Origin of the sequence: Mycobacterium pseudoshottsii JCM 15466, assembly GCF_003584745.1 — a bacterium.
Taxonomy (GTDB): Bacteria; Actinomycetota; Actinomycetes; order Mycobacteriales; family Mycobacteriaceae; genus Mycobacterium; species Mycobacterium marinum.
Genome location: NZ_AP018410.1, coordinates 3,688,197 through 3,745,271, shown reverse-complemented (window position 1 = coordinate 3,745,271; position 57,075 = coordinate 3,688,197). Strand labels below are relative to the sequence as shown.

Here is a 57,075-nt window from a genome sequence, read left to right as displayed (position 1 = left end):
ACGTGTGCTTCGCGGCGGAACCGCTGCTGAAACACCTCGTCGTCGGAGATCTCGGCAGGCAGGATCTTGACTGCGACAACCCGGTCGGTGACCGGGTCATAGGCCCGCCACACCTCGCCCATACCGCCGCGGCCCAGCAATTCGAGCAGCCGGTACTTCCCGAACGACGTTCCCTCCAACAAGGCCTCCCACCGCAAGCGGCCAGCAACTGGCCCGACCATAACGCGGCAGCAATCGCAGTCGCAGGCATTTCGATGCGCCGCGCCGCCGCACATTCGCAGCTAGCGGTCCGCGGCTTTGTCCAGTCGCGATGGCTCGAGGTGGGCGATGATGGTGGGCGTGACCCGGGCAACCACCTCTTCCCGCGGCGTGGAGGCAATGGGCTCCAGCCGAAGGACGTGGCGCAGGTAGGCGATGCCCAGCAGCTGGGCCATGGCCAGGTCGATCCGCAGTTCGGTATCGGGGCCTGGCAACGGTTGGGCCAACTGCGGGTACATCTGGTCCTGAAAGAAATGCCGGACCAGGGTGGTGGACTCTTCATGGGTGGCCGCACCGCGCAGGATCGCCAGCAAAGGGGCGCGTGATTCCGGCCGCTCCCAAGCCTCCAAGAACACCCGGGTGAGCCGCGCCCCGAGCTCGTCACGATCGCCGCTGAGAATGAGCGCACTCATCGCATCAGCTTCGAACGGCCATCCCACGATGGACCGGAAGAGTTCGGCCTTGCTGCCGAAGTAATGCCGGATCAGCGCCGGGTCCACCCCGGCCGCGGAGGCGATGTCACGGACCGAGGTCTGTTCGTAGCCCGACTCGGCGAACAGCCGCCGAGCGGTCGTGACGATCGCGTTGCGGGTGTCGGGGTTACCTCGACGTCGTCCCATTGGGGGCATAGTCCTGAAATTCTACAGTCGTTGACTTTTCGGGCGGCCAACGTTAGCGTAATGGCATTAATTCCACGAGTGAGGAGTTTTTCAAAATGCCGGCACCACGCTGGGTCGCCAAGGCCAACAAGATCAGTCTCAATCGGTTCACCAAGTACGTCGCCCCATGGGCCCCAGGGTGGGCCGTCGTGGTCCATCGCGGGCGCAAGTCGGGCCGCACGTTCCGCACCCCGCTGTGGGCCTTTCACCGGCGCAACGGATTTGTCATCGCTTTGACCTACGGCACCAGCTCGGACTGGGTGAAGAATGTCCTCGCCGCTGGTGGCTGCGAACTGGAGACCAGGCGGCATCGTTATCAGCTGGGCGACCCCGTGGTCTTCCGCGACGAGGACGCGACCGATATGCCGGCGTTCATCCGGTTCATGCTTCGCCGGGTGCTCAAGGCGCCGGAGTTCCTCAAGCTCGACGTGGTGCGCGAACTGGCGCCGGCGGGCTGACCGCAGGGGGCAAGCACGCGGTCATGGCTGGGAAGCGTTGGGGCTGGCGATCACGACCTCCATCACGAGCCCGAAGCGGTGTACGTGCGAGTGATGCGCCAGCTTCCATCCGGGGTCTAGCAGCGCGCTCACACTGATCGGACGGCATCCGCCGACAAGTTGTGGCGCAACGCGCCACAGCCCGTTCCAGGCGCGACAGGCGACCCGTTCCAGCGGCCGCTCCCCGTAGGAGAGACTGGCCACGCACAACAGGCCGTCGGCAGTCAGGATTCGTCGCAAGTCGTCCAGCACCGCCCTCGCATACGCCTCATCGAGCAGGTCGAACACAAACGTGGACAGCACCCGGTCCGCGGACCGGTCGCCAGGGCTGCATTGGCCACGAGCCGGTCGAGCGTCTCATCCTCATAGAAGGCCTGCCAGTCCTGAATGCGTCCGATCCTGTCGTAGACCGAACGGGCCTGGCTCAGGGAAAGCGCCACGGTTGTCCTCCTTGCCCACCCTATGCGCTATGTCGGCCCTGGCTTGTCAATCACCGCCAGGTCGGGATGCTCGGGGCGCACTCCCATGCCGATCAGGCGGGCGGGAATGCGGGCGAGCAACGGGAGCCGCCGGATCAGTCGCACTTGCAGTGGCGCCTTGAACTGTTGCGAACTACCCAATACCGCGGTGACAACGTTCTTTTGGAGAAACACCTGGACCGCCTGGGTAGCGCGGGTCGGCAACTCGCGCCGTGCCTGCACACGCTGCAGATCGGCATCGCTCACCTGGCCGCGACGTAACGGCGAGATCAGTAGATTGGCCGCCGCGACCGCGTCCTGGATGGCCAGGTTGATCCCAACTCCGCCGATCGGTGACATCGCGTGGGCGGCGTCGCCGATGCAGAGCAGTCCCGGCCGATGCCATTGCTTGAGGCGGTCGACCGAGACGGTCAACAGCCGCAGATCGTCGAAGTCGGTGATTTCCGCGACTCGGTCCTTGACGAAGGGCGCCATCTTCACGATCTCTTCGCGAAAGAACTCAACCCCATGGCGACGCGCTTGTTCGATGGACCCCTTGGCGATTACGAAACCGCATTGCCAGTAGTCGCCCCGGTTGATCAACACCAGGATGGCGCCGCGACCGAAATTCCCCATGGATTCCTCCGGGTCGCCGGGCCGGCGCGACATCCGGAACCACAGAACATCCATCGGCGCACCCAGGCTCAGCACCTGCAAGCCCGCTTGGGCGCGCACGGTGGAGGTCCGTCCGTCGCAGCCGATCACGAGGTCGCTGTGGATCTTCTGCTCACCGTCGGGGGTATTCACGACTACGCCGGTGACGCGGTTGGGCTCCTCGATCAGTTTCGTGACTTCGGCCCGCATCAGCAGCCGGAAAGACGAAAAGCGTTGTGCCTCTTTCGCGATGAAATCCAGGAAGTCCCACTGCGGCATCATCGCGACGAACTTTCCGCGAACCGGCAAGTGGCGGAAATCGGCGACCAGTGCTCGGAAGCTACCGAATTGAGCGTTCAGCGTCGGTGTCGGCTGATGCGGCCGCTGCAACAGCTGGTCATAGAGCCCAAGCTCGTTCATGACCTCGAGAGTTGACGGGTGGATGGTGTCGCCGCGGAAATCCCGCAGAAAGTCTGCATGCTTTTCCAGCACGATGACGTCGACCCCGGCCCGGGCCAGCAGGTAGCCCAGCATCATGCCAGCCGGCCCGCCGCCGGCGACACAACAGCGCGCTCTCAGCTCTGATTCCATATCCCGCCTTGCGCTTGGATCCGACGATCGGGGCCGGTGTGCGATTCGATGCCGCATGCCGGGGCTGCCATACCCGACCGGTTCTTTCCCGTTGATGTCGCCGACGGCTCGTCGCGGAGCTGCGCGCAAGCGGCCGGCAGTGTCGCCTCTAGCACCGACGGCGAGTTCACCTGCCGAACTCTACCGACGTGGCTGGTCCGGACCGGCGATGACGTGAGTGGTGGCGTCGTCATAATTTTGTCGCAAGGTAGAGATGGACGCTGCCGAAACCGCCGATCTGCTCGTGCTGGACCTCGAAGCCGAAGTCATCCAACAGCGTTGGCATGTCACGAATCACGTCACCGGCCCGTTGCCACATACCGGCCAGCGCAGTGCCCAGGCGATTGCCGTCTTGGGGATAGCCAACGTCGATCAAGACCAGCCGGCCTTGTCTGCGCAGCACACGATGCAGTTGGGTCATCGCCCGTGCACCGTTGGGATAACCACTGAAGGACATGGTGTTGACGACGGTGTCGAACTGGCCGTCCGGATAGGGCAGTGCCTCGACGTTTGCCTGGGACAAGTCGGCGCTCACACCCGCGCGGCGCAGATTGCGCCGCGCCATTGCGACCATGCGGCGATTGAGGTCCACCCCGTAGGTGTCAAAGTTGTTCGCATAGCCGGTGAGCAGCCAACCAGTGCCGAAAGAGACCTCCAGGACGCGCGGGCCGCGGATGTGCGGGAGCGCTGCACTGATCCAATGCCGCCACACGGGCAGCAGCTTGACCGCGAGGTCGTAGGGGCGGGCCAGTCGCGTGTACAGGCGATCGAAGTGCGCGGTAAATGCCTGGGCGTCAACGGGCTCCGCGCGGTAGCAAGTACTCGGCGAATCCTGCTGGTTCATCGCGTTCCCCAGTGCTCAGCGCAGCATTACTGCATTGCCCTCGCGGCACCGCGGCGGCACCGGCGAGGGCACCTTACCCCACACTAATCCGACCACAGGCCCACAACGAGATGTTCGCAGGCTTGCGATCAGGCTGACCACACTGGAGAAACTTTCCCGGTGGCTCACGCCTTGTCGGTGATGTCGAGGCGAAGAAAGGAACGCACCTTGTAGAGGCGGAACGTTCGGCGCGACCGCGCCGAGATGAACGGGGCCGCGACCGCGAACCCGATGACCGCCGGCGCTGTGGTGCGGTAGCGCCGGCCCTTGTGCTCGACGGTGCACTCGTCGGCCGCCATGACATTGGCGCACCAGTCCGTCCGGCCGTAGGGGAGCGGGATGTAGAACTGGTCACCAACACGCTCCGCGACGACGGGCGTCGCGTAGGCCCGCCCCGTTGTGCGGCCCTGATGATGGATCACCGAGGCATACCAGTGTGCGGACCCTGCCATCGTCAACATGGCCGGGTTGAGCACGGCCCTGTTGAAGCGCCGGATTGCGTTGATCGCTGGGCGCAGACGTAACCGAAAGGAGACGATCAAGAACGCCTCGAGCACAACCAGCAGCAGCCCCGCCCCGGCCAGCACCTGGATCGCGGCCCGCCGAACGGGCGATGTGCTTGTCGTGTCCTGCCTCACCGCACGCTCCCGCTCAGCCGGCACCGGCAACCGGATTCTGTTGGCCGTAAACCGATCACGCTATCGCGTGGCGAAACCGGCCGAACGGGTCTTTAGGCCCATTTCCGGGGAGCCATTCGTCCCACAGAAAGTGGTGTCGGCTACCGGCGCCGCCTGCTCAGCAGGCCGGATCGGATTCCTGCAGACCGGCGCCGTCTATCGCGGATTCAGCGTCTTTGTCGCGCTGTATGACTGGTCCCTGCTCGCCGCGTCTGTTGCCCCGTAGCGGCTCGGTCAGCTGCGCACCCAGGCCGACGAGCCCCCGACCGACGGCCACCAGGGCCCGGTTGGTGGTGCCCGCCGCGACTTCGATGGTGGCAAATGCCGCATCGAGCACACTCGGAACGTGGAAGTCCTCCCACATCGCGGCCTGTTGGTGGCGGGCTCTCGCGAAACTGTCGAGCTCGTCGCGCAGGGCTAGGCGCTGTTTGGCCAGCTCGCGCACCGCCAGGAAACGGAAGCCGTCGATCGCCTCTAGCTTCGCGAACCGGTCCATAATCTCCTTGGCGTCCTGATAGATGCGGACATCCTCGCGCAGATGATGATCGACGAGCTCGCGGGCTTCGTCGATCGCTCGTAGCAACTGCTGTGGTTGCGTCGACTCGATTCGGGCAAGGCTCAGACGCTGCCACTTGTGCAGCGACTCCTCGGCGATCACCAACAGGCTCAACGCATCACCAAGCCGGTTGTCGTTGACGGCGTTGCGCAGCTTTGCCGCGCGCTGCTGCACGGGCAGGTCGTCAGCGAAACACGCCAGCGCGCGCCTGACGTGGTTGCGCAGTTGTTCGGCTGTGACATTGAGCGCGGGGCCCAGAGCTGCCACCGAATCCCAGTAGGCATCGGGCAGCGACCCGTACTTCTCCAGCGACTCAACCATCCGCGAAATGGTCAGGCTGTTACCCAGAACGTCGCCGGCACGTTGTGCTCTGGCGACTTCGAGCACCGCTTCGACCTTGTCTTCTACCCGACGGACCGCGTCTTCGACCTGAGCAATCGCGGACTTCAACGCCATCTGCACCGCGATCATCTGCGCCGAAACCATGGCTTCCGGGCCGAGCCCCGCCGGCCGCCACTGCAACTGCGCCAGGAACTGGCCGGCCTCAGCCGGTGCCGTCATCCAATAGAAGCCCGCCGAGCTGGGAACGAGGTTGCCGATCCGCAACGCGCTCAGGCTGTCGGGATGCAACTGAACGTATTTGTCGCAATTGGTGAGCACCGCGGTCACCCCGGCGAGCTTGCCCGCCGCGCGGGCCAGCGGGGCGCCGTGGATTCCCGCGACCCGCATGGTCTGCCCGGCGATCGCACGTAACCGCGACAGATAGGACTCGACAGCGGCAGGATCACCGCCAATCAGCAGGCTGTCGTCCTGGAACGACACCACGATCTGCGGGTCATCGGTCCTCGTTGGCACGCCGGACACCTCATATCTGCTAAGGGGACCCTAATAATCTCTCGGCAGTGTATGCAGCCGGCGTGAGAGTTCGCAGGCATTTGTCGCTACCGGGCGCGGCAAGGGGCCATCTCAGTGACTGGGCATGGCGCCCGAATGCAAACAACGGGTGAATTGCGGCGGCACCAACCCACGTGAACATGCGAATACCACGGTGGGCGGCGATTTCGCTCGCGCCACGTGGGCTGGATCAAAGCCGCGGGGCAGAGTCGACAAAGTCGTTGCAGCTCAAAGCGATGAGCGGACAAACTGGAGGACCTCGTCGGCGGCGGCGAAGCCGCCTAGGTGGCTTTCGCCCGGGCGCGCGATGAGCTCGGCATTGGGCAGCCGCGCGATCGCCGCTCGGGCGGCGGCCAGCGGTACCAGCGGGTCGGCATCGCCGTGCCACCACCGCACCGGCACCGTCACGTCGGGCAACCGGAAGCCCCAGTCCCGTCCGAACAGCCGCAAATCGTCGATCATGGCCTGGCAGCGGCTCTTGACGACCAGGACTATGTCATCGAGGAACACTGCCTCCAATTCGGGGTCGGCGAAGACCTGCTGGTCGCCCTCGGGAGTGATGCTGGCATAAGCCCGATAGAGGTAGTGCGAGACCGGGACCAGGGGCAGCAGTCCGGCGGCCAGCGCCGCCAGCGGGCGGCGCAACTCCGACAGGATGGGGGTGAAGCGACGGGCAAGATCGGTGACCGCGTCGGCGGTGGCGTCGGGGCCGACCGACGGAACTATTCCGCCCAACACCGCCACGGTGGCCACGCGAGACGCCAGGGGTGCTACCGCGCCGCAGGTCAGGGCATAGGGGCCGCCGCCGGACAGGCCGACGACAGCAAGCCGCTCGGCGCCCAGCGCGTTGGCCACCGCAGTCATGTCGGTGGCCCAGTCGGCCATCGCGGTGTAGGCGTGACAGTCGGAGAGACCCGAGCCGGGGCGCTCCACGACGACTACGCGCAAACCAAATTCTTCGGCGGCACGCCGGCCCAGCAGCGGGAACTGGCGTCGCGCGCCGGGCGTGCCGTGGAACCACAGCACCACCGCGCCCGCGGGGTCACCGAACTCGGCGAAGCCAAGCCGGCGCCCATCGGGCAGGTAGAAACGGCCCTCCGCGCGGGGCTTTTCGACGCGCGGTACGAAAAAAGGATGCCGCAGTGGGTTGCTCAGCTTCATCGAGAAGCTGCGACCAAGTGCGATGACATGTGAGTGCGCGAGTCAGTCGGGTTTGGATAGGTCGACGATCTCCGGGCCGGGCGTTGCGGCGTAGAGCTTGTCGATCTCGGTCGAATACTTCTGCGCGATGGGTTTGCGTTTGAGTTTCATCGTCGGGGTGAGTTCGTCTCCACCCGGATCCCACGCGGTGCCGATGATGATGAACCGCTTGATCTGTTCCACCCGGGAGAGCTTGGAGTTTCCCTCGCGGACCGCGGCGGTAAGCATTTCGCGTGCCTGGCGGCTCTGGGCGAACGCGGCCGCCGACGGATCGGCCATGCCCAAGGCGGCGGCCTGCGCCGCGGCGGTGTCACGATCGAGGACAACGAGTGCGGTCACGTAGGGACGTGCGTCACCGAACGCGACCACCTGGTCGATCAAGGGGCAATCGGCCTGGATCGCCCTCTCGATGTTGCTGGGGGAGAGATTCTTTCCGGATTCGTTGACGAGCAACTCCTTCTTGCGGTCGACGATGGTGACGAATCCTTGGGCATCGATGGTGCCGATGTCGCCGGTGTACAACCAGCCGTCGGCGTCGATTGCCTCGGCGGTCTTCTCTGGCTGGTGCCGGTAGCCGCGCATCACGATCGGTCCGCGGATCAGCAGTTCGCCGTCCCCGGCCACCTTGACCTCGACGCCGCGCAGCGGTTTACCTACCGAACCGAGCTTGATGGCGTCGCGTCGATTGGAGGTCGCGCCGCCCACACATTCCGATTCTCCCCACACTTCGTAGACGGGAATGCCTAGGCCCCAAAAGAATTCCAGTGTTTCGACCGGCATGGCAGCGGCGCCGGTGACGCCCCAGCGCAGTTGATCGAGGCCGAGCGCCTCGCGCACCTTGGCCAACACGAGGCGGTCGGCGATCTTGTGGCTGATGGCCAGTGCCGGGGAGAGGGACTTGCCGGACAAGGTCTGACGGGCAGCGCGGATGCCGGTGTCGATGGCCCACAGGGCCAGCCGCTTCCTGGCTCCGCCGGCCTCGGCAAGCTTGGTTTCGATCCCAGCTTGGATCTTGTGCCAGACTCGGGGCACCCCCAGCCATAACGTGGGGCGGGCGTCCGGTAACGCCTCGGCGATCGCTTTGACGTCGGCGACATCGGTTACCTGCACTCCGAAGACCATGTTGGCGTAGTGCGCGGTCACGCGGTCGGCGACGTGTGCATGCGGCAGGTAGGAGGTGATCCGATCTGTCGGCTGCATGCCAAGCAGCTCGACGATCGCGGAGAACTCGGCGATCACATTGGCGTGGGTGAGCTCGACGCCCTTGGGCGGGCCGGTGGTACCCGAGGTGTAGATGAGGGTGGCGATGTCATCGGGCCGGACGGATTGCCACGTCGCATCGAAGTTGAAATCGGTTTTGGCCCCGCTGGATTCGAGCTGTTCGAGGCTCATACCGGCGTCGGCGTCGGCGTCGGCGTCGGCGTCGATCACGATCACGTGAGCAAGGTCGGCGACGGCCGCATTGATGGCCGGCAGAAAGTCCTTCTCGGTGAAGACGACCTTGTTCTCAGCGTTGCTGAACAGGTACTTGATCTGGTCGGGAGCCGAGGTGTTGTAGATCGAGAACGGGATCGCGCCCAGATGCAGGACCGCGGTGTCGACCAAGTGGAACTCCGGACGGTTGCGCAGCATGATCCCCACCGTGTGGCCGCGTTCGACCCCGAGAGCGGCCAGCCCGGCAGCGATCCTTCGCACCCGATCGGCGTACTGGCGCCAGGTGAGGACGGCTTGGTTTCCGACCGTGCGGATGGCCACCGAGTCCGGGGCTACGGCCGCGGTCTGCTGAAAAGCCTGGGGCAGGGTGGACACCGATACTCCGCTGGGGTGGCGAATCACCGCGAGATCGCCTTTGCTCATTGGTCCGCTCCTTCGACTATCTCTCTGAGGATCATGCTCGATCTTGCGCCCGGGATAGGGTCGATCGGCCTCATCGCATCGAAGATCTTGAATTTGCCAGTGATGCCGGGTGGACTGGTTAGACGAGAATGTACCCGTTGCTCGGCGGACGTTCAGGCACCCCACATTTCGATACGACCACCTTCGGGTCCACACTGGACCAATGGAGGTATGCGAATTCACCGCCGTCGCGCTGACCGCACCGTCCCTACCGCCGCCGCCCCCGCGCCGGGCTCAAGGCTCGACGACACCGCGGCTGGTGCGATCGTGACCGCAGGTAATCCCGAGCCCAAGCCGCCCCGTGTGCTGAACGGTCTTTCGGACGTCCGCGCGTTCTTCCACAACAACAAGCTGCCGCTCTACTTCATCTCGCCGACGCCGTTCAACCTGCTAGGCATCGACCGATGGGTGCGAAACTTCTTCTACCTCACCTACTTTGACTCCTTCGAGGGCGCGCATTCGCGCGTGTTCGTGCCGCGGCGGCGTGACCGCAGGGATTTCGACGGCATGGGGGATGTGTGCAACCACCTGCTGCGTGACCCCGAGACGCTCGAGTTCATCGCGCGCCGGGGGCCCGGCGGCAAGGCCTGCTTTGTGATGCTGGACGGAGAGACCCAGGCCCTGGCGCGCCAGGCGGGGCTCGAGGTCATTCATCCCCCGGCGGAGCTGCGCCACCGGCTCGGCTCCAAGATCGTCATGACTCGCCTGGCCAACGAGGCGGGCGTGCCGAGCGTGCCGCACGTGATCGGGCGGTCCGGCTCCTACGAGGAGCTATCGACGCTGGCGCATGACGCCGGGCTGGGAGATGACCTGGTCATCGAGGCCGCATATGGCAACGCCGGCAGTGCGACCTTCTTCGTGCGCGGTGAGCGTGACTGGGACCAGTGCGCCGCTGACCTGGTGGAGCAGCCGGAAATCAAGGTCATGAAGCGCATCCGCAATGTCGAGGTGTGTATCGAGGGGACCGTGACCCGCCACGGCACCGTGATCGGCCCCGCGATGACGAGTCTGGTCGGTTACCCGGAGCTGACTCCGTCCAAAGGGGCCTGGTGCGGCAATGACGTCTGGCGTGAGGTGCTGCCGCCCGCCCAGACGCGCGCCGCGCGCGAGATGGTTCGAAAGCTGGGCGATGTCCTGAGCCGCGAGGGCTACCGCGGCTACTTCGAGGTTGACCTGTTGCACGATCTGGACGCAAACGAGCTCTACCTCGGCGAGGTGAACCCACGCCTGAGCGGGGCCAGCCCGATGACGAACCTGACCACCGAGGCCTACGCCGATATGCCGCTGTTCCTGTTCCACCTGCTCGAATACATGGACGTGGAATACGAGCTCGACATCGAGGAGATCAACACGCGCTGGGAACGCGGCTACGGCGAGGACGAGGTCTGGGGTCAGCTCATCATGTCGGAGACCTCGCCGGAGCTCGAGCTGTTCACCTCAACCCCACGCACCGGGGTGTGGCGCCTGCACCACGATGGCAGCGTCTCCTTCGCTCGTCAGGGCAACGACTGGGCCACGCTGCTCGACGAGTCCGAGGCGTTCTACATGCGGGTCGCCGCACCTGGCGACTTACGTTGCGAGGGAGCCCAACTCGGTGTGCTTGTCACCCGCGGGCATCTGCAGACCGACGACTACCAGCTCACTGAGCGCTGCCAGCGCTGGGTCAAGGGCCTCAAGGCGCACTTTGCCTCGACACCCCTGACGCCGGCCGCGCCGATCGTCTCGCGGCTCGTCGCACGCGCGTGAGCGGCGGCGTCCCGGCCGGTCTTTCGCTGGGCAATTGGCTCTCGTCACCGTATTCGCACTGGGCGTTCCAGCATGTCGAGGACTTCATGCCGACCGCGCTGATCTCGCGCGGGACCAACCCCGCCGTGGCGCTGCCCGCGGCCGGTGCTCCGGTCGCCGACATCGAGTTGACCAACACCGAGGGGGCGCCGACCACCGTTGGTGCGGTGATGGCCGGCACCGTCACCGACGGGTGGGCGGTGGCTCACCGCGGTGCGCTGGTGGCCGAGGAGTACCTCGGTGGATTGCGGCCCCAGACGCGGCACCTGCTGTTCTCGGTGAGCAAATCGTTGGTGGCGGCGGTGGTCGGCGCGCTGTCTGGGGCCGGTGCGATCGACGTTGACGCGCCGGTCACGACATACGTTCCCGCCTTGGTGAACTGCGGCTATGCGGGTGCGACGGTGCGCCACCTGCTGGACATGAGATCAGGTGTTGGCTTCTCGGAGAACTACGACGACCCGGCCGCCGAAATACACGTGCGCGAGCAGGTGATCGGGTGGGCGCCCAAGCACAATCCGGATGTCCCCGCCACACTGCGCGACTACCTGCTCACCTTGCGGCAGAAGTCGGCCCACGGCGGCCCCTTCGAATATCGCTCGTGTGAAACCGATGTACTCGGCTGGATCTGCGAGGTCGCCGGCGGCCAGCCGATGCCCGAACTGATGTCGCATCTGCTGTGGAGTCGCATCGGCGCCCAATGCGACGCCAGCATCGCGCTAGACACGGCGGGCCCGGCCGGCACCGGGATATTCGACGGCGGCATCAACGCCTGTCTTACCGACATGATCCGGTTCGGGTCGCTGTTCTTGCGTGACGGTGTCTCGTTGACCGGCCAGCAGGTGGTGCCGGCGGCGTGGATCGCCGACACGCTCGACGGCGGTACCGATTCGCGTCAGGCATTTGCCGCCAGCCCCGACGACACCAAAATGCCGGGCGGGATGTACCGCAACCAAGTGTGGTTTCCCTACCCGGGCAGCAACGTCGCGTTGTGCGTGGGCATGTGTGGCCAGTTGATCTACATCAACCGCGCCGCGCAGGTGGTCGGCGCCAAGCTGTCCAGCCGGCCGGCCTCTCAGGACGACCCGCAGCAACAGGCGAACACGCTGCGTGCATTCGACGCGGTGGCACGGGAATTGGGTGGAATTACCAACTAGCCTGCGCTGAGCGGGGTCCGCGGCGGATTCAGCGGGGCAGCTGTCGCCAGCGGAGTCCACGAGTTGTCGGCTATATGCCTATTGATTGAGCTCCAGCCCGGCCATCGAGCGCTGGTGCGCCTCGCAGTATTGCCGCACCAGAGCCATGCCGTAATCGTTGCCGTTGGGTGTGCGCACCAGCGTGTGGATGTGGAACCGCATGGCGGTGGGGTTGTTGAGAAAGACCGCGGCGTGATGATCGAATTCGATCAGGGTTACTGGGTTTTGAATCCGGTAGTAGAACGGATCTTCCGGGCCCGAACCGCCGATCCAGCAGAAATACGTGCTGTCGAGCTGCTTTTGGATCTCGGCCATCCGTGCGGCCTTCGGACCATCGGGCAGGTGTCGGTGATAGACCTCGATGAGCTCGACGAGCTTGTCGCGGGAGGCCGCGCCGAAGTCCGCTGCCGGGGCTCCTTGATAGGGGATGACCCTGTTGTCCTGGCTGAACCCGCCCAGATGCAGATGGTCGAACGGACTGAGCCTGCCTTGGGGCACGGCGGGATCGTAGGCGCTGGGATAGAGCACGACGCGTTCACGCAGCTGCGCGGGAAGCGTCTCAAACAGCGCCACCGCGAGGTTTTCCTCGTCGGTGAAAAGGGTCAGGCCCCGGCGCGGACCTCGGTCGACCTCATTGGGTTCGGCTCCCCAGAAACACGGCGTCATGACCATCTGCTCGCCGACGATCTGACAGTTCAGCACGCAGTGATGGCCGTGCATCTGCCAGCCCCATGGTTCGGTCAACGACGGCTCGCCAAACAGCGTGAAGTTGTAGCTGTATTCGTTCATGATCAGCGGCGCCACCATGATCGTTCCGAGGAACCCGTTCACGTACATGCAGTTGCGCACCATGGTGTAGCCGGCTTCGCTCAGCGTGGTCTTGAGGAAATCGAAGATGGCGGTTCGGGTTTCGGCGGTGACCTCGTCGAGGCGCAGGCCGTAGCGGAACAAGTAGAACTCCGGGTTGAGCCAGCGCCGCCGCAGCACCGAGGTCAGCGGATGAACGAGCTTGGCGCGTTCGGCGGGGGTCACCGTGGATAGCAAGTGGTTCGCCGCCTTGACCATGTCGGCGATGGGTGCGCCCTCGGCAGCAAGGTCGAACAGGCCCGGCTCGATCGTCCCGTCGGCACTCACCCCCTGAAACGGTGCATTGGACCTCTCCACGATGAGATCGAAGGGATTGTTGTCCCCCAAACCCAGACGCAGCATCTCGCCCACGTGGTCGGCGTAGGTTTCTGCGTCCGCGTCCAGACCGGCGTAGCGCGGTGCGTCGTCGGGCGGGATGAACTCCCGGAACTTCGCGCTCATGCGATCGCCTCTGTCCCCAGCGGCTGACCCGTTTGCAAGTGGTTGCGCAATGAGCTGTGGATGCCGGGCCACAGGGCTCCGGCGTTGTTGATTAGCAGGCTTGTGAGCTGGGTTGATGATCTTTGGTGCCGCGCTATTGGGGCCGGAGTGTAGGCACGGGCTATCTGGAGAACGATCGAGTTGGTTACTGTTCGTCGTTGGTCTGGAGTTGCCCGTGCCTACCGTTTCAGTATTGCCTGTGTCGTCGGTTCCAGAGGTGTTCGACCGCTGGAGTCCTGGTGAGCGCAGCGAGCTCATCGGATCGGAGTTTCTCGATGTGTTGGCCTCGGTGCCAGACCCGAGGGGCCCACGCGGTCGGAGGTATTCGCTGATGGCTTTGTTGGCGATCGCGGTTCTGGCCACTGCCGCGGGGATGCGCGGCTATGCTGGTTTTGCCACATGGGCGGCCACCGCTCCCGATGATGTGTTGGCCCAATTAGGGGTCCGGTTCCGGCGGCCCAGTGAGAAGACCTTCCGCGCTGTTTTGTCTCGGCTAGACCCCGCCGACCTCAACGCCAGGATGGGCAGTTACTTCACTGCACACGTGGCCAGCCGCGACCCCAGTGGATTGGTGCCGATCGCGTTGGACGGCAAGATGCTGCGTGGTGCTTTACGCGCCAAAGCGACAGCCACGCATCTCGTGTCGGTGTTCGCCCACCGTGCCCGATTGGTGCTCGGTCAACTCGCTGTCGCCGAGAAAAGCAATGAAATTCCCTGCGTACGTGCCCTGCTCACGCTGCTGCCGGGTAGCTTGCGGTGGCTGGTCACCGTGGATGCGATGCATACCCAGGTCGTCACCGCGAAGTTGATCTGCGCCACCTTGAAGTCGCACTACCTGATGATCGTCAAGTCCAACCAAGCCAAAATATTTGCGCGTATCACCGCGCTGCCCTGGGCCGAGGTGCCCACAGCCGCTACCGACGACTCCCGCGGCCACGGCCGTGTCGAGACCCGCACCCCGCAAATCATCACCGCTGCACGAGGAATCGGCTTCCCCTACGCAAAACAAATCATCCGGATCACTCGTGAACGCTTGATCACCGCCACCGACCAGCGCAGCGTGGAGGTGGTCTATGCCATTTGCAGCCTGCCGTTCGAGCACGCCCGCCCTACCGCGATCATGACCTGGATGCGTCAACACTGAGGAATCGAGAACAGCCTGCACTGGATACGCGACGTCACCTTCGACGAAGACCGTCAAAGGGCACATACCGGAAACGGCGCACAGGCCCTAGCAACGCTACGCAACACCGCGATCAATCTGCACCGCCTCAACGGCGCCGACAACATCGCCGAAGCCTGCCGGATCACCGCTTTGACCGCCAACCGCCGCCTAGACCTCCTCAATCCACAATTCCCCAGCTCACAAGCCCGCTAATCAACAACGCCGGAGCCCTGCATGGCGGGCGGGATGGCCGCGGTGACCAAGCATGCCCGCCTGCTTATCGGCGCGGTGGTGCTGCCGCTGCACGATCCCGTGCTGGTCGCCGAACAGATCGCCATCGCCGATCTGATGTCGGGCGGGCGCATCAACGTGACGTTCGGTGCCGGCTATGTGGCATCGGAATTCGCGATGTTCGGCAAGTCGCTGGCCGATCGGGCCAAGCTCATGGACTCGGGTATCGAGACGATCATCCGGGCGCTGCGTGGCGAGACGTTCGAAGCCGACGGCCGCCCGGTGTGTGTGCGCCCGCTGCCGATACAGAAGCCCGAGGAGATCATCTTGGTCGGCGGCGGCGTCAAAGCCTCGGCCCGTCGCGCCGCGCGCTTCGGTCTCGGATTCCTGCCAATGGTTCCCGACCTGGTGGATGTTTATCTCGAAGAATGCCGCAAACACGGTCGTGAGCCGGGGCTTTACTTTCGGCCGATGCTCATCCCGATCAGCATCCATCTATGCGAAGACACCGAGCGTGGCTGGGCCGCAATCGAACGCCATGCCATCCATGTCATCACCGAGTACGCCAAATGGGCTGAGCAGGAAGGCGATGCGTCCAATTCGCCGTTCAAGTCGCTGACCGATCCCGCCGTGCTGCGCCAGGCGGGTCTGTTCGCGGCTTGGACACCGGATGATCTGCTGGCCAGAGTGCCTGACGTGGTCGACCGGTCGGGATTTGCGTTTCAGCCGCTGCTGGGCGGTCTGTCACCCGAGGAAGGCTGGAAGAGCCTCAAACTGCTCGAGCAGACAATGCCCAAACTGAAGGCCGCGATTGCGGCATTGGACTAGGTGGCGCTGGTGAGGGCGGAGACGTGGACCACATCGCAATTGCCGACTCGATCGCCGCCGCGGCTCACGCCGGCCAGCTCGATAAGGCCGGGCTGCCCTACCTGGGGCATGTGCGCCGGGTTGCGGCCTATGTCGATCCGGCCAACGCCGAGGCCGCGGTGGCGGCTTTGCTGCACGACGTCATCGAGGACTCGGGGATTACGGCTGCCCAACTCGCTGAGCAAGGCATCCCCGCCAGCGCGATCGATGCAGTCGAGCGGCTCACCCGACGCGATCACGTCCCACCCGACGACTACTACCGGCGTATCCGCGAACACCCGATCGCTCGCGAGGTCAAACTCGCCGACCTGGCCGACAACACCGACCCGGAACGCATGGCAAACCTCAGCGACGCCGACCGCGCCAGATTGACCAGCAAGTACGCGCACGCCTACCGGGCGCTCGGTGCCGACTTCGGCGATGGCGCCGAGCGCAGAGCCCGCGCCAACCGCTAGCACCGCGAGCAGACACAGAATCGCACCCGCGCGGAGCCCGCGGTGCGATTCTGTGTCTGCTCGCCAAGACCGGGCGAGAGGCAAACCCCAGGCAAGCTTGGGGTGGCCGAGGTTGGATGATGAGCCTCATGGTGACGGCGTTGCTCTTCGACGTGCAGGGGACCGCGACGGATTTTCATTCGACCGTCTGTGACGAGGCGCGGCGGATCAGCGCCGGACGGCACCCGGATGCGGACTGGCCCGAGCTGGTCCGGCGCTGGCGGGCCGGTTACTTCAGCGCGTTGGATGCTTCCTCGGGCGGACACGGCGGGTGGGTTTCGGTCTACTCGGTGTACCGACAAGTCCTTGACGCGGTGCTGGACGGTTGCGGTGTCACCGGACTCTCGGCCGCCGAGCGTGACGAGCTCACCCTTGCCTGGCAGCGGCTGCGTCCCTGGCCGGACGTGGTGGCCGGCCTGACTCGGCTGAAGACGAAGTTCACGCTGGCCACCCTGTCCAATGCGGACGTCAGCGCGGTCGTCAACATCTCGAAGCGGGCCGCTCTGCCCTGGGATGCGATCTTTGCGGCCGAGATGGCCGGGGTGTTCAAGCCCGATCCGGCCGCTTATCGGATGGCCGTCGGCTACCTCGGGTGTGAACCTGCCGAGGTCATGATGGTGGCCAGCCATAAGTACGACCTCCGCGCCGCGGCCCGTCTGGGTCTGCGCACCGCCTTCGTCGCGCGGCCGCTCGAATTCGGTATCGGTGGTGCGGCCGATGCAATCTATGCCGATGAGTTCGACATCAACGCCGCAGACTTCCTCGATCTTGCCGGGCAACTCGGTTGCTGATCGCTGCGGAGTCGAAACAAGTTTCACGCGAACCGAATTCGGCTAGCCCGTTATCACCTTTACCGCGCGGAAGGCCAGCCCGCTACCCTAAAGCCGGGCAGAAATTGAGACGGATACGTAACGCCATGATCGACTCGGAGGCCCAGCCGTTATGACTGAGCAAACTAAAGACCAGCTATGGGAGCAGCGCACCGAATGGCCACTGGCCATGGTAGCCATCGCATTCCTCGCCATGTACTCGATCGAAGTGCTGTATCAGCCGCAGGGTTTAGAGGCGACCTTCTTGGGGGTGGCAACTTGGGTCGCCTGGAGCCTCTTCGTCTTCGATTACATCGCGCGCCTGTGTTTGGCGCCTCACCGTGGGCGTTGGTTTATCCGGCACATAATCGACCTGCTTATCGTCGCGCTTCCCATGATGCGGCCACTGCGTTTGCTGAGGTTGCTCGTCCTGGTCGGCGCGCTGCAGAAGGCGGTGGGCAATGCCGTTCGCGGTCGCATCATGCTCTACACCATCTCGGGTGTATCCCAGGGCTCCGGCGTTGTTGATTAGCAGGCTTGTGAGCTGGGGGATTGTGGATTGAGGAGGTCTAGGCGGCGGTTGGCGGTCAAAGCGGTGATCCGGCAGGCTTCGGCGATGTTGTCGGCGCCGTTGAGGCGGTGCAGATTGATCGCGGTGTTGCGTAGCGTTGCTAGGGCCTGTGCGCCGTTTCCGGTATGTGCCCTTTGACGGTCTTCGTCGAAGGTGACGTCGCGTATCCAGTGCAGGCTGTTCTCGATTCCTCAGTGTTGACGCATCCAGGTCATGATCGCGGTAGGGCGGGCGTGCTCGAACGGCAGGCTGCAGATGGCATAGACCACCTCCACGCTGCGCTGGTCGGTGGCGGTGATCAAGCGTTCACGAGTGATCCGGATGATTTGTTTTGCGTAGGGGAAGCCGATTCCTCGTGCAGCGGTGATGATTTGCAGGGTGCGGGTCTCGACACGGCCGTGGCCGCGGGAGTCGTCGGTAGCGGCTGCGGGCACCTCGGCCCAGGGCAGCGCGGTGATACGCGCAAATATTTTGGCTTGGTTGGACTTGACGATCATCAGGTAGTGCGACTTCAAGGTGGCGCAGATCAACTTCGCGGTGACGACCTGGGTATGCATCGCATCCACGGTGACCAGCCACCGCAAGCTACCCGGCAGCAGCGTGAGCAGGGCACGTACGCAGGGAATTTCATTGCTTTTCTCGGCGACAGCGAGTTGACCGAGCACCAATCGGGCACGGTGGGCGAACACCGACACGAGATGCGTGGCTGTCGCTTTGGCGCGTAAAGCACCACGCAGCATCTTGCCGTCCAACGCGATCGGCACCAATCCACTGGGGTCGCTGCTGGCCACGTGTGCAGTGAAGTAACTGCCCATCCTGGCGTTGAGGTCGGCGGGGTCTAGCCGAGACAAAACAGCGCGGAAGGTCTTCTCACTGGGCCGCCGGAACCGGACCCCTAATTGGGCCAACACATCATCGGGAGCGGTGGCCGCCCATGTGGCAAAACCAGCATAGCCGCGCATCCCCGCGGCAGTGGCCAGAACCGCGATCGCCAACAAAGCCATCAGCGAATACCTCCGACCGCGTGGGCCCCTCGGGTCTGGCACCGAGGCCAACACATCGAGAAACTCCGATCCGATGAGCTCGCTGCGCTCACCAGGACTCCAGCGGTCGAACACCTCTGGAACCGACGACACAGGCAATACTGAAACGGTAGGCACGGGCAACTCCAGACCAACGACGAACAGTAACCAACTCGATCGTTCTCCAGATAGCCCGTGCCTACACTCCGGCCCCAATAGCGCGGCACCAAAGATCATCAACCCAGCTCACAAGCCTGCTAATCAACAACGCCGGAGCCCTGGGGTGTATCCCTGCTGATCTACGTCACTTCACTGGCCATCCTCAACCAGGAACGTGGCCATCCGGGGGCCACCATTACGTCTTTCGGAAAGGCCGTGTGGTGGGCCATCACTACGGTGACAACCGTTGGTTACGGAGATTTGTACCCGATCACAGTCACCGGCCGAGTAATTGCCGTATTGCTGATGATCGGTGGCATTAGCCTGATCGGTGTCGTTACCGCCTCACTCGCATTGTGGATAGTGCAGCGGGTCGCTGAAACTGATTCCGCGAACCGTGCCGCCACCGCTGCGCAGATCGATGAGCTGCGCACGGAAGTACGCCGACTGGCGGCGCTCTTGCGCGAACAGCACTCCGACCGCGTCAACTGAGCCCGGCGATGGCCTGGCGCGGCCTACAGCAGCTGCGCGAACGCGGTCACGACCATCAGCACCAGCACCGCCAGCCCGACGATGTAGACCTGACGGCGAGCGGTGATTCGTTGCGGTCGTGGGCGCCGGCGCAGGGTTCGCTGGCGTTGGTAGGCGATGATGTAGCCGCACGACGCCGCCAGCGCGGCCAGGCCGGCCGGGACCAGCCCCGCTAGTCCGGGGTGGGCCTGCACGTCCTTGGTCGTCAACAACACGCCGTTGACCAGCAGCGCAAACGACGTCCGGGTCCAGGCCAGCGTGGTGCGTTCGGCCTGTAATCCGCGATCCGCCGCCTGGGCAGTCTCCGACGACTGGCTCAACCCGTGACCACCTTGGCGACCACCAAGATGAGCGCGACGACGCCGACGATCGCCAGTCCTACAGCCAGGTATGCCGGTGTCGGGTGGTGGGGCAGTGGTTCGCCGCGGCGCATGGCGCGATCGGCCTGCTGCCAGCGCAGCAGCCCCATCCCGCTGGTCAGAATCGCCAGTGTCGCGAGCACCACGCCCAGCACATGGCGTGCACCGTGGACGGCCAGCTCGGGGACGAGTTGCACCAGGGCGACCGCCGCGGCAAGAAGCCCCAACGCGGTTCGCTGCCAGGCTAGGAAGGTTCGTTCGTTGGCCAGAGTGAACCGGTAGTCGGGTTCGGTCTCGGCGCATTCTTCGCTGTCGGGTGTGGTGGTTTCGGCCACTAGGCACCTCGCAAGTCATATTGGGCACAGGCGTTTTCGACGTCGACCGAGTCTAGCCAGAGTTGTGCCCGGTCCGGGCGCCCACAGCCGAAACGCCAGCGATCGGTGTGGGCTGAGGCCAACCGGCTCGGTGCGACGATACGCAAACCGCAGCTGAGGGCGGGTGGCCGGGCCGACTCAGGGCGGGTGGGGTTGGTGTCAGCGATTCCGCTCGTCATCTGGTGTCGCGACGCTGAAGGCAGATGGGTCGATCGGCGACCAGTCCAGCGCGACGCAGGGTTCGTTGCCGACCACCCACGCGTCGTGGCCAGGCTCGGCGGCAAATGCCTGGTTGGGTCCCACCAGAATCTCCAGACCGTCGTGGCTGCGCACCGCCATGTGCCCGCTCAGCACGTACCCGACGTGCCGCGCCGAGGCCCTGCCAGTTGTCGGGCCGACGTGGACCGACGACTTCCAGCCGGGTTGGTAGATGCCATGGCCGATGGCGACCGTGCCCAACAGTTCCATCACGACACGCACGCTGCCGTCGAGGAATCGCACGGTCCTGTCGGGTTGCTGTATCGCCTTGGTTTCCGCGTCTACATGTTGGTGGTTCATGAGCCTGGGCGCTGGGCGGAGCCGGTCAGCGGCTGACCGTCGGCGGCCTGCAGCAGACAGATGACGGTGCTGGGGGTGGGGTCTGCGCCCGTTCTGTCCTGCCGTGAGTCGATCAGCCAGGTCACCGCGTAGGGGCTGTCGTCGACGGCCTTGCCGGTGTAGGGCGCAAACCCCGCCGCGCATTCCCGATTGGCGACGTCGGCGACGGCGGAGTCGACGGCCACCGGAGCGCGTAAGTACACCTGAGCTAGATGCGTTGTCGCGCAATCGGTTACGGTGACGTAGATGCGGCTCAGGTCTGCCGGGGGAAGGTCGGCGACGCAATCCCCGACCTGCAGGTCAATCCATTTCTGTGTGCTCGAGCCGGGGGAGGCGGGCTGCGCCGGGACGGTAGCGGTGACCGCTGTTGCGGCTTTGGTGGGCGGCGCGATCGTGGATTCCTGCCCCGCTTGATGAGTGGTGGTGGCGCAGCCGGACAGCAATGGTATTGCGGCCAGGGCGCCCAACACATGTCGGTCTGCTACTCGCATGGCAGCCTCCTGAAAAGCATCGGCTAGCGGGGGAGTCTAGGCATTCGCACTGCCACGGGGAAGCGTAGTCACGCAAACGTCGGCTCGGTGGTGTTGGTCAGTGCCCGGTCCGGTTCCCCCGACGACATGGACAGCAGGCCCCGGACACAACGCGCAGCCAGCAGCCAGTTCGACGGCCGCCGCATGGCCAGCCCGCCCAGCAACTGTTTGATCATGGTCAGAGTGTCGAAATAGATGCGTTCGCAGACAAGGGTTTCCGCCTCGTCGAAAACGAAATAGGCGGTCATCCGGACCCGGAACCGGCTTCCGGTGGGCGGAATCTTGCCGAGGTAGCCGCGGTGGGTGCCCATCAGCCAGAACTCGACGATCACCGCGTCGGCACTGTGTCGCAAAGCGATGATTTCGTGGTCCTGGTCCTGGTCCTGGTCCTGGTCCTGGTCCTGGTCCTGGTCCTGGTCCTGGTCCTGGTCCTGGTCCTGGTCCTGGTCCTGGTCCTGGTCCTGGTCCGGGAACGCCGTTCGGGTGTAGTGGTAGTAGCCGCGCACCGCCTGGTCTCCGTCGTGGACGGTCATCTGCGGGATCAGCTCGTAGCGCGGGTGCGGAAAGGTGGACAGCACGTCGTCCCAGTCCTGACGGACCTCATCGTGGAAATGGTCGAGCACCAGCTTCTGGCGGGCCGCCAGCACCTCGGGAGCGGGAAACGCGGAAATGGGCATGCTTGACGATAGGCTCCGAGCTCATCGACCGGCCAGATACTTTTGTTGGCCGACCCGGGCGGGCCCGGTCACGCCAGCGTCATCAAGCTCAGAAACGCCTGTGCCCGTTGACGTGTCACTGATCGGCGGCCCGGTGACGTCTTGTTCCGGAGTCCAGTCCTGTCGCGCTTGTGCCGCATACCCCTATATGGTATCCATCGACTATGGATTGCAGCCGGGGATTTCCCACAACTCGCCGACACCACCCCCGGTAGTCAGGATGGATATCGCCGGACTATCCAGCTACGACTACCTACTCCAACGTGTGGCGACCGGCCGGCTGCGGCTGGTGCTGCTGCTGTCGCCGCCGCGCACCGGTTCGACGGCGCTTGCCAATGCCCTGGCGCGACACGGTCAGGTTGATGCGGTGGTGACCGAGCCGGCGGGCCAGTACCATCTGCGGGCCGATGCTCGGGTCGTCGAGACTTTTGGGCTGATCGCCGATGCGGTTGCTGCGGTTGGTCCGTGCCCGGCGTCCCGGCCGGCTGTCGTGCTGATCAAGGAGACCGCGCAACATATCGGGCCCGATCGGGAGTGGCGGGCTTGGCGCGCGATCATCGACAAGACTTTGGTGTTGGTGCGCCAGCCGGCGCTGGCCTTGGAGTCGCTGATCCTGATGACACTCGGGCTGGCGGACCTGTTGTCGGGAGGTTCCGAGGCCAGGCCCCGGCTGTGGCTCAGCCCAGCGGGGCGGGCGACCTGCCCGCCCGCCACACTGACCTGCTGGGCGGACTTCCTGGCACGGCTGCGCGAGGAACGCGACTTCAGCGGATTCGATGAAGGCCGTTTGCGTGCCCATTGGCATAAGAGCGCCTTGTTCGGCATGCCCAGCCTGCAACGCGAAGTCTGGGCCAACGAGGCGCGACAGCGCAGGCTGGGAGATGTCGGTGACTTCTAGCCATACCTGGGCACCCCGCCCTGCGCTCTGAGCACACTGCCTGAACCGCTGGTGCGCCCATTCAACGATCGCCACTTCGCCTGGTCTGCGCTGTGGGATCTGTACGACAACACCCCGGCCGGCGATCAGGGGGTGGCGCTTGTCGATTTCGCTGCGGTGCAGGCCGATCCGCCTGCCCGGCTCGGCGCGCTCGCCGCGTTCCTCGGGTTGTCCCCGTGCGATCCCAGCGCCTCGCCCCCGATCGTGCGCTCAGGTTACGACACGCGCTGTCCGCAACTGCATGACGTGTTGTTCCGCGAGGCGAGGGCGAGGTCAGACATCGCGCCAGGCAATCGTCAGCCGCTGCCGATCGAAGGATTTCCGTCCTGGCTGCACCCCCAGTTGCGCGCGGCCCAGACGATCTACCGGAACCTGCATCGAGAGCTGCGTCAGCCGTGACCACTTGGATCGCCGCTTCGCGTTCTGTGGTCATCGGGCACGTCGTGTCCGTTCGGCCGCCAGACGCCGATTCTCTGATATGGTCACGGCAAAATGAGGGCCGTGCAGCCATTTTCCGAGAAGTTGAGCGCAAAGCTTAACCACATGCGCGAGGTGCTGCGGCCGGCAGAGCGACTTCGGCAACAGGCTCACGCGCTTGGCGGCCACCTCGGCAAGGGCGATAGCGTTCTCGATGTCGGGTGCGGGACGGGTTATCTGTCTGCGTACTTGCAGCAGATGTACGGGATATCCCCGAGTGGCATAGACGTCAAGGACGCTCGTCGTACCGAGATTCCGTTCCGCGAGTTCAATGGCACGTCAATTCCTTTTCCGGACAGGTCATTTGACCATGTTGTTCTCAGTGAAGTGCTGCATCACAGCCATGACCCGGTGGCGCTGATCAAACAGTGTTACCGAGTTGCGCGCCGCAGCATCATCGTGTTCGAAGACATGCCGGACGGACGGCTGGGCAAAGGCATTCTTTTCCTCCATGTCCACGTGTTCGCCCGCTACTACCGCTGCCCATTTCGCCCGGCAACCATAGGCTCCTACCGATCGGCACTAAATTGGTTGGGCGACAATGCATCCTGCGTTCTGCAGGCTCGGCAGCCACCAGAATGGCTCAGCGTGTACCCGCGCGAGCTATTCGTGTACGAGCTTGCCGAATCGGCTCAGTGGTGATCGCCAGGTCATGAGTCGCTGGCCATGGTCATCGTCTGGTTCGCCATTACTTCGCTGGCCGCGCGCTCGCCCGAGCGAATGGCGCCATCGATCCAGCCGCACATCTTGGCCGAGGTCTCGGTGCCTGCCCAGTGAATCCGGCCGCACGGCCTGCGCAGCGCATGACCGAACTGGGTGAGTACGCCCGGGGGAGTATGGCTGAGCATCCCACCGCCGGAGTAGCGCTCACGGCTCCAGTTCTGCTCGAAGTAGTCGATCGGCTTCGCGGCCTTGGCGCCGAAGCGTTCCACCAGGGCGGCGAGCACCGCCTGACGTCGACCGTCGTCGTCGAGGCGCTCGTATTGCCGGGCGACCGGCCCCTCGATCACCACGCACAGCACCCCCGGTGTCCCGCTATTGGGGCTGGCATCGATGGTCAGCGTAGCCAGCGATGTCGGCGCGGCGCTTTGGCCACACAATCCATCGGCACGCCAGAACGGCTCGTCGTAGACGGCGGAGATCTTGACAACCGCGCCGCTGGGCATCCGCTGGTGCAGAAATGACCGATCGGTGGGAAGCATTGGTTCATAAACGATTTGGCTGGCGATCGCGAGCGGAACCGCGACGATCGTTCGGTTCGCCCGCACGGTTAGCCCCTCGGCTTGCACGGTCACGCCGCCGGAATCCTGGGTGATCGATCGGACCGGTTGGGACAGGTGGATCGCGTCGCCCAGCTCGGCGGCCATCGGCCCATAAACGGCGCCCATGCCACCGATCGGCCGGGCGTCTTGTGCGGCGCCCTTGCTGCCCAGCACGAAGCCGGGCCCACCGCCCGAGGCCATCTGGTACAGCACGAACAGCATCGATACCTCCGAGGCGTCGGAGGTGTAGCAGCCGGCGATCGCCGTTTCCAGGAGGTCGTGCGCTGCTTTGGACTTGACGTTGTTGCGCAGCCACTGGGCCAGGGTCATTCGGTCCCATTTCGCGGCTCGCTTGGCTTCCCAGGGCGCCTCGAGTGGAATCGTCTTGCACATCTGGCTGATTTCGAACATGGCTGTGCCCAGATTCATCGAGGCCAACGGGCTCAGGGTCCGCGGGATCGTGCCCTGGTAGCGGTACTGCTTGCCATCGACAACCATCATGGCTTCGCCGTCGGTGTACTGCTTGAACGCCGCGACTCCGAATTCCTTCATCAGCGCATAGATTCGGTGCTGAGTGGGGCCGATCCACGCGCCGCCCTTGTCGATCCACGACCCGTCTTCACGCACCACGGTGAAGGTTCGGCCGCCAACCCGGTCCCGAGCCTCCAGCAATGCCACCGAGTGACCGGCCTGCTTCAGCCGAAGCGCGGCGGTCAGGCCAGCGAACCCCGCACCCACCACGCATACATCGACCTCGGCCATGCTGAATAGGCCTACCGGCAAACGGCTTCGCAGTCAACGGCTCCACGCGACTGGTAGCCGTTTGATGCCATGAATGAACTGTGACAGCAACCGTGCCGGCTCCTCGGTCGCGACGACGTCAGGCATTTGCCGGCGCAATTCGTCGAATACAACTCTGATTTCACGGCGGGCCAGGTTTGCGCCCAGGCAGAAATGGGCACCTCCACCACCGAAGCCGACCTGCGGATTGGGGTTGCGGGTCACATCGAACGTCCAGGGATCGGCGAACTTCTCCTCATCGCGATTCGCCGAGCAGTACCACAGGGTGACCTTGTCGCCGGCCGCCATCTTGGTGCCCCGAAGGTCGACGTCCTGGCTCAACGTTCGGCGCATATAGACCACCGGCGAAGCCCATCGCACGATCTCCTCGACCGCGGTCGCGGCCAAACCGTCGAAGTCCGACCACCACTTGGCACGCTCGTCGGGGTAGCGCGACAGCGCCAGCATTCCGTGACTGATCGCATTGCGGGTGGTTTCGTTGCCGGCGACCACCAGCAGGATGAAGAACATCGCGATCTCCGACGAGGACAACCGCTCGCCGTCGACCTCGGCTTCCACCAGGCTGGTCGTCAGATCGCCGTGGTGGTTGACCCGACGATCATCGGCCAGCGCGGTGGCCTAGCCGCCGATGGCCATCGAAACTTGAAGGAACTCATCGAAATCGGTAGTCAGGTCGGGGTCGCCGAACCCGAGAATCACGTTCGTCCAATGAAAAATTTGCTCGTGGTCTTCTTCGGGAATCCCCATCATGTCGCAGATGATCTGCAAAGGCAGCGGGTCGGCGAGCTCGCTGACCAGGTCGGCTTGCCCGTCGGGATGGTTCTCGATCATGGCTGCGACCAACCGGTGGGCCCGCTCCCGCACCGAGGCTTCGATGCGGGCGACCACCTTCGGGGTGAACGCCCTGCTGACAATCGAGCGCAGGCGCTGGTGGCGCGGATCGTCGAGCACGATCATCGAGCCGAAGTATTCGGCCAGCTCCGGTGTCTGATCGTGGATCACGATGTTGGGACTGGAATGAAAGATTTCCGGATGCCGACTGGCGAAGTGGATATCGTCGTGCTTGGTCAGCGCCCAGTGCCCCTTGCCCGCAGTGAGTCCGGCGAGTTCGATCGGGGGCCAGAAGGAGATGGGGGCTTCGCGGCGCAAGGTCGCGAAAGCGCCGTCGCGGAAGTCGTCATCGCGTCCCCAGAACTCCAGCGAACCAAGTTCGATGTCGGCCAGTGGGACTTCCGGTGGCGGTGTCCCGTTAACCCGAGGCAGCAGGCCGGTGTTGAGGTTCGTGCTGAGGTCCATCGTGCTTCTCCTACGTCTCCGCTTCGTCGTTGAAGGGGTGACACTGGCGAGCTTAAACCGCTGGCGGCGACAACGTGGCGGTGCGGAGCCACCGCATGCGGTGGGTCAGTGTGTGCACACGGTGTGTCCGGGCGTTCCGGTCCCGGTCTGCTCGGTCACCACGCTGCCGTCAACCAGAATCCTGCAGGTAATGCTGCCCTGCCCTTGGGCGCTGAGCACGAAAACCTGCCCGCCGAAGGCGGTGAACTCCGACGACCAGGGCAGGTTGATGTTGGTCGCTCGCTGCTGGCCCTTGGCGGTTTGGTACGAGACGAACTCGGCGACGCCCGGGCCGCTCACTTCATAGCGGACCTGCTGAAACGGGTCGGCGTTCGCCACGCCGCAGGTGGCTGCGACGCCGACACCGATAGCGAGCAGAATCGCCGGTCCGCTGAGACGGCGCATGGGTCTGGCTGCCAATCGACTGGTCATGGTTTTCCATAGTGTCATCAGGTAGGACGGCATGTAAGTGGTTTGTTGGGCTCCCGCCCCGCCGGCACGAGTGCGTTTGGTGCCCGAGAACAGCGAGCGGACTCGTTGAAGACCCAAATGTGAGCCCTGATGCTAGATGTCGCCCCCGATCGCGCTTAGTGTGACGTAGTCAGGGAGGTGGCCGTTTATGTCGCAAAGTGGCGGGAAACGAGTGGTCGTCTGGGGCACCGGCTTCGTGGGCAGGATGGTGATTCCCGAAATCGTCAAGCATCCATTGTTTGAGCTGGTGGGTGTTGGTGTCAGCAATCCTGACAAGGTGGGGCGCGACGTCGGCGAAATCTGCGGACTTTCCGAGCCGGTGGGAATCAGCGCCACCGACGATGTCGACGCGCTGATCGCGCTGCGGCCCGACGCGCTGGTGCATTACGGCCCGACGGCGATGCACGCGCAGGACAACATCTCACTCATCACGCGCTTCCTGCGGGCCGGCATCGACGTCTGCTCGACCGCAATGACGCCGTGGATCTGGCCGACGATGCACCTGAACCCGCCGCAGTGGATTCAGCCCATCACCGAGGCTTGCACGTTGGGGGAGTCGTCGTGCTTCACCACCGGCATCGACCCGGGATTCGCCAACGACTTGTTTCCCATGACCCTGATGGGTTTGTGTTCGGAGGTCCGGCGTGTGCGGGCCTCCGAACTGCTGGACTACACGAACTACGAGGGCGATTACGAAAAAGAGATGGGCATCGGCCGCGAGCCCGAATTCAGCCCGATGCTGGAAAACCGCGACGTGCTGATCTTCGCGTGGGGCGCCACCGTGCCGATGATCGCTCATGCCGCCGGGATCATGCTCGATGAGATCACTACCACCTGGGAAAAGTGGGTGACCCCCACCGAGCGCAAGTCGGCCAAGGGCCTCATCAAAGCGGGCCACGTGGCCGCGGTGCGGTTCACCATCAATGGGGTCTATCAGGGCGAAACCCGCATCCAACTGGAACACGTCAACCGCATCGGCCACGATGCCGCGCCGGACTGGCCCTCCGGCCACGACGACGACGTCTATCGGGTGGATATCGAAGGAACTCCCAGCATCTTCCAGGAGACCGCGTTCCGGTTCACCGACGGTTCCGGGCGAGATCCAGCCACCGCCGGGTGTCTGGCGACCGGCATGCGGGCGCTCAATGCGGTGCCTGCCGTCAACGACTTGCCGCCGGGCTGGGTCACCGCGCTCGACCTGCCGCTGATTCCAGGCGCGGGCACAATCCGTTGACCTGCGTCGATTGCTTGGCGTTGAAGTGCTTATACAGCTGGCGCATAGCTGGCGCAGAGATTGGCTATAGGTTCTATCGACAGAATTTGAGTTAGGCGGGTGGCGTGCCGCCGGACATGGGGACTTACTAGATGGCAGAGGGAGCACGGCCCGCGCTGGGTCTATCGATCGGTGCCACCAATCTGGCGGCGGTAACCGCCGATAGCGCCATCCTGCGAAAGCCCGTACTGACGCTGTACCGACAGCGTCCACCCGAGATCGGACTGCCGTCGGAGAACCCGAGGCTGGATCAGTCCGGTTTGGTGATCAGCGACTTCGTGGACCGCGTCGGGGACCAGATCGGCATCGTCGCGGCCGACGGGTCGGTGCATCGCAGCGAGGCATTGGTGGCCGATGCGTTGCGGGCGTTGGCATATACGGCCACCGGCGGTCACACCCTGCCCGCCAGTACCGCAGTCGCCTATCCCGCTCACTGGACCACGAGCGCGGTAGACGCATTGGGCGCCGCATTGGGCCGGGTTCCGGAATGGTCGCCGGCGGGGCAGCCTCTGCTGCTGATCCCGGACGCCGCGGCGGCGTTGTTCGCCGCGCGTGCCAACCCTGGCATCCCGGCCCGCGGCGTCGTCGCGGTCTGCGATTTCGGTGGCAGCGGTACCAGCATCACGCTGGCCGACGCCTCCGGCGAATATCAGCCCCTGGGTGCAACGGTGCGGCACCCGGATTTCTCCGGCGATCTGATCGATCAGTCGCTGTTGACCTACGTCATGTCCGAGATGCCGGCGACGGGTTCTTTCGATCCGTCGGGGACCTCGGCGATCGGCTCATTGAACCGGTTGCGCGCCGAGTGCCGCCAGGCCAAGGAGCAGCTCTCCCTCAGCACGGTGGCCACGCTGTCTGACGCGTTGCCCGGGGTAAGCGGAGAGGTTCGGCTCACCAGGAACGAGTTGGACGAGACGATCCGCGATTCGCTCGATGGATTTGCCCGCGTTGTCGAACACACGCTGCAGCGCGCCGGCGTCCCCGCCGCGGACCCGGTCGCCATCGTCACCGTCGGTGGTGGCGCCAATATCCCGTCGGTCACCACAACGCTGTCGGGGCGCTTCGGCGTACCGGTGATTACCGCACCCCGCCCGCAGCTGACAGCCGCGACCGGCGGGGCGCTGCGGGCTGCCCGGGGACCGGGTGATTCCAGTGCGACGGTGTTGACCTCAGCGGCACCGATGACCCAGACCGCGATGGCGCCGCTGGACCCAGACGTCGGGGCGGTCGCGGCGGCCGACGCGCCGGTGTCGGCGTTGCAGCCCGCTTTGGCATGGTCGGAAGCCGACGACCAATCCCGGGCGATGCCGGTGGTCGGCGACGATTATTCGGGGGCTTCCGGCTACACCTCCGCGCGGCCCCAGCTGACCTTTGAAGAGAATGCCCGGGCGGAGCCGGCGCCCAAGTCCGTGGTGATCCCGTGGTACCGCCTGCCCGGAGTAATCATCGTCGCAACGGTGGTTGCGGTGCTGCTCGTCGGCGCCGCGGTCGCGATCGCGCTGAGCTCCGGAGAACAGCCGGCGACTCGCTCGCCCGAAGCGACCACGTCCCCGCCCACCTCGGCCCCCGCAGCCGTGCCACCGGTGACCGATGCCGGAACTTCCGCGCCCGCGCCGTCCACTCAGCCACCTGCCTCCCAGGAGCCGGCGCCGCCGCCGACACAGCAGGCGCCCCCGCCGCCGTCGACCGAGGCACCGCCGCCCTCAACCACACAAGCCCCGGTCACCACCCAGCCTCCGGCCACCACCGAGGCGCCGCCGGCAACCACCCAGCCGCCGGTCACCACCGAGGCGCCGCCCACCACGCAGGCGCCGGCGACACAGCAACTGCCCACGCCGCCCCCGATCCCGCCCATTCCCCAGATTCCGCCCATCCCGCAGATCCCGGGAATCGGTTTCCCGCAGGTGCCGCAGGTGCCGCAGATACCTCAGGTGCCTCAGGTGCCGGGAGTTCCCGGGTTCGGCCAAGTCATCGCGCCGCAGGTCATTGCGCCGCAAGTAATTGCGCCCCAGGCGGCAAACGGTCAATGAGGTGAGCGACCGCCCCGCGGCGTTCAGCTGGCGGCATCCTTGAGGACGCGCTCGTTGTAGGCCTTGTCTTGGGCGTAGTTTTCTTCGGCGCTCCACTCGCCGGTCCCGTCGGCCTTGCCTGCTGTGGCGACGTCTTTGGCCTTCGCCGCTGGGGCGTTCCGGTCACCGGCGGCTTTGGGGTCGCCGATTTCGTCGAGCCAGTCGTTGACCGCGGTCCCGGTGATGGTCTTGCCGGAACCGGGTAACACCAGCGTCGGCCGGTCCTCATAGGCAGTCATCATCTCGGCGGCCTTGTCTTGGGCGCCTTGGTCCGGCTCGATGTTGTCGCAACGATCCGGCTCCTCATGTTGGTCAGCCGGCTGATCTTGGGCTGCAGTCATGGCTCTTGCTCCCTGCGCAGTTAGTTGCGGTTGTGACCGACCCTCTGCTCCGGTTACCCATCCCGGTGCCGGGTCGAAACGCGCGCTACCGCGATCAGGCGCGCTTGGCAAGCACCAGCGATGCCAGCGGAATCCGCATCGGCTCGGGCTGGCTTGCCAGCCGGTCGGCGACGGAAGCCTCCAGCTGCTCGATGAACGCGGTTGCGCGAGGGTCGCCGGTCCCGCAGTCCAACGCGGCCGCGAGCGTGGGGAACAATGCCGCCCGGGCGAAGCCGGCCCACTGCGCTCCGAAAGCCTCTGCGTCGCCGTCTGATTGGAAGGCGGCCCAGAACCGGTCCTCGGCGTTGAACACGTCGAGCTGCTCGATGGTCAGACCCTCGAACCAGCCGCGCGGCGCAAACGGAGCGCGCAGGTCCTTTTCGGCCCGGGCGACCACAGGTATCGCCATGCGTCGCAGCTCTTCTGGGCGCAGCAGCCCGTCGCGCACCTGATCGTTGAGCGCCGCCACAAGCGCGTCGTTCATCGGTCGATAGCCGAAGTGGCCGTGTTCGTCGAGCGCCATTGTCAGCACCACCAATCGCCCGCCCGGACACAGCTCCCGCCGCCGGAAGGCAAGAAAGTCTTGCCAATCCGTGGCGGCCTGGTGCGCGTATGCCGCGCGCGCTCGCTCGTCTTTGCTGTAGGCGACTTGCGCGTGATCGGTGAGTTCCGGCGCCCCCGCGGGGATTCGGCTAAGCCATTGGATCGCCCATGAACTCCAGCCCAGGCTCACCGTATTGCTGGGCAGGATCTGGGTATAAAACGACCTGCCGACTGCCGATGCGAAGCTCGCCGAGTCATGGTGCAGGTAGCTGTCCGGGTCATCGGCCAAGGTGCGGAACAAGGCAGTGAAATCGTTGTCCGGTACCTCGGTGTGCGCCACCATGATTGCGCGATCTTCGCGGATGCGCCGGCGAAGTGCGTTGATCGCGGCCATCATGGGCTTGAGTGAATTGTGGCCGGTGGCCACCCCATAGTCGGCGATGACGACCGGTTGCGGTGCATCGGGCAGCGGCACGGTTTGGGCGGCCTTTTCGAACAGCGTGATGGCCGGCGACAAGCCCGCGGCCTGTAGTCTTGACGACTGGCTGTAGGTCGCACTTTCCATTGGCGCCGGCCGGACCACCACACTTGACTCCGGCAGCCTGATCTCCCGTGGCATGTCAGCTCGACGTGGGGTAACCGACACCCGTGAGACGTTCGGAAACCTCCCAAAGGCGTTGGCAGTCAGCGTCATTGCCAGCACGAGCGGGCACCTTGGCCGCCCTCACACCGCCACCGGCCGCCTCATAGAAGCCCCGCGGGCCGTAGAAAGCACCGCCCTCGGCCTGCGGTGTAACGGCGGCGTAGAGCGCCGGCAGGATCCCGTCTTCGATTTCTTGCCAAAGGAACGGAGCGAAACGCCATGAGGTGGTGTAGAACCGCTGCATCAGTGCCGGCTTCTCCCGCCCATGCGAAGGCCCGCTGATCTGCAGGTTGGTCTTGGTCAGTCCTGGGTGCGCCGCGTTGGACATCACGCCCCAACCCGCCGCCCGGCTGCGACGGTCCAGCTCGCGCGCGAACATCAGCACCGCCAGCTTGGATTGACCGTATGCCGTCATCGCAGCGTATGACTTCTCGAACTGCAGGTCGTCAAAGTGGATACGGCCACGCCGGGCCGCCAGGCTGCTCAGCGATACCACCCGCGCGCCTTGCGCCGCGCGCAGCAGCGGCAGCACGTGCGCGGTCAGCGCGAAGTGTCCGAGATGGTTACTGCCGAACTGCAATTCGAAGCCGTCGGCGGTGGTATCACGTTCGGGCGGAGTCATGACGCCGGCGTTGTTGATCAGGATGTCGATCGGGCGGCCCTCGGAGTTGAGCTGGTCACCCAATGCGGCTACCGACGCCAGCGAGGACAGATCGAGCGCTTTGATACTCAACTTGGCATCGGGCACGGCACTGCGGATCTCCTCGATCGCCGCCTCGCCCTTGGCGCGGTTACGGATTGCCATCACCACATCGGCGCCCGCCGCCGACAGCCGCCGGGCCAGCCCAAAACCCAACCCGCTATTGGCTCCGGTGACTATCGCGAGTTTTCCGGACAGATCGGGCACGGTGGCGATGAGATCGCTGGCCATGCGTATCACTCCCTTTCCGGTGTTGCTGTCCAGTGTGCGCTTTTCCCCGCTATCCGCGAGTCGGAGCGGCATGCTTTAGCCCATGGTCCCGCACCCGAGAGCGCTCCGGCGGCGTGCTTTCGGGTGGACGGCAGCATTGGCCCTCGGCACGCTACCCGCGCTCGCTTTCCCGGCGCCATCGTGGTGGTGGTTGGCCTGGTTCGCGCTGGTGCCGCTGCTGCTGCTGGTGCGGGCAGCGGCGACGTCCGGCGATGGTGCGGTGCGGGCCGGTTGCGGTGTTGCCGGCTTCGTGCTGGCCAACCAGTACTGGTTGGCCGCCAGCATCGGCCCGCTGCTGGCGTTGTTGGCTCTCGGAATGGGCGCGTTGTGGTTGCCGTGGGGTTGGGTTGCGCACCGCCTGCTGTCGGCACCGCTTTCCGCCGCCCGCGCGGCTGGGGCACTGGCCGTCGTACCGAGCGCCTGGGTGGTGGCAGAAGCGGCGCGGTCCTGGCCGCCATTGGGCGGTCCGTGGGCTCCGCTGGGTGCGTCGCAATGGAACCAGCCCTACACGCTGGCGTCGGCATCGGTGGGCGGGGTGTGGCTGACCAGCTTTCTGGTGATGGCCGTCAATACCGCCATCGTGGCCGGCATCGTGGGCCGAGGGCTGCCCCGGCTGGTGCTGCTGGGCTGCGCGGTGGCGGGGGTGGGCCTCGGACCGCTGTGGTACCTCGTTGGCCCAGCTCCCGCTGCGGGTCCGGCGATTCGGGTGGCGCTGGTGCAGCCGGGCCCCATCGCCGACTCGACGGCCCGCCAGGCGGCCGGTGAAGAACTGACCGCCGGCTTGGTGGGTCAACGGCCGGACCTGGTGGTCTGGGGGGAAAGCAGCGTCGGCCACGACCTGGCCGACCATCCCGGCGACCTGGCCCGGCTGGCGGACCTGTCCGCGCGGGTTGGCGCGGATCTGCTGGTCAATGTCGATGCGCGGGCACCGGGCGGGGGCATCTACAAGTCGTCGGTGCTGCTCGGTGAGCACGGCGTGGCGGGCAGCTACCGCAAGACCCGCTTGGTGCCGTTTGGTGAATACGTTCCGCTGCGGCGGTTGGTTGGCTGGATCACCCAGGGCACCAAGGCCGCCGCGGAGGACCGGCGGCGGGGAACCGGCCCGGTGGTGCTGCATGCCGGACCGCTGGCCATCGGACCGCTGATCAGCTACGAGACGACGTTTTCCGATCTGGCCCGACGCGAAGCGCTGCTGGGCGCCGAGTTGTTGGCATTCCAGAGTTCCACCTCGTCGTTTCAAGGGAGTTGGGCGCAGCCGCAGTTGGCCAGCCAACCCGCGGTGCGTGCCGTCGAAGTGGGGCGACCCGCGGTGCACGCCGGGTTGTCCGGTGACAGTTCGGCCTTCGACGCCCGGGGACGCCGGCTGGCGTGGTGCCCGTCGGACTTCGCGGGCGTGACGGTGGACAGCATCGAGCTGGGTTCGCGCGACACGCTGTATCGACGACTGGGGGATTGGGTGCCGGTGACGGCCCTGGTGGTGCTGGCGGGATACGCCGGCTCAGCTGGGCTTCGCCGCTATCGAATGCGTGACACACTGCGTGCATGACTAGCAGACGGGTCGCCAAGTTTTCGCTGACCGTCGCCATCCTCACGTTGGTGGTGTCGGTGGCCGGCTTCATCGTCACCCTGGTGCTCAACGCGTTCTTCCTGGACAAGTACGACGCGTACGGCGAGGTGGCGATCCCCGGTTCGGGCAGCGTGCATTTGCCGGCCGGAGATGTCACCGTCAGCCTGCACACGCTGGTCATCGGCGGCACCAACGGCGTTGGCCTGCCGGTGCCGCCGTTGGGGATCTCGATCAGTCCGCCCGACGGTGTACCGCAACCGGAGGTAACCGAAAGTATCGGCAGCACAACGACGGTCAACAACGACGCCCACGTACGGGTATGGATGGTCCGCGTTCCCGTCGAGGCCACCTACCGCGTCACGACCGACGGTGAGGTCGGCGGATACATCAACCCCCGGCTGGCGTTCGGGCACCAGAGTTCGTATGGCTGGTTGGTGTGGGTTTTCGTCGCCATGTTCGGCGTCGGGCTGATCGACTTGGTGCTTTCGGTGGTGTGGTTGAGCCGCAGCCGCCCGGCCGCATCGGCGTCGCCGGCCAGCCCCTACTTTGCCGAAGCACCCGTCCTGGCTTCCCACCCCAGCGATCCGCCCAGGACGGCCTACGAGCCCAGCGACGACGGGATCAGGCTGGAGCGGCTCAAGACGCTGGCGGCGTTGCGCGATTCGGGGGCGCTGACCGAGGAGGAATTCCAGAGCGAGAAACGCCGGATCCTCGACGGCAGATAGCCGGCGTCGCGCGGGCGCGTGGCTTGCTTGCCGATTTCGGTGAGCGTTTGACCTGTTGCGCCCTAGTGGCCGCGGGCCACCCATTCTTCGTAGTGCACGATTTCGTCGCCGATGGTGGTGCTGTCGCCATGGCCGGTATGCACGACGGTGTCGCCGGGCAGCTTGCCCAGCCGTTCGGATATCGACTGCAGGATGGTCGGGAAGTCGGAAAACGAGCGTCCCGTCGCGCCGGGTCCGCCGCAAAACAGCGTGTCCCCGCTGAACACCACATCCAGCTCCGGGGCGTACCAGCACACCGATCCCGGGGAGTGGCCCGGAGTGTGCAGTGCGCGTAGCTCGGTACCGCCGACCCGCAGCGTCTCAACGTCAGAGACAGCGCGAAAGTCCTTGTCCGGATGGGTCATCCGCCACAGCATCTCATCGCCGGGGTGGAGCAGCACCGGAGCGTCGAGTGCCGCGCCGAGTTCGGGAGCCACCGTCACGTGGTCGTTGTGGCCGTGGGTGCATACCACCGCAACCACATTGCGGCCGGCGACCGCCTCGATGATCGGAGCCGCCTGATGGGCGGCGTCGAAGACCACCACATCGGAGTCGTCGCCGACCAGCCAGATGTTGTTGTCGACTTCCCAACTGCCGCCGTCGAGTTCGAAGGTTCCGTGGGTCACCACCCGGTCGATGTGAACCACTACAACACCACCACCGAGCGCAGCACCTTGCCGGCGTGCATCTTCTCGAATGCCTCCTCGATACCGCCCAGACCGATCTGCTCGGAAACGAACTTGTCCAGCGGAAGCCGGCCCTGCAGGTAGAGGTCGATCAGGGTGGGGAAGTCGCGCTCGGGTAGGCAATCGCCGTACCAGGACGACTTCAACGCGCCACCGCGGGAGAAGAAGTCCACCAGCGGCATGTCCAGCCGCATGTCGGGGGTGGGAACCCCCACCAGGACAACGGTTCCGGCCAGATCGCGAGCGTAGAACGCCTGCTTCCAGGTTTCGGGCCGGCCGACCGCGTCGATCACCACGTCGACCCCAAAGCCGCCGGTGAGGTCCTGGATCGTTTCGACGACGTCGAGTTCGCGGGCGTTGACGGTGTGGGTGGCGCCGAAGGCGCGCGCCCACTCCAGTTTGGTGTTGTCGGTGTCGACGGCGATGATCTTCTTGGCTCCGACCAGCGCCGCACCGGCGATGGCGGCATCACCCACGCCGCCACAACCGATCACCGCGACGGTGTCATCGCGGGTGACGCCACCGGTGTTGACCGCGGCGCCCAGTCCGGCCATCACCCCGCAACCCAACAGGCCCGCCACGGCGGGGTCGGCCGCGGGATCAACCTTGGTGCATTGGCCGGAGTGCACCAGCGTCTTGTCGGCGAATGCCCCGATGCCCAGTGCCGGGGTGAGTTCGGTGCCGTCGGTCAGTGTCATCTTCTGCTCGGCGTTGAACGTGTCGAAACAGTAGCTCGGCCGGCCCCGTTTGCAGGCCCGGCACTGGCCGCACACCGCACGCCAGTTCAGGATCACGAAATCGCCTGGCTCCACGTTGGTTACCCCGGGCCCAACCGCTTCGACCGTGCCCGCGGCCTCGTGGCCCAACAGGAACGGGTACTCGTCGTTGATGCCGCCCTCGCGGTAGGTCAGATCGGTGTGACAAACGCCGCAAGCGCTGATATCGACGACGGCTTCGCCGGGCCCGGGATCCGGGACGACGATGTCCACCAATTCAACGGGTTCGCCCTTTTTCCGGGAAATTACGCCGCGCACTGTCTGACTCATGGCCTCTAACCTACTGTTCGGCATTCGCGGCGGTTGCGCCGCGCCTGCGCTCGCGGCGCCCATATTGCGTTGAGCTTTGGTCTCGATAGCCGGCCCGACGGGCGGCGATGCCGGTGTAGCGTCGCTGAGCATGACGGCAATCGACGGCGGAACCGAAACCACGGAGGAATTCGGCGGCAGAATTGTCGCGGCCATCGACAGCGCCGGTTTGACGATCTTGCTCAGTGTCGGACATCAGACCGGGCTGCTGGATGTCATTTCTCAATTGCCGCCGTCCACTAGCGCCCAAATCGCCGAGGCGGTGGGCCTCGACGAGCGCTATGTGCGGGAATGGCTGGGCGGGATGACGGCCGGGCAGGTGATCGAGTACGACGCCGAGACGGCCACATATTCGCTGCCCGAACATCGCGCGGCCATGCTGACGCGGGCCGCCGGCCCGAACAACCTGGCCCGCGTGACGCAATTCATCTCACTGCTCGGAGAGGTCGAACAGAAGGTGATCGCCTGCTTCCGGGAAGGGGGCGGTGTGCACTACACCCAATACCCGCGCTTTCACACGCTGATGGCCGAGATGAGCGGCGAGGTATTCGACAGTGCGCTGGTCGACGTGATTGTGCCGCTGGTCGAGGGCCTTCCCGAACGCTTGCAGGCCGGCGCGGAGGTGGCCGATTTCGGTTGCGGTAGCGGTCACGCGGTCAACCTGTTGGCGCAGGCATTTCCGAAAAGCCGGTTCACCGGCATCGACTTCTCCGAGCCAGCCATCGCGGCTGCCTCCCAGGAGGCGCAGCGTCGCGGCCTGTCCAACGCAACCTTTCAATCTCGGGATCTGACCACCCTGGACGATGTCGGGGTCTACGACGTCATCACCGCCTTCGATACCATTCACGATCAGGCGCAGCCGGCGCGCGTGCTGGAGAACATCTACCGCGCGCTGCGGCCCGGCGGCGTGCTGCTGATGGTCGACGTCAAGGCGTCGAGCCGACTCGAAGACAACGTCGGCAACCCGATGAGCACCTACCTGTACACAATTTCGATGATGCACTGCATGACCGTGTCGCTGGCGCTGGACGGCGTCGGCTTGGGGACGGTGTGGGGCAGCCAGCTGGCCACCAAGATGCTGGCCGACGCCGGATTCGAGGACGTGACGGTGGCCGAGATCGAGTCGGACCCGCTGAACAACTACTACATCGCCAGGAAGTGACGAACCGCCACGATGGCTGCTCTGGACGCTCTTGATGATTGGCCGGTACCGGCCGCCGCCGCAGCGGTGATCGGCCCTACCGGTGTATTGGCGACGCACGGCAATGTCGAGAAGGTCTTCGCGTTGGCCTCGGTGACCAAACCGATGGCGGCGCGCGCCGCGCAGATCGCGATCGAGGAAGGCGTCGTCGACCTCGACACCCCGGCGGGCCCGCCCGACTCCACCATTCGCCACCTCCTGGCGCACACCTCGGGCCTGTCAATGCACACCAATCAGGTGCTCGCCCGGCCCGGGACCCGCCGCATGTATTCCAACTACGGCTTCACCGCGCTGGCCGAAGCCGTGGCGCAGGAATCCGGAATCGAGTTCAGTAGCTATCTGGCCGAGGCGGTGTTCGAGCCGCTGGGCATGTCGACGAGCAAGCTGGAAGGCGGCGCGGCCGCGGCCGGGTTCGGGGCCACCTCGACGGTTGGCGACCTGGCGCTGTTCGCGGGCGACCTGTTGCGTCCGTCGACGGTCTCCCCGCCGATGCACGCCGAGGCGATCGCCGTGCAGTTTCCCGGTCTGGACGGTGTGTTGCCCGGATTTGGTGTGCAGCGCCCCAACGACTGGGGGCTGGGATTTGAGATCAAGAGCGCCAAGTCGCCGCACTGGACCGGTATCCGCAACTCGCCGCGAACCTACGGCCATTTCGGGCAGGCGGGCGGCTTCATCTGGGTGGATCCCGAAGCCGACCTGGCGCTGGTGGTCCTTACCGACCGTGATTTCGGGGACTGGGCGCGAGAGCCCTGGCCAGCGCTTTCGGACTCCGTACTAGCCGAATATGCCTAATGCGAACTGCACACTAGCGCAACAGGGGTCTCACAGGGCACAATAGACACGCAAGACATCAAAAATCGCAGAAGTTTCGTCGCAGGCATCCCGCCTATCGGGTTCACCAGGTCGTTGGGGAAGACGTCCCTCGTGGAACCGAAGGAGTAAGAGATGCGTGCATCGAATCAGTTCGCCGACGTGACGAGCGGCGTGGTGTACGTCCACGCCTCTCCAGCGGCGGTGTGCCCGCATGTCGAGTGGGCACTGTCGTCGACCCTGCATGCCAAGGCGAACCTGGTCTGGACGCCGCAGCCGGCGATGCCTGGCCAGTTGCGTGCCGTCACCAACTGGGTCGGGCCGGTGGGCACCGGCGGCCGGCTGGCCAACGCGTTGCGCTCGTGGTCGGTGCTGCGGTTTGAGGTCACCGAGGATCCCAGCCCCGGCGTGGACGGGCAGCGGTTCTGCCACACTCCGCAGCTCGGCTTGTGGAGCGGGGCGATGAGCGCCAACGGCGACACCATGGTGGGTGAGATGCGGCTTCGGACCCTGATGGCGCAGGGGGCGGACACCCTTGCTGCCGAATTGGACTCGGTGCTCGGAACGGCGTGGGACGAGGCGCTGGAGGATTACCGCGACGGTGGCGACACCGGTGAGGTGACCTGGCTCAGCCGCGGCGTCGGCTAGTCCGGCTAGCTGACCGGCACCGCGACCGGTTTGGCCGACAACGGCATATCGACGTTGCCTTTGCACGCGCCGCTGTAGATGTTGGTGTGAAAGACGCCGGTGAGAATTCCGTAGTCGCCGGGCGTGTACACCGAGATGGATTTGGCCGGGTTGTACTCAATGGTGCCGTCCGGCAGTAGACAATCCCAATTCCAGGTCATCTCGCGTACCCATTGGGACCCGTTCCAGGTGAATTCGATTGATTGCGGCATGGATTCATTTTTGGGCGGGGGAGGGTTATTCACCGTCGCAGTGCAGACGCCCGCCGAGCAGCTGGAGCTAATGGAGACGCTGGTCCGGTGGGCAAACTCGGGTTGGCTGGCCGCGATGCTGGTGCCGGCAGGGCTCCGGCGTTGTTGATTAGCAGGCTTGTGAGCTGGGTTGATGATCTTTGGTGCCGCGCTATTGGGGCCGGAGTGTAGGCACGGGCTATCTGGAGAACGATCGAGTTGGTTACTGTTCGTCGTTGGTCTGGAGTTGCCCGTGCCTACCGTTTCAGTATTGCCTGTGTCGTCGGTTCCAGAGGTGTTCGACCGCTGGAGTCCTGGTGAGCGCAGCGAGCTCATCGGATCGGAGTTTCTCGATGTGTTGGCCTCGGTGCCAGACCCGAGGGACCCACGCGGTCGGAGGTATTCGCTGATGGCTTTGTTGGCGATCGCGGTTCTGGCCACTGCCGCGGGGATGCGCGGCTATGCTGGTTTTGCCACATGGGCGGCCACCGCTCCCGATGATGTGTTGGCCCAATTAGGGGTCCGGTTCCGGCGGCCCAGTGAGAAGACCTTCCGCGCTGTTTTGTCTCGGCTAGACCCCGCCGACCTCAACGCCAGGATGGGCAGTTACTTCACTGCACACGTGGCCAGCAGCGACCCCAGTGGATTGGTGCCGATCGCGTTGGACGGCAAGATGCTGCGTGGTGCTTTACGCGCCAAAGCGACAGCCACGCATCTCGTGTCGGTGTTCGCCCACCGTGCCCGATTGGTGCTCGGTCAACTCGCTGTCGCCGAGAAAAGCAATGAAATTCCCTGCGTACGTGCCCTGCTCACGCTGCTGCCGGGTAGCTTGCGGTGGCTGGTCACCGTGGATGCGATGCATACCCAGGTCGTCACCGCGAAGTTGATCTGCGCCACCTTGAAGTCGCACTACCTGATGATCGTCAAGTCCAACCAAGCCAAAATATTTGCGCGTATCACCGCGCTGCCCTGGGCCGAGGTGCCCACAGCCGCTACCGACGACTCCCGCGGCCACGGCCGTGTCGAGACCCGCACCCTGCAAATCATCACCGCTGCACGAGGAATCGGCTTCCCCTACGCAAAACAAATCATCCGGATCACTCGTGAACGCTTGATCACCGCCACCGACCAGCGCAGCGTGGAGGTGGTCTATGCCATCTGCAGCCTGCCGTTCGAGCACGCCCGCCCTACCGCGATCATGACCTGGATGCGTCAACACTGGGGAATCGAGAACAGCCTGCACTGGATACGCGACGTCACCTTCGACGAAGACCGTCAAAGGGCACATACCGGAAACGGCGCACAGGTCCTAGCAACGCTACGCAACACCGCGATCAATCTGCACCGCCTCAACGGCGCCGACAACATCGCCGAAGCCTGCCGGATCACCGCTTTGACCGCCAACCGCCGCCTAGACCTCCTCAATCCACAATTCCCCAGTTCACAAGCCTGCTAATCAACAACGCCGGAGCCCTGCTGGTGCCGGTCTTCGCATTGGCGGCGAGCGTCAGAATGTAATCCCCATTCCATGCCGCAACTTCACCCGCGTAAGCCGGCGGCGCGAAACACAACGAGACGCAAAACCAAGCCGCTGCCGCGGCTCCAAGTCCGGTTTGGTGAGGCCTCGACATCTTTCCTCCCAGGTGAGCGGCTCTGAGAAAGATGTCGTATTCGGTGCATTAGGTGTTACAGGAAGGGGCGTCGACAGGTCGCCCGAGAATTGGCATCGGCGACCCGGCAGCGCTGCAAATGATTATCGGTCGTTGGGCCGCAATATCTGCAGTGCGCCCGCAACCGCGGAGATATTGGCCGGCAATGGGCACGCGTAGTCACCGTCGGCATACACGTTGATGCCAGGACATTCAACGTCGATGGACTTGGCTCGTGCGGTGGTCACTTCGTCGAGCTCCACATGAGTGCCCTTGACCACCGTCGGGAACAGCCGCAGGAATCTGCTGCGCGGGCCGGATCGCACCATGGTGATGTCCAGCAGACCGTCGGTACGGTCGGCGTTGGGGCACATCAGCATCCCGCCGCCGTAGCTGCGGGTGTTGCCGAAGGTCGCCAGCGTGAGGTCGGTTTCGATCTCCTCGGTGCCGTCGAGCACGAGCCGGAATGGCAATGGCCGCAGCTGCGACAGTTCGACCAGCATCGCGATGTAGTACCGCAGTCGTCCGTGTGGCCAGGTCATCCGGTTGGCCCGGTCGGTTACCAGCGAATCGAAACCGGTTGCGGCCAGGGTGCCAAACCATTTGTCGCACTTGTCTTTGCCGCTGCCGGCCTGAATCCGGCCCAGGTCGATGGTTTCGGTCCAGCCGTCCACCACGATGTCCGCGGCGGCTTCGGCATCCTTTGTGGGAATCTCGAATTCACGTGCGTGATCGTTGCCGGTGCCGGCCGGGATGATGCCCAGCGGGACATCGGTTTCGGCCAGCACCTGCAACGCGTTGGAGATGACGCCGTCGCCGCCGGTCACGACGACCGCATCGGTGCCCTTCTCGACCGCCGCGGCCAGCAGGTAGCGCGCATCCTCGGCGTTTTCACCAACGATCTCGATGACCTCGACGCCACGATGATGCAGCCGGGCGATCGCGTGCTGGGCGGCCTGGACCGCGGCACCATGTCCGGACAGCGGATTGGTCAGGGCGGTCACCTTGCTGATGCTGCGCTGACGTAGTTGCCCTGCCAACGGGTTGACCGGGTTCTCGGGGGTCACGGAATCAGCTTGCCGGGGTTGAGGATCCCAGCCGGGTCCAGGGTGGCCTTGACCGCGCGCAACAGCTGCACACCCAGGTCGCCCACCTCGTCGCGCATCCAGGGCCGGTGGTCGGCGCCGACGGCGTGGTGGTGCGTGATGGTTGCGCCGGTGGCCATCATCGCATCGGATGCGGCCTTCTTGGCGGCCATCCATTGCTCGATCGGATTACCCCGCTGCCCGGCGACGACGGTGAAGTACAGCGATGCACCGGTGGGGTAGACGTGCGAGACGTGGCACATCACCAGCGCCGGGGTGCCCGACTCCGCCAACGATGTGGTGAGTGCCTCGGTAACCGCGGCTTTGACCGCGGCAATGTTGGACCAGTCGGTGGCCGTCTCGAGGGTTTCGCAGAGCGCACCGGCGGCCAGCAATGAATCGCGCAGGTAGGGAGCGCTGAACCGGCCATGCTCCCAGCTCTGGGCCGGGCCTTCACCCAGCGACTTGCCGCCATGGGCCTCCAGCGACGCGCGGGTCTCGGCGTGCCTGCTTTCGGTGTGTTCCTTGGTGCCCTCGAACAGGGTCAGCCCCAGACATCCGCCGGTTACCTGGTTTTCGCCGATCGACTCGTGGGTGGCCAGGTTGATCCCGGTTTCGGCCTCATCGGAAAGGCGCACCACGGTCGGGCCGGTGCCGGTCTGGGTGATCGCGCGCAGGGCTGCGACCCCGGTGCTGAAGTCCGGAAACGACCACGCCTCATATCGGGTGGTTTCGGGCACCGGGTGCACCCGCAGCCGCACCTTGGTGATGACACCGAAAACACCTTCCGAGCCGATCGCCAGCTGACGCAGGTCCGGACCGGCGGCGGAGGCGGCCACCCGACCAAGATCCAGCACGCCTGCCGGAGTGATCATGCGCAATCCGATGATCATGTCGTTGAAGCGGCCATACCCGGCCGAGTCCTGGCCTGAGGACCGGGTCGCCGCGAAGCCGCCGATGGTTGCGTATTCGAAGCTCTGCGGGAAGTGCCCGAGAGAGAAGCCGCGCTCGCCGAGCAGCCGTTCGGCGTCCGGGCCGGTGACGCCGGCGCCCAGTTCGGCGATGCCCGAGACTTCGTCGAGGGAGTGCAGTTCGTTGAACCGGCGTAGGTCCAGCGAGATCACGGCGCTGAACTGGCCGCGGTTGGGGTCCAGCGCACCGGTCACGTTGGTGCCGCCCCCGAACGGGACGATCGCAATGCCCTGATCCGAGCAGTACCGCAGGATCTCGGCAACGGCCTGGTCGTCGCCGGGCAGCAGGACCGCGTCTGGCGCATCCTGGATGCCGGTGTCCTTCCGTCGCAGCATGTCGGGGGTGGACTTGCCGCCAGCGCGCAGCAGCCGGTCGCGGTCGGCGGTGCGCATGTATTCGGGCCCGACAATCTTGGCCAGCGCATCCTGATCGCTTTGCGACAACGCGCACGGGCGCAGCTTGACCTGGTCGGCGCCGAGTTCGGCTTCGCCTGAATCCTCAAGGCCCACAACCTGCTTCAGGAGGGCCCGGATGCCGTCGGAGAGCGGCTTGGCTGCGGCGGGATCTCCCCACGCGTTCCATTTCATCGGTGGAAGGAGTTCCTCAGGATGCGTCATGCGTTACAATATTACACATGTTGTCAATGAGTAATGCTCCCGAAGATATTGGGGACCGCATACTTCAGGCGGCCGCGAGCTGCGTTCGCGACTACGGTGTCGACCGCGTGACCCTCGCCGAGATCGCGCGGCGTGCGGGCGTGAGCCGCCCCACCGTGTACCGCCGCTGGCCGGATACGCGGTCGATCATTTCGGCGCTGCTGACCAGCCATGTCACCGACGTGGTGCGCGCGGTGTCCCTCGACGGCCATGACCGACAGACCGTGGTACGGCAAGTGGTCGCCGTGGCCGATCGGCTCCGGGGCGACGAATTAGTCAAGGCACTCATGCACTCGGACCTGGCCCGGGTGTACATCACCGAGCGTCTCGGCGCCAGCCAGCACTTCCTGCTCGAAGGACTTGCGGCGCGGCTGCAAGTCGCCCAAGGAACGGGCAGCGTCCGCGCCGGCGATCCCCGCAAACTTGCGGCCATGGTCTTGCTGATCACCCAGTCGACCATCCAGTCGGTGGACATCATCGATCCGATCCTCGACTCCGAGGCCCTGGCCGCAGAACTCACCTACTCACTGAACGGATACCTGGCCTAATGCCTGACTCGACCGCACTCAACGCCGCTCGCCGCAGCACCGAACTCACCGCACTCGCTGACGGCGAAGCGCTGGACGTCCTCGTCATCGGCGGCGGCATCACCGGTGTCGGTATCGCCTTGGATGCCGCGTCGCGGGGCCTGCAAGTGGCCCTGGTAGAAAAGCATGACCTGGCCTTCGGCACCAGCCGGTGGAGCTCGAAACTGGTGCACGGCGGGCTGCGGTATCTGGCGAGCGGGAACGTCGGCATCGCCCGCCGCAGCGCCATCGAGCGCGGAATTCTGATGACGCGCAATGCCCCGCATCTTGTTCACGCGATGCCGCAACTGGTCCCGTTGCTGCCGTCGATGGATCATCTCAAGCGTGCCCTGGTGCGGACTGGGTTCCTGGCCGGTGACGCGTTGCGGATGCTTGCGGGCACGCCATCCTCGACATTGCCCCGGTCGCGGCGAGTTTCAGCGCAGCGTGTGGTGGAGCTGGCGCCGACCGTGCGGCGTGACGGGTTGGCCGGCGGCCTTCTCGCCTACGACGGGCAATTGATCGATGATGCCCGGCTGGTTACCGCGGTCGCGCGCACCGCGGCCCAGCACGGTGCGCGCATCCTGACATATGTTGGGGCGTCCGAGGCCACCGGCACGTCGGCTCGGTTGACCGACCAACGTAGCGGAGAGTCGTTCGACGTGTCTGCGCGCGCGGTGATCAACGCCGCTGGAGTGTGGGGTGGCCAGATCGACCCCGCGCTGAAGCTGCGTCCGAGCCGCGGCACCCATCTTGTGTTCGATGCGAACGCCTTCGGCAATCCGACTGCGGCGCTGACTATTCCGATTCCAGGTGAACTCAACCGGTTCGTGTTCGCCATGCCCGAGCAGTTGGGCCGCGTCTATCTCGGGCTTACCGACGAAGACGCCCCAGGTCCGATTCCCGATGTGCCAGAACCTTCTTCGGAAGAAATCATGTTCCTGCTCGATACGGTCAACACCGCGCTGGGCACCGCGTTGCAGACTTCTGACGTCATCGGAGCCTACGCCGGTCTGCGACCGCTGATCGACACCGGCGAAGGTCGCACCGCTGACGTCTCGCGCGACCACGCGGTCATCGAGTCGCCATCGGGTGTGATCAGCGTGGTCGGTGGCAAGCTGACCGAATACCGTTACATGGCAGAGGATGTGCTCAATCGCGCCATCAGCTTGCGGCAGTTGCAGGCCAACCAGTGCCGAACGCGAGACCTGCCGCTGATCGGGGCGCCGGCCACCCCCGGGCCGGCCGCCGGTCCGGGTGGCCTGCCCGAGTCTCTGGTCGCGCGCTTCGGAGCGGAGGCGGCCAACGTCGTCGTGACCGCAACATGTGAGCGGCCTACCGACCCGGTCGCCGAAGGCATCGACGTGACCAGGGCCGAGTTCGAGTACGCGGTCACCCACGAGGGCGCACTGGACGCCGAGGACATTCTCGATCGCCGGACCCGCATTGGGTTGGTGCCCCATGATCGGCAGCGCGTGGTCGGCATCGCCGAGGATTTTCTGGCGGGGGTCTGCTCGCGGGGGGAGGGCGGGGCCGTCAGCTGGCTGCGCGCAGGCGATCGAGGTGGTTGCCGATTCTCTGCACGAGACGGCCGCGCTCGCGTCTGACGTCATCGACGACAATCGGGATGATCGTCCACCCGAGGTCTTGGATCTTGGCCCAGCGGGTCTTGTCCCGCAGCATTTCCACTCGTCCGGCGTGCCAGTCGATGCTGTCGTATTCGGCGGCCAGGCGCAGGTCGGGCCAGGCGAAGTCCACTCGCCACAGCTCGCCATCGGAACCGTGGATTAGATACTGCAGCTCCGGACGCGCCAACCCGCCATCAATCATGACCAGCCGGGTCTCACTTTCCATGGCCGACTCCGCGCGTGGGTCGGCAAGTGGCAGGAGTTCGCGTACCGCAACGATCCCGCGCCGGCCGTGCTGCTCGGCAACCGCGGATTCGATTTGATCGCGAGTGCACTGCATTGACCGCAGCGCGGCATCAAGTGTTGCCAGTGCTCGCGGACGGCGCAGCGCTCTGGCGACCTCGACGGCCGTCCATGCCGGGGCGGTCGCCAGCCGCCCGGCCACCCGCTGCAACCGCGCGCCAATGCGTTGATGAACCATCAGGCCGATCGTGGGGCGCATCCGGACGCCGGGGTCCAGTACGTGGACGGCGGAGCTGCACTCGGTGTCGAACCCGTACAAAGTGGCTGCCGTACCCATGCACGCCACGACCGGCCGGCCCATGAATACGTCGAGTGCGGTCAAGCGGCCCAACAGATTCGGTTCCTCGGCCGCGTAGACGCCATGCCATACCCGCACCAGGCTGCCGTTTCTGACCCGAACATCGAGCTGTTGGCGGGTCATGACCGTCAACAGCTGCGCGGTCGTGGCGAACCCGCCGGATTTCTGCAACAGCGCCTGGGCATCTGTGGGCACTGACCGAGGATGCGAGCAGGGCCTCGGCTTGGCCAGTCAGGCTGGGGATAACCGCGCCTGCTCGCGGGAGAAATCAGAGCGGGATGTTCTTGTGGCGACCGCGGCGTGCGGGTGCCTGCGCCAGCGCCTCGGTGAGCCTGCTGCGAGTGTGCGCGGGGTCGATCTTCTCGTCGACCACACCGATGTCGACGGCGCTATCCACACCACCGGCGATCCGCTCGTGCTCGGCGGCCAGCTCGTCGTGCAGAGCCTCACGCTCGTGCTCGGCCGCAGCGGCCAGCTTCTTCTTGTGCAGGATGCCGACCGCGGCCTTGGCGCCCATCACCGCCACCTCGGCGTCCGGCCAAGCGAACACCTTGGTCGCGTTGAGCGAACGCGAGTTCATGGCGATGTAGGCCCCGCCGTAGGTCTTCCGGGTGACCAGCGTGACACGCGGAACGGTGCACTCGCCGAAGGCGTGCAGCAGTTTGGCGCCGCGGCGCACCACGCCGCCCCACTCCTGGTCGACGCCGGGCAGATAACCCGGAACATCCACAACCACCACCAGCGGGATGCCGAACGCGTCGCACAGGCGCACGAAACGTGCTGCCTTCTCGGCGCTTTCGGAGTTCAGGCAGCCGCCCAGTCGCAGCGGATTGTTGGCCAATACCCCGACGGTGCGGCCGGACAGCCGTCCCAGGCCGACCACCATCGACGGCGCCCAGTTGGCCTGGAACTCGTCGAAAGGCGTGTCCGCATCAAGGATCGCGGTCACGATCGGATGCACGTCGTAGGCCCGCCGAGCCGACTCGGGCAGCAGCGCGTGGATGTCGGTGTCGCCGGCCTCTGCCTTGCTGCGGTCGAAATGCCCCTGCTGGCAGAACAAGCCGACCAGGCGGCGGCCCCGCTCGTAGGCGTCGAGCTCGTCGTCAGCGACGATGTGGCACACCCCGGACTTCTTGTGGTGGGTCTCCGGGCCGCCCAGCGAGGCCATGTCGACGTCCTCGCCGGTAACACTGCGCACCACGTCGGGCCCGGTGACGAACACCCGGCTTTCCGGTGCCATGACGACGACGTCGGTCAGCGCCGGCCCGTAGGCGGCGCCGCCGGCGGCGAAGCCCACGACCACCGAAACCTGCGGGACATAGCCCGACGCGCGGATCATGGCTTCGAATACCTGACCGACCGCGTGCAGTGCCCGCACGCCCTCGGCCAGACGGGCGCCGCCCGAGTGCCAGATACCCACAATCGGGCTCTGCTCGTCGATCGCCGTGTCATAGGCGTTGACGATGTGCGCGCAGCCTTCGACACCCATCGCGCCACCCATTACGGTGCCGTCGGTGCAGAAAGCAATGGTGCGCACACCGTTCACGGTGCCCGATGCGGCCAGCACTCCGGACCGGTCACGCTCGTGCAAAAGCACCACGGTGCCGTCGTCGAAGAAGTTGCTCAGTCGCAACAGCGGGTCGCGGGGGTCGAGCGACTCGCCAACCGCCTCGGGGGCCATGATTGTCATCGCAGGTCTCCTGTAGTTAACGGGTGTTGCTTGGGTGTTAATACCGCCCAAACGTGATTGCCACGTTGTGTCCGCCGAATCCGAACGAGTTGTTGACCGCGTACCTGTAATTGCCAGGCCGCGGCTTACCCGCTACCACGTCTAGGTCGATTTCTGGATCGAGGTTGACAAGGTTCAGTGTCGGCGGAACGACCTGGTCCCGCAACGCGAGGACGGTCAAGATCGATTCCACCGCACCGACTGCACCAACCGAGTGGCCCAGAGCGGACTTGGGCGCGTACACCGCCGGCTTGTGGGAGCCGAGGGCGTTGTTGATGGCCCTGCCTTCGGCGACGTCACCGACCTGGGTGCCGGTCGCGTGGGCATTGACATGATCGATGTCGCTGGGCTGCAGGCCCGCGAGCTGGACGGCCCGGGTGATCGCATGTCCGGCGCGTTCCCCGTTGGGGTCCGGCGCGACCATGTGGAAGCCATCCGAGGTGATGCTGGCGCCCATGATGCGGGCCAGGATGTTGGCGCCGCGAGCCTTCGCATGCTCCTCGGTCTCGATCACCATCAAGGCGCCGCCCTCGCCGAACACGAAGCCGTCGCGGTCCTTGTCGAATGGCCGACAGGCACCGGCGGGGTCGTCGTTGTTGGTGGACATCACGATCCGCATGTTGGCGAATCCGGCGATCGGCACCGCCTCGATCCGGGTTTCCACACCACCGCAGATGGCGATGTCGGCCTCACCGAGCACGACTTGTTGCCAGGCGCGGGCGATGGCCTCGGAACCGGACGCACACGCCGACACCGGTGTCATCACACCCGCTTTGGCGTGGCGTTCGAGACCGACGGCCGCCGCGGCTCCGTTGGGCATGTATTTCTGCACGGCCAATGGGGAGATCGCGCGAAACCCACGCACCCGCATTTCGTCGTACCCGAAGACGAGCTCCTCAGCTGAGCCCAACCCGGTGCCGATCGATACCGCCAAACGGTTGGTGTCGACCTCGGGTGATCCGGCGTTCTCCCAAACTCGGCGGCCGATGACGGTGGACATTCTTTGCAGGTAAGCCGTCCGACGCAGTTCGACCCGGGTGAGTTGGTGGTCGAACTCTTCGAGCAGGTGCCCGCCGATGCGAACCGGCAGGTTGAACTCCTCAACGAACGGGTCGTCGAGCGTGCGAATCCCGCTTTGGCTGTCCAACAACAGCTTCCACGTGGTTTCAGCGTCGGTTGCGAGTGCAGTAGTCATGGCAATGCCGGTGACGACTACATGCGGGAACGCTTTCCCGGTAACCAGCTCTGTCATGGGTGTTGCGAAGATTCCTTCCGTATCTGTCCGGCTCCTCTTCGGGCCGTTAGGGGCCTGCTTCGTTGCCGGACACCGTGCTTAGTAGCGCCCGAAAGCGAGCGCCACGTTGTGGCCGCCGAAGCCGAACGAGTTGTTGATGGCGTACTGGAATTCGCCGTAACGCGGTTCGCCTGCCACAACATCTAGATCGATCTCGGGATCGGGTGTCTCGTAGTTCAAGGTGGGTGGGATGACTCCGTCACGCAGCGACAGCACGGTGAGCGCCGACTCGAGCGCGCCGACCGCGCCAATGGAGTGACCCAGTGCCGACTTCGGCGCGTAGATCGCCGCGTTCTCGCACCCCGCCACCCGGATGGCGTTGGCTTCGGCGGAATCACCGATCGGTGTCGCCGTTCCATGCGCGTTGACGTGGTCGATGTCCTTGGGGGACAAACCGGCCAACTCCATGGACCGCTGCATCGCCCGGCCGGCACGCACACCGTCGGCGGCAGGAGCCACCATGTGGAACGCGTCGGAGGTGATACCTGCACCCATCAGCCGGGCCAGCGGCTTGGCGCCACGGGCCTTGGCGTGCTCCTCGGTCTCGATGAGCAGGAGCGCACCGGCCTCGCCGAACACGAAACCATCACGGTCCTTATCGAACGGCCGCGAGGCGCGCTCGGGTTCGTCGTTGCGGGTGGACATGGCCCGCATCATGGAGAACGCCGCGATGGGCAGCGCCTCGATGGGGCCTTCGACGCCACCGCAGACGGCGACGTCGGCATCACCCATGACGATCTGACGCCATGCGTGGGCGATGGCCTCCGAACCCGACGAACACGCCGACACCGGAGTGATCACCCCGGCGCGGGCGCCCAGCTGCAGACCAACGACCGCCGCGGCACCGTTGGGCATGATCATCTGAACGGCCAGCGGGGACACCTTACGGGGCCCGCCCTCGTTCATCAGGTCGTAGCTCTCAACGATGCGCTCGGCGCCACCCAGACCGGTACCAACCAGGACGGTAAACCGGTCCGGATCGACCTCGGGGCTGCCGGCGGACTCCCAGAGTTGCCCGCTCAGGAACTTGGCCATGCGCTGGACATACGACATCCGTCGCATGTCCAGCCGGCCCATGTGGTTGTCCACCGGATCCTTGAGGTGCCCACCGATCTTGACCGGCAGCTCCCACTTGGTGAGGTATTCGTCATCAAGGACGTGGATGCCGCTCTCGCCGGCCAACAGGCCCTTCCACGTGCTTTCGATGTCCGGCGAGATCGACGTCGTCGCTGTGACGGCGGTTACCACAACGCTGGGGTAACCGCCATTAGCAGTGGAAGGCTTGGTCACTTGCTCTCTGCTTCCAGCCTCGCCTTGACGTTGGCGGCAGCCTCGGGGTTCTCGGTCTCGAGCTTGGCACGCAGGGCCTCGGCAGCCTCGGGGTTCTCTTCCTCGAGCTTCTGGATGTAGGAGACGACGTCACCGACGGTACGCAGACCGGCGAGGTCCTCGTCGGGGATCTTCACGCCGTACTTGTCCTCGGTCTGCACGGCGATCTCAACCATCGACAGCGAGTCGATGTCCAGGTCGTCGACGAACGACTTCTCCGGGGTAACTTCCGACGGATCGATACCGGTGACCTCTTCGATGATCTCGGCGATACCGGCGATGATTTCTTCCTGACTGACGGCCACGACTTGTTTCCCTTCGTAATATGTTGTGTGTAAATCGAATTGACGTGCTTTGGTTCTGGACGTAACCGGTGGCTAGAGGTTTGCCAATTCGTCCAGATCTGCGGGTGACTTGACGGCGTGCGTCGGAACCCCCCGAAGTTCGCGTTTGGCGATGCCGGTGAGGGTGCCCGCGGGGGGGAACTCCACGATCGCCGTGACACTGTGCTCGCGGATGGTCGCGGTACACAGGTCCCATCGGACCGGCTGAGTGAGCTGCGAGACCAGAGGCTGCATCGCCGCAGCCGCAGATGTGACCGGCTTGCCGTCGCGGTTGGACAGCAGCGTCGCGGTGGGCTCAGCGGTGGCGATGGCCTCGGCCGCCGCGGCGTACCCCTCGAGCGCGGGAGCCATGAACTGGGTGTGGAACGCTCCGGCGACCCCCAGGGCGCGTACTCGGGCCCTCGCTGGTGGGTCCTCGGCGAGCTTCTCCAACGCGGTCAGGCGACCGGCGGCAACGATCTGGCCGGCGGCGTTGCGGTTGGCGGGGACCAAGTCGAGTTGTTCGAGGCGGCTCAGCACCTCGTCCTCGGTGCCGCTCAGCAGGGCGGACATGCCGGTCGGCTCGGTGGCGCACGCCTTGGCCATCTCCGCGCCGCGGGTGGCGGCAAGCGAGACAGCATCGTTGGCGGCCATCACGCCGGCGATCGCGTAGGCCGCGATTTCGCCGACCGAGTGCCCGGCCACGATCACTTCTTGGTCGTTGAGCAAGCCCCGCCTGATCAGCTCTTGGTGGGCCAGCAGGGTGGCCGCAACGATCAAGGGCTGAGCAACCGCGGTGTCGGCGATCTCCTCCGTCGTCGCGGTGGTGCCCAAGCGGGCGAGGTCCAGGCCGCTGGCCTGCGACCAGGAGGCGATCTGGTCCGCCGCGCCTGGCAGTTCCAGCCACGGCGACAGCATTCCCTGGGTCTGGGAGCCCTGTCCGGGCGCAAGCAACGCAATCACGTGTCTAAGAGAACACTGTGAAGACGGTTTTGCGCGGTGTAACAGATTATGAACCTCGTCTTAGGTTTTTGTGGGGACCCTACAAAACAGCTCGGTAAGCTACATGTTTGAGATCGCCCCGCGACTTGTGCTCTAGGTCACTATTGGCTCAGGTCGGGTCTTTATGGCCCTTCCGTACCCCTTCTGACCGGGAGTGGAACCGGCGTGATGGTGTTGTTGGCGGCGCCCGACGGCGGCGTTGGGTAGTTCAGTTGGCCCACCGTCGCGGCCACTCGAAGGACATAGGCATCGCGTGGCTGAGTCGGATCACGCCCGGTGAAATCGGTGATCCGCTTGAGTCGGTAGCGGATGGTGTTTGGATGAACGAACAACTTCCTGGCACAAGCCTCAATAGCACCGCCACAATCTAAGTAAGCGTCCAGTGTCTCGATCAGCGTTGGACCGGCATCGGCCAGCGGTCGCATCACGTCGGTGTGCAGCGCCACGATGGCCGACGCGTCACCCATCAGGGCTCGTTCGGGCAGCAATTCCCGGGCCGGCACGGGGCGCGGGGCTCCGCGCCAGCCGGCCACCGCATTCATGCCGGAAATTGCCTCGCTGGCGCTGTGATAGGCCGCCGTCAGCATGGGGGCGGTGGGGCCGATCACCACGGGCCCGTCGGAAAAGGCCTCCAATAGGTCTTTAAAGACCTTGTCGGTGGGGGACAGGTGGCCGGACACGATCGCCACCAACCAGGTGCCGTGCACGTCGGTCAGCGCCGCTCGGCCGTGCTGGGCGGCGGCGTCCCGGACGTCCTGGATGGCCCGTTCGCTGCCGTCGGAGCCGTCGCGCGCCGATGCCGGCGTGCCCACGACCACCGTCGCCGGAGCGGTCGTGTCCCAGTTCAGTGCCGCCGCCCGCGACAGTAGTTCGGGACCCGTGTCGCCGCGTACCACCGCGTCGACCACGCTGGCCTCCATCCGGCTGTCCCAGGTGCCGCGCGCTTCGGCGGCGTCGGCATAGGCCGAGGCGGCGGTGAAGGCCAGATCCCGGCTGTATTTCAGGATGCCCACCGTCAGGGCGGTCAGCTGCTCTTCGGATCGAGCCAGCAGCGGCACCACTTCCTCGAAGAACTCCATGGTGACGCGCACCATGTCCACGGTGTGGCGCAGCGCGATGCGTCGGGTCAGGTCCTGGGGTACCAGTTCGAACGCCTGCGCTGTGTAGCTGACGTCGCTGCGCGGATTCTGCATCCACTCGGCGAAGTTCACTACTGCCGTCTGCACCACCAGTGCCACGCTGGCGCGCTGGGAGGCTTCCAGGTCAGCGAAGAACGGCAGCCGCTCCTGCATGGCCGAGACCGCCTCGGTGGCCAGCCGGCCGGAGTACTGCTTCAACCGCCGCAGCAGGGAATCGGGCACGGTTTCCAGGAGTTCCAGCGGCGATCTTGCAGACCCAAGTCGCGCGATCGCGGAAAACTGGTTGTCGTTCACGCCTAAAAGCTACGCCTGATTTCTAGAAGAACCTGCTAAAAGTTTTGCGAGCCGGGCGTCGATCGTCACGCCAGCGTGGCGGTCGCCGCCGTGCGTCACACTGGCGTGACGCACGGCGACGAACGGCCGGGGGTTATGCGACGCCGGAATCCGAGGTCTGCTTCGGCGCGGCCTGCACATCATCGATCCGGTACTGACGGGCGGCGGTGACGGCCACCGACTCATCGATCTCACCGTCGCGGGCCAGCGCCTCGAGCACGGCGACCACCTGTGACTCGGCATCGGTGTTGAAGTAGCGGCGGGCGGCGGGCCGGGTGTCGGAGAAACCGAACCCGTCGGTGCCCAGGGTGACGTAGGTCCCGGGCACCCAGGGCCGGATCTGCTCGGGCACCGCGCGCATCCAGTCCGATACCGCGACCACCGGGCCGCTGGTGCCTTCCAGCGCCGTCGTCACGTAGGCGACACCGGCGGGTTCACCGGGGTGACGCAGCCGGTGACGTTCGACGGACACCCCGTCGCGGTTCAGCTCGCTCCAACTGGTCACCGACCACACGTCAGTCGCGACGTCCCACTCGTCGGCCAGCATCTGCGCCGCCTTCAGCGCGTCGGGCATCGACACCCCGGAGGCCAGCAGCTGAGCCTTGTGCGCGCACTGTTTGGTCGCCGCGCGGTAGCGGTACATGCCGCGCAGCACGCCCTCGGGATCGAAGTTCTCCGGCTCGGCCGGCTGCACATACGGCTCGTTGTAAACGGTGATGTAGAAGTAGATGTTCTCCGGGTTCTCCCCGAACATCCGAGACAGGCCATTTTCGATGATGTAGGCGAGCTCGTAGGCAAACGCCGGGTCGTAGGAGACCACCGCCGGATTGGTCGCGGCCAGCAGCAGCGAGTGGCCATCGGCATGTTGCAGACCCTCACCGGTCAGCGTGGTGCGTCCAGCGGTCGCACCCAGCACGAACCCGCGTGCCATCTGGTCGGCGGCGGCCCAAAAGCTGTCGCCGGTGCGCTGGAACCCGAACATCGAATAGAAGATGTAGATCGGGATCATCGGCTCGTTGTGGGTCGCATACGAGGTGCCGGCCGCGGTGAAGGAGCCCACCGACCCGGCTTCGTTGATGCCCTCGTGCAGGATCTGGCCGACGTGGCTTTCCTTGTACGCCAGCATCAGTTCCGCGTCGACGGCGGTGTACAGCTGCCCATTGCGGTTGTAGATCTTGAGCGACGGGAACCAGGAGTCCATCCCGAAGGTGCGGGCCTCGTCGGGAATGATCGGGACGATCCGATTCCCAATGTTCTTGTCGCGCAACAGTTCTTTGAAGGTACGGACCAGGGTCATGGTGGTGGCGACCTCTTGTTGTCCGGACCCCTTCTTGAGCACCTTGTAGGCGTCGGGGCCGGGCAGGGTCAGGGTCTTGGCCTTGGTCGGGCGCTCGGGCAGGAACCCGCCCAGGGTGCGGCGCCGGTCAAGCATGTACCGGATCTCCGGGGCGTCCGAGCCCGGGTGGTAGTAGGGCGGCAGGTAGGGGTCCTCGTCGAGCTGGGCATCGCTGACCGGGATGCGCATCGAATCCCGGAACCGCTTGAGGTCGGCGAGGGCAAGCTTTTTCATCTGGTGCGTGGCATTGCGGCCCTGGAAGTGCGCGCCAAGCGAATAGCCCTTGATGGTCTTGGCCAGGATCACCGTCGGCTGACCCTTGTGGTCGACGGCGGCGCGGTAGGCGGCATAGACCTTGCGGTAGTCGTGGCCGCCACGCTTGAGGTTCCAGATCTCCTGGTCGCTCATGTTGGCCACCAGGGCCTTGGTCCGGGGGTCGCGGCCAAAGAAGTGGTCGCGCACGTAGGCGCCGTCGTTGGCCTTGTAGGTCTGGTAGTCGCCGTCGGGGGTGCTGTTCATCAGGTTCACCAGCGCGCCGTCGCGGTCGGCGTGCAGCAGCGCATCCCATTCGCGGCCCCAGACCACCTTGATCACGTTCCAGCCCGCGCCGCGGAAGAAGGACTCCAGCTCCTGGATGATCTTGCCGTTGCCGCGGACCGGGCCGTCCAGGCGTTGCAGATTGCAGTTGATCACGAAGCTCAGGTTGTCCAGGCCTTCCAGCGCGCCCATGTGGGCCAGTCCGCGGCTTTCCGGCTCGTCCATCTCGCCGTCACCCAGGAAGCACCACACGTGCTGATCGGAGGTGTCCTTGATGCCGCGGTCGTGCAGGTAGTGGTTGAACCGCGCCTGGTAGATGGCGTTGAGCGGACCCAGGCCCATCGACACGGTCGGGAATTCCCAGAAGTCGGGCATCAGCCGTGGGTGCGGGTAGGAAGGCAACCCGCCACCGGGGTGGCTGTGCTCCTGCCGGAAGCCGTCAAGCTGATCCGCGCTGAGTCGTCCCTCCAGGAACGCGCGGGCATAAATGCCGGGGGAGGCATGGCCCTGGATGAACACCTGGTCTCCGCCGCCGGGATGCGATTTGCCGCGGAAGAAGTGGTTGAAGCCGACCTCGTAGAGGGCCGCGGACGAAGCGTAGGTCGAGATGTGGCCACCGACGCCGACGCCCGGGCGTTGTGCGCGGTGCACCATGATTGCCGCGTTCCACCTGATCCAGGTCCGGTAGCGGCG

The 57,075-nt window shown here is 65.3% G+C and carries 52 protein-coding genes and 5 pseudogenes (2 of these 57 running past the window's edge); 22 read left to right on the top strand and 35 right to left on the bottom strand.

Features of this window, described 5'->3' with window-relative positions; all coding sequences use genetic code 11:
• Together MPSD_RS17080 and MPSD_RS17075 are read right to left on the bottom strand one after the other, a co-directional pair.
• Positions 1-179, bottom strand: the 5' end (the start) of a protein-coding gene (locus MPSD_RS17080) for a serine/threonine-protein kinase PknD (protein WP_020786999.1). It extends 1,690 nt beyond the left edge of the window; only the first 179 of its 1,869 coding nucleotides appear in the window; its start codon is at positions 177-179; the stop codon falls past the left edge of the window.
• A 102-nt stretch (positions 180-281) separates the two neighbouring features.
• A complete protein-coding gene (locus tag MPSD_RS17075) occupies positions 282-878 on the bottom strand; it encodes a TetR/AcrR family transcriptional regulator (protein WP_020787000.1) in 597 nt (198 codons plus the stop codon).
• Positions 879-973: 95 nt separating this feature from the next.
• Here MPSD_RS17075 and MPSD_RS17070 point away from each other — a divergent pair, with 95 nt between their 5' ends.
• A complete protein-coding gene (locus tag MPSD_RS17070; protein WP_020787001.1) occupies positions 974-1,375 on the top strand; it encodes a nitroreductase family deazaflavin-dependent oxidoreductase in 402 nt (133 codons plus the stop codon).
• A gap of 21 nt (positions 1,376-1,396) precedes the next feature.
• Here MPSD_RS17070 and MPSD_RS17065 read toward each other — a convergent pair whose 3' ends face one another.
• The 7 genes from MPSD_RS17065 to MPSD_RS17030 all read right to left on the bottom strand — a co-directional run bounded on the left by MPSD_RS17065 (position 1,397) and on the right by MPSD_RS17030 (position 9,223).
• Positions 1,397-1,717, bottom strand: a complete 321-nt coding sequence (locus MPSD_RS17065) for a hypothetical protein (protein ID WP_232022564.1) — start codon at positions 1,715-1,717, stop codon at positions 1,397-1,399.
• A 164-nt stretch (positions 1,718-1,881) separates the two neighbouring features.
• Entirely contained in the window at positions 1,882-3,117 is a 1,236-nt protein-coding gene (locus MPSD_RS17060; RefSeq protein WP_086085393.1) for an FAD-dependent oxidoreductase, read from the bottom strand.
• Between the two features lie 229 nt (positions 3,118-3,346).
• Positions 3,347-4,000, bottom strand: coding sequence for a class I SAM-dependent methyltransferase (locus MPSD_RS17050; RefSeq protein WP_020787004.1), 654 nt, complete (start codon positions 3,998-4,000; stop codon positions 3,347-3,349).
• 164 nt (positions 4,001-4,164) lie between these two features.
• Positions 4,165-4,677 (bottom strand): nitroreductase/quinone reductase family protein, encoded by a 513-nt coding sequence (locus MPSD_RS17045; protein ID WP_036427254.1) that lies wholly within the window; start codon positions 4,675-4,677, stop codon positions 4,165-4,167.
• Between the two features lie 157 nt (positions 4,678-4,834).
• Entirely contained in the window at positions 4,835-6,127 is a 1,293-nt protein-coding gene (locus MPSD_RS17040; protein WP_086085397.1) for a hypothetical protein, read from the bottom strand.
• 267 nt (positions 6,128-6,394) lie between these two features.
• A complete protein-coding gene (locus MPSD_RS17035; RefSeq protein WP_086085392.1) occupies positions 6,395-7,327 on the bottom strand; it encodes an alpha/beta fold hydrolase in 933 nt (310 codons plus the stop codon).
• Positions 7,328-7,369: 42 nt separating this feature from the next.
• On the bottom strand, positions 7,370-9,223 hold the full coding sequence (locus tag MPSD_RS17030) for an AMP-dependent synthetase/ligase (protein WP_086085391.1): 1,854 nt from the start codon (positions 9,221-9,223) through the stop codon (positions 7,370-7,372).
• A 306-nt stretch (positions 9,224-9,529) separates the two neighbouring features.
• Between MPSD_RS17030 and MPSD_RS17025 the strand changes: the two genes are divergently transcribed.
• Both MPSD_RS17025 and MPSD_RS17020 read left to right on the top strand, forming a co-directional pair.
• Entirely contained in the window at positions 9,530-11,008 is a 1,479-nt protein-coding gene (locus tag MPSD_RS17025; protein WP_020787008.1) for a biotin carboxylase, read from the top strand.
• Positions 11,005-12,201 (top strand): serine hydrolase domain-containing protein, encoded by a 1,197-nt coding sequence (locus MPSD_RS17020; RefSeq protein WP_086085390.1) that lies wholly within the window; start codon positions 11,005-11,007, stop codon positions 12,199-12,201. Before MPSD_RS17025 ends, MPSD_RS17020 begins: the two co-directional genes overlap by 4 nt.
• 78 nt (positions 12,202-12,279) lie before the next feature.
• On the opposite strand, the gene MPSD_RS17015 is transcribed toward MPSD_RS17020, so the two are convergent.
• Complete coding sequence (locus MPSD_RS17015; protein WP_086085389.1) at positions 12,280-13,548, bottom strand: DUF3500 domain-containing protein; 1,269 nt, start codon at positions 13,546-13,548, stop codon at positions 12,280-12,282.
• Positions 13,549-13,762: 214 nt separating this feature from the next.
• On the opposite strand from MPSD_RS17015, the pseudogene MPSD_RS17005 reads away from it, so the two are divergent.
• The 5 genes and pseudogenes from MPSD_RS17005 (at position 13,763) to MPSD_RS16985 (ending at position 17,685) form a co-directional block, all read left to right on the top strand.
• A pseudogene (locus MPSD_RS17005) lies at positions 13,763-14,965 on the top strand (ISAs1-like element IS2404/ISMul1 family transposase).
• A gap of 42 nt (positions 14,966-15,007) precedes the next feature.
• Positions 15,008-15,811, top strand: coding sequence for an LLM class flavin-dependent oxidoreductase (locus MPSD_RS17000; protein ID WP_232022562.1), 804 nt, complete (start codon positions 15,008-15,010; stop codon positions 15,809-15,811).
• A gap of 23 nt (positions 15,812-15,834) precedes the next feature.
• A complete protein-coding gene (locus MPSD_RS16995; protein ID WP_012395017.1) occupies positions 15,835-16,305 on the top strand; it encodes an HD domain-containing protein in 471 nt (156 codons plus the stop codon).
• A gap of 116 nt (positions 16,306-16,421) precedes the next feature.
• Positions 16,422-17,135, top strand: coding sequence for a haloacid dehalogenase type II (locus tag MPSD_RS16990; protein ID WP_086085905.1), 714 nt, complete (start codon positions 16,422-16,424; stop codon positions 17,133-17,135).
• Between the two features lie 151 nt (positions 17,136-17,286).
• Entirely contained in the window at positions 17,287-17,685 is a 399-nt protein-coding gene (locus MPSD_RS16985) for a hypothetical protein (RefSeq protein ID WP_232022561.1), read from the top strand.
• Here MPSD_RS16985 and MPSD_RS16980 read toward each other — a convergent pair.
• Positions 17,682-18,884: pseudogene (locus MPSD_RS16980) on the bottom strand (ISAs1-like element IS2404/ISMul1 family transposase). The gene MPSD_RS16985 and the pseudogene MPSD_RS16980 sit on opposite strands and share 4 nt — an antisense overlap.
• 144 nt (positions 18,885-19,028) lie before the next feature.
• Between MPSD_RS16980 and MPSD_RS16970 the strand changes: the two are divergent.
• Positions 19,029-19,397 (top strand): annotated as a pseudogene (locus MPSD_RS16970) (potassium channel family protein); the annotation flags it as partial.
• A gap of 23 nt (positions 19,398-19,420) precedes the next feature.
• On the opposite strand, the gene MPSD_RS16965 reads toward MPSD_RS16970, so the two are convergent.
• From MPSD_RS16965 to MPSD_RS16940, 5 genes are all read right to left on the bottom strand, one after another.
• Entirely contained in the window at positions 19,421-19,756 is a 336-nt protein-coding gene (locus MPSD_RS16965) for a DUF202 domain-containing protein (RefSeq protein ID WP_020787013.1), read from the bottom strand.
• On the bottom strand, positions 19,753-20,130 hold the full coding sequence (locus MPSD_RS16960; protein ID WP_012395013.1) for a YidH family protein: 378 nt from the start codon (positions 20,128-20,130) through the stop codon (positions 19,753-19,755). The genes MPSD_RS16965 and MPSD_RS16960 overlap by 4 nt, the downstream gene beginning before the upstream one ends.
• Positions 20,131-20,328: 198 nt before the next feature.
• On the bottom strand, positions 20,329-20,637 hold the full coding sequence (locus MPSD_RS16950) for a cupin domain-containing protein (RefSeq protein ID WP_020787014.1): 309 nt from the start codon (positions 20,635-20,637) through the stop codon (positions 20,329-20,331).
• An 86-nt stretch (positions 20,638-20,723) separates the two neighbouring features.
• The gene (locus MPSD_RS16945) at positions 20,724-21,257 is read right to left on the bottom strand and encodes a hypothetical protein (protein WP_012395012.1); all 534 of its coding nucleotides are present in this window, start codon (positions 21,255-21,257) and stop codon (positions 20,724-20,726) included.
• Between the two features lie 68 nt (positions 21,258-21,325).
• Entirely contained in the window at positions 21,326-21,973 is a 648-nt protein-coding gene (locus MPSD_RS16940) for an ester cyclase (RefSeq protein WP_086085714.1), read from the bottom strand.
• Positions 21,974-22,232: 259 nt separating this feature from the next.
• Between MPSD_RS16940 and MPSD_RS29525 the strand changes: the two genes are divergently transcribed.
• The 3 genes from MPSD_RS29525 to MPSD_RS16930 all read left to right on the top strand — a co-directional run bounded on the left by MPSD_RS29525 (position 22,233) and on the right by MPSD_RS16930 (position 24,068).
• Positions 22,233-22,910, top strand: coding sequence for a hypothetical protein (locus tag MPSD_RS29525; RefSeq protein WP_232022560.1), 678 nt, complete (start codon positions 22,233-22,235; stop codon positions 22,908-22,910).
• A gap of 51 nt (positions 22,911-22,961) precedes the next feature.
• Positions 22,962-23,348 carry a hypothetical protein gene (locus tag MPSD_RS29520; RefSeq protein WP_232022559.1) on the top strand — a complete coding sequence of 129 codons (387 nt, stop codon included), beginning with the start codon at positions 22,962-22,964 and terminating at the stop codon, positions 23,346-23,348.
• A gap of 144 nt (positions 23,349-23,492) precedes the next feature.
• A complete protein-coding gene (locus MPSD_RS16930; protein ID WP_232022558.1) occupies positions 23,493-24,068 on the top strand; it encodes a class I SAM-dependent methyltransferase in 576 nt (191 codons plus the stop codon).
• A gap of 8 nt (positions 24,069-24,076) precedes the next feature.
• On the opposite strand, the gene MPSD_RS16925 is transcribed toward MPSD_RS16930, so the two are convergent.
• The 3 genes and pseudogenes from MPSD_RS16925 to MPSD_RS16915 form a co-directional block, all read right to left on the bottom strand.
• Positions 24,077-25,450: a flavin monoamine oxidase family protein gene (locus MPSD_RS16925; protein WP_012395008.1), complete on the bottom strand. Its 1,374-nt coding sequence runs from the start codon at positions 25,448-25,450 to the stop codon at positions 24,077-24,079.
• Positions 25,451-25,483: 33 nt separating this feature from the next.
• Positions 25,484-26,785: pseudogene (locus MPSD_RS16920) on the bottom strand (cytochrome P450).
• A gap of 105 nt (positions 26,786-26,890) precedes the next feature.
• Positions 26,891-27,229 (bottom strand): MmpS family transport accessory protein, encoded by a 339-nt coding sequence (locus MPSD_RS16915; protein ID WP_012395006.1) that lies wholly within the window; start codon positions 27,227-27,229, stop codon positions 26,891-26,893.
• 214 nt (positions 27,230-27,443) lie between these two features.
• On the opposite strand from MPSD_RS16915, the gene MPSD_RS16910 reads away from it, so the two are divergent.
• Together MPSD_RS16910 and MPSD_RS16905 are read left to right on the top strand one after the other, a co-directional pair.
• The gene (locus MPSD_RS16910; protein WP_015356278.1) at positions 27,444-28,529 is read left to right on the top strand and encodes an NAD(P)H-dependent amine dehydrogenase family protein; all 1,086 of its coding nucleotides are present in this window, start codon (positions 27,444-27,446) and stop codon (positions 28,527-28,529) included.
• A 131-nt stretch (positions 28,530-28,660) separates the two neighbouring features.
• Positions 28,661-30,598 (top strand): Hsp70 family protein, encoded by a 1,938-nt coding sequence (locus MPSD_RS16905; protein WP_020787020.1) that lies wholly within the window; start codon positions 28,661-28,663, stop codon positions 30,596-30,598.
• Between the two features lie 23 nt (positions 30,599-30,621).
• Here the strand turns inward: MPSD_RS16905 and MPSD_RS16900 are convergent, their stop codons facing one another.
• From MPSD_RS16900 to MPSD_RS16890, 3 genes are all read right to left on the bottom strand, one after another.
• Positions 30,622-30,978 carry a hypothetical protein gene (locus MPSD_RS16900; protein ID WP_086085713.1) on the bottom strand — a complete coding sequence of 119 codons (357 nt, stop codon included), beginning with the start codon at positions 30,976-30,978 and terminating at the stop codon, positions 30,622-30,624.
• 94 nt (positions 30,979-31,072) lie between these two features.
• Positions 31,073-32,179 carry a class I SAM-dependent methyltransferase gene (locus MPSD_RS16895; RefSeq protein WP_036426490.1) on the bottom strand — a complete coding sequence of 369 codons (1,107 nt, stop codon included), beginning with the start codon at positions 32,177-32,179 and terminating at the stop codon, positions 31,073-31,075.
• 1 nt (position 32,180) lies between these two features.
• Positions 32,181-33,134, bottom strand: a complete 954-nt coding sequence (locus MPSD_RS16890) for an SDR family oxidoreductase (RefSeq protein ID WP_012395001.1) — start codon at positions 33,132-33,134, stop codon at positions 32,181-32,183.
• Between the two features lie 82 nt (positions 33,135-33,216).
• Between MPSD_RS16890 and lnt the strand changes: the two genes are divergently transcribed.
• Positions 33,217-34,719, top strand: a complete 1,503-nt coding sequence (gene lnt, locus MPSD_RS16885; RefSeq protein ID WP_174524128.1) for an apolipoprotein N-acyltransferase — start codon at positions 33,217-33,219, stop codon at positions 34,717-34,719.
• On the top strand, positions 34,716-35,465 hold the full coding sequence (locus MPSD_RS16880; protein WP_020725705.1) for an SHOCT domain-containing protein: 750 nt from the start codon (positions 34,716-34,718) through the stop codon (positions 35,463-35,465). The genes lnt and MPSD_RS16880 overlap by 4 nt, the downstream gene beginning before the upstream one ends.
• Positions 35,466-35,527: 62 nt before the next feature.
• On the opposite strand, the gene MPSD_RS16875 is transcribed toward MPSD_RS16880, so the two are convergent.
• Together MPSD_RS16875 and MPSD_RS16870 are read right to left on the bottom strand one after the other, a co-directional pair.
• The gene (locus MPSD_RS16875) at positions 35,528-36,151 is read right to left on the bottom strand and encodes an MBL fold metallo-hydrolase (protein WP_012394998.1); all 624 of its coding nucleotides are present in this window, start codon (positions 36,149-36,151) and stop codon (positions 35,528-35,530) included.
• Complete coding sequence (locus MPSD_RS16870) at positions 36,151-37,236, bottom strand: S-(hydroxymethyl)mycothiol dehydrogenase (protein ID WP_011739474.1); 1,086 nt, start codon at positions 37,234-37,236, stop codon at positions 36,151-36,153. The genes MPSD_RS16875 and MPSD_RS16870 overlap by 1 nt, the downstream gene beginning before the upstream one ends.
• A 139-nt stretch (positions 37,237-37,375) precedes the next feature.
• Between MPSD_RS16870 and MPSD_RS16865 the strand changes: the two genes are divergently transcribed.
• The 3 genes from MPSD_RS16865 to MPSD_RS16855 all read left to right on the top strand — a co-directional run bounded on the left by MPSD_RS16865 (position 37,376) and on the right by MPSD_RS16855 (position 39,934).
• The gene (locus tag MPSD_RS16865) at positions 37,376-38,437 is read left to right on the top strand and encodes a class I SAM-dependent methyltransferase (protein ID WP_085981931.1); all 1,062 of its coding nucleotides are present in this window, start codon (positions 37,376-37,378) and stop codon (positions 38,435-38,437) included.
• Positions 38,438-38,449: 12 nt separating this feature from the next.
• Complete coding sequence (locus tag MPSD_RS16860; protein WP_012394996.1) at positions 38,450-39,268, top strand: serine hydrolase domain-containing protein; 819 nt, start codon at positions 38,450-38,452, stop codon at positions 39,266-39,268.
• A 153-nt stretch (positions 39,269-39,421) separates the two neighbouring features.
• Entirely contained in the window at positions 39,422-39,934 is a 513-nt protein-coding gene (locus MPSD_RS16855; protein ID WP_011739477.1) for a DUF3145 domain-containing protein, read from the top strand.
• Between the two features lie 5 nt (positions 39,935-39,939).
• Here the strand turns inward: MPSD_RS16855 and MPSD_RS16850 are convergent.
• Positions 39,940-40,311 (bottom strand): annotated as a pseudogene (locus tag MPSD_RS16850) (Rv2253 family sensor-like surface protein); the annotation flags it as partial.
• A 145-nt stretch (positions 40,312-40,456) separates the two neighbouring features.
• Here MPSD_RS16850 and MPSD_RS16840 point away from each other — a divergent pair.
• Positions 40,457-41,659, top strand: coding sequence for an ISAs1-like element IS2404/ISMul1 family transposase (locus tag MPSD_RS16840; RefSeq protein ID WP_420811909.1), 1,203 nt, complete (start codon positions 40,457-40,459; stop codon positions 41,657-41,659).
• Between the two features lie 297 nt (positions 41,660-41,956).
• On the opposite strand, the gene MPSD_RS16830 is transcribed toward MPSD_RS16840, so the two are convergent.
• Together MPSD_RS16830 and MPSD_RS16825 are read right to left on the bottom strand one after the other, a co-directional pair.
• Positions 41,957-42,892, bottom strand: a complete 936-nt coding sequence (locus tag MPSD_RS16830; protein ID WP_174524092.1) for a diacylglycerol kinase — start codon at positions 42,890-42,892, stop codon at positions 41,957-41,959.
• 23 nt (positions 42,893-42,915) lie between these two features.
• The gene (locus MPSD_RS16825) at positions 42,916-44,496 is read right to left on the bottom strand and encodes an FAD-binding oxidoreductase (protein ID WP_020787026.1); all 1,581 of its coding nucleotides are present in this window, start codon (positions 44,494-44,496) and stop codon (positions 42,916-42,918) included.
• A gap of 47 nt (positions 44,497-44,543) precedes the next feature.
• On the opposite strand from MPSD_RS16825, the gene MPSD_RS16820 reads away from it, so the two are divergent.
• Positions 44,544-45,113 carry a TetR/AcrR family transcriptional regulator gene (locus MPSD_RS16820; protein ID WP_012394992.1) on the top strand — a complete coding sequence of 190 codons (570 nt, stop codon included), beginning with the start codon at positions 44,544-44,546 and terminating at the stop codon, positions 45,111-45,113.
• Positions 45,113-46,738 (top strand): glycerol-3-phosphate dehydrogenase/oxidase, encoded by a 1,626-nt coding sequence (locus MPSD_RS16815; RefSeq protein WP_020787027.1) that lies wholly within the window; start codon positions 45,113-45,115, stop codon positions 46,736-46,738. The genes MPSD_RS16820 and MPSD_RS16815 overlap by 1 nt, the downstream gene beginning before the upstream one ends.
• Here the strand turns inward: MPSD_RS16815 and MPSD_RS16810 are convergent.
• The 8 genes from MPSD_RS16810 to aceE form a co-directional block, all read right to left on the bottom strand.
• Positions 46,668-47,555 (bottom strand): hypothetical protein, encoded by an 888-nt coding sequence (locus MPSD_RS16810; protein WP_036426492.1) that lies wholly within the window; start codon positions 47,553-47,555, stop codon positions 46,668-46,670. The two genes, MPSD_RS16815 and MPSD_RS16810, sit on opposite strands and share 71 nt — an antisense overlap.
• Before the next feature lie 73 nt (positions 47,556-47,628).
• The gene (locus MPSD_RS16805; RefSeq protein WP_015356262.1) at positions 47,629-49,050 is read right to left on the bottom strand and encodes an acyl-CoA carboxylase subunit beta; all 1,422 of its coding nucleotides are present in this window, start codon (positions 49,048-49,050) and stop codon (positions 47,629-47,631) included.
• Between the two features lie 37 nt (positions 49,051-49,087).
• Positions 49,088-50,341, bottom strand: coding sequence for a 3-oxoacyl-ACP synthase KasB (gene kasB, locus MPSD_RS16800; protein ID WP_011739484.1), 1,254 nt, complete (start codon positions 50,339-50,341; stop codon positions 49,088-49,090).
• A gap of 81 nt (positions 50,342-50,422) precedes the next feature.
• The gene (kasA, locus tag MPSD_RS16795; RefSeq protein ID WP_119571737.1) at positions 50,423-51,673 is read right to left on the bottom strand and encodes a 3-oxoacyl-ACP synthase KasA; all 1,251 of its coding nucleotides are present in this window, start codon (positions 51,671-51,673) and stop codon (positions 50,423-50,425) included.
• Positions 51,670-52,017, bottom strand: a complete 348-nt coding sequence (acpM, locus tag MPSD_RS16790) for a meromycolate extension acyl carrier protein AcpM (RefSeq protein WP_015356260.1) — start codon at positions 52,015-52,017, stop codon at positions 51,670-51,672. Before acpM ends, kasA begins: the two co-directional genes overlap by 4 nt.
• A 72-nt stretch (positions 52,018-52,089) precedes the next feature.
• Positions 52,090-52,998 (bottom strand): ACP S-malonyltransferase, encoded by a 909-nt coding sequence (locus MPSD_RS16785; RefSeq protein WP_020787029.1) that lies wholly within the window; start codon positions 52,996-52,998, stop codon positions 52,090-52,092.
• 161 nt (positions 52,999-53,159) lie between these two features.
• Complete coding sequence (locus MPSD_RS16780) at positions 53,160-54,470, bottom strand: PucR family transcriptional regulator (protein ID WP_020787030.1); 1,311 nt, start codon at positions 54,468-54,470, stop codon at positions 53,160-53,162.
• Positions 54,471-54,603: 133 nt separating this feature from the next.
• On the bottom strand, positions 54,604-57,075 hold the 3' portion of the coding sequence (gene aceE, locus MPSD_RS16775; RefSeq protein WP_086085330.1) for a pyruvate dehydrogenase (acetyl-transferring), homodimeric type. The gene runs 318 nt beyond the window's last position; 2,472 of the gene's 2,790 nt are visible here — the last part of the coding sequence; its start codon lies beyond the right edge, outside the window — the gene reads right to left on this strand; it ends in the stop codon at positions 54,604-54,606.

Bases quoted from the DNA above. Each gene is read 5' to 3' on its own strand.
- MPSD_RS16820 (WP_012394992.1), top strand. From the start codon at position 44,544: ATGTTGTCAATGAGTAATGCTCCCGAAGATATTGGGGACCGCATACTT.
- MPSD_RS16985 (WP_232022561.1), top strand. From the start codon at position 17,287: ATGACTGAGCAAACTAAAGACCAGCTATGGGAGCAGCGCACCGAATGG.
- MPSD_RS16950 (WP_020787014.1), bottom strand. From the start codon at position 20,637: ATGGAACTGTTGGGCACGGTCGCCATCGGCCATGGCATCTACCAACCC.
- MPSD_RS29525 (WP_232022560.1), top strand. From the start codon at position 22,233: ATGGATATCGCCGGACTATCCAGCTACGACTACCTACTCCAACGTGTG.
- MPSD_RS16925 (WP_012395008.1), bottom strand. From the start codon at position 25,450: ATGGCCGAGGTCGATGTATGCGTGGTGGGTGCGGGGTTCGCTGGCCTG.
- lnt (WP_174524128.1), top strand. From the start codon at position 33,217: ATGGTCCCGCACCCGAGAGCGCTCCGGCGGCGTGCTTTCGGGTGGACG.
- MPSD_RS16895 (WP_036426490.1), bottom strand. From the start codon at position 32,179: ATGCCACGGGAGATCAGGCTGCCGGAGTCAAGTGTGGTGGTCCGGCCG.
- MPSD_RS17015 (WP_086085389.1), bottom strand. From the start codon at position 13,548: ATGAGCGCGAAGTTCCGGGAGTTCATCCCGCCCGACGACGCACCGCGC.
- MPSD_RS16860 (WP_012394996.1), top strand. From the start codon at position 38,450: ATGGCTGCTCTGGACGCTCTTGATGATTGGCCGGTACCGGCCGCCGCC.
- MPSD_RS17035 (WP_086085392.1), bottom strand. From the start codon at position 7,327: ATGAAGCTGAGCAACCCACTGCGGCATCCTTTTTTCGTACCGCGCGTC.
- MPSD_RS17070 (WP_020787001.1), top strand. From the start codon at position 974: ATGCCGGCACCACGCTGGGTCGCCAAGGCCAACAAGATCAGTCTCAAT.
- MPSD_RS17060 (WP_086085393.1), bottom strand. From the start codon at position 3,117: ATGGAATCAGAGCTGAGAGCGCGCTGTTGTGTCGCCGGCGGCGGGCCG.
- kasB (WP_011739484.1), bottom strand. From the start codon at position 50,341: ATGACAGAGCTGGTTACCGGGAAAGCGTTCCCGCATGTAGTCGTCACC.
- MPSD_RS16900 (WP_086085713.1), bottom strand. From the start codon at position 30,978: ATGACTGCAGCCCAAGATCAGCCGGCTGACCAACATGAGGAGCCGGAT.
- MPSD_RS16915 (WP_012395006.1), bottom strand. From the start codon at position 27,229: ATGCGCCGTCTCAGCGGACCGGCGATTCTGCTCGCTATCGGTGTCGGC.
- MPSD_RS16990 (WP_086085905.1), top strand. From the start codon at position 16,422: ATGATGAGCCTCATGGTGACGGCGTTGCTCTTCGACGTGCAGGGGACC.
- MPSD_RS16870 (WP_011739474.1), bottom strand. From the start codon at position 37,236: ATGAGTCAGACAGTGCGCGGCGTAATTTCCCGGAAAAAGGGCGAACCC.
- MPSD_RS16855 (WP_011739477.1), top strand. From the start codon at position 39,422: ATGCGTGCATCGAATCAGTTCGCCGACGTGACGAGCGGCGTGGTGTAC.
- MPSD_RS17030 (WP_086085391.1), bottom strand. From the start codon at position 9,223: ATGAGCAAAGGCGATCTCGCGGTGATTCGCCACCCCAGCGGAGTATCG.
- MPSD_RS17075 (WP_020787000.1), bottom strand. From the start codon at position 878: ATGGGACGACGTCGAGGTAACCCCGACACCCGCAACGCGATCGTCACG.
- MPSD_RS16890 (WP_012395001.1), bottom strand. From the start codon at position 33,134: ATGGCCAGCGATCTCATCGCCACCGTGCCCGATCTGTCCGGAAAACTC.
- MPSD_RS17050 (WP_020787004.1), bottom strand. From the start codon at position 4,000: ATGAACCAGCAGGATTCGCCGAGTACTTGCTACCGCGCGGAGCCCGTT.
- MPSD_RS16945 (WP_012395012.1), bottom strand. From the start codon at position 21,257: ATGCGAGTAGCAGACCGACATGTGTTGGGCGCCCTGGCCGCAATACCA.
- MPSD_RS16825 (WP_020787026.1), bottom strand. From the start codon at position 44,496: ATGAAATGGAACGCGTGGGGAGATCCCGCCGCAGCCAAGCCGCTCTCC.
- MPSD_RS16815 (WP_020787027.1), top strand. From the start codon at position 45,113: ATGCCTGACTCGACCGCACTCAACGCCGCTCGCCGCAGCACCGAACTC.
- MPSD_RS16930 (WP_232022558.1), top strand. From the start codon at position 23,493: ATGCGCGAGGTGCTGCGGCCGGCAGAGCGACTTCGGCAACAGGCTCAC.
- MPSD_RS16905 (WP_020787020.1), top strand. From the start codon at position 28,661: ATGGCAGAGGGAGCACGGCCCGCGCTGGGTCTATCGATCGGTGCCACC.
- MPSD_RS16805 (WP_015356262.1), bottom strand. From the start codon at position 49,050: ATGACAATCATGGCCCCCGAGGCGGTTGGCGAGTCGCTCGACCCCCGC.
- MPSD_RS16910 (WP_015356278.1), top strand. From the start codon at position 27,444: ATGTCGCAAAGTGGCGGGAAACGAGTGGTCGTCTGGGGCACCGGCTTC.
- MPSD_RS16940 (WP_086085714.1), bottom strand. From the start codon at position 21,973: ATGCCCATTTCCGCGTTTCCCGCTCCCGAGGTGCTGGCGGCCCGCCAG.
- MPSD_RS16880 (WP_020725705.1), top strand. From the start codon at position 34,716: ATGACTAGCAGACGGGTCGCCAAGTTTTCGCTGACCGTCGCCATCCTC.